Genomic DNA, 46,979 nt, shown 5'->3' on the forward strand with positions numbered 1-46,979 from the left:
TCCTGGAGGCGGCCCGCGACCTGTTCGGCGAGCACGGCTACGACGGCGTCACCGTCCGGATGATCGCCGCGCGGGCCGAGGCGAACATGGCCCTGGTGAACCGGTACTTCGGGTCCAAGGCGGCGCTGTTCGGGGAGGTCCTCGCCGGCGAGTCGGTGCTGCGCGAGATCATCGCGGGCGACCCCGAAGGCCTGCCCCGGCGACTCGCCGAGCACTTCGTCCGGCAGCTCGACCAGAGCCACGTCTCCACCACGTCGCGGATGCTCGACCGGTCGGCCGGCCAGCCCGAGGTCAAGAGGATCCTGCTCCACTACCTGGAGGAAGTGATCGTCGAGCCGATCGTCGCGCAGCTCGACGGCCCGGACGCCCGCGCCCGCGCGATGCTCGCGTCCACGATCATCATGGGCGGCGGGCCCGTCCGGCGCCTCCTCGGCCTCAACGACCTGCGCGCCGCCGACCCGGACGAGCTCACCGACCGCCTGACGGCCATGTTCACCGCCGCCCTCGCGCCACCCCCCACCACGTGACCGCCGGGCGGGCGCCTGGTACATACGGCGGCGAGCGCAGGTGATGAACGTCTCAAGGGCGAAGTCTCCCGGGGACCGCCGCACATAGGGTTACAGCCATGAGGCTGGGGGCCGCCTTCCGGGCGCGGTGGGGCAGAACAGGGCGGACGGCCCGCTGGACGGCGGCCGGTACCGCCATCGCGCTCGCGGCCGGGTGCGCGGCGTGGGGCGTCACGGCGGACGGCGCGTCCCACGTCCAGACCATCGACCGGCGCATCGCCGTGGTCGACGGCCCCGGCGACGACCAGCGCGTCACCCTCGACACCACGTTCTACAAGCCCGCCGGCGGCGGCAAGGCACCGGCGATCATGCTGGGCCACGGCTTCGGCGGCGACAAGCGGGACGTCGCGGGCGAGGCGCGCGAACTCGCCCGCGCCGGATACGCGGTGCTGGCGTGGACCGCGCGGGGCTTCGGCCGCTCCACCGGGCAGATCGCGCTCAACTCCCCCGACTACGAGGTCAAGGACACCCGGCAGCTCATCGACTGGCTGGCACGGCGCCCGGAGGTCCGGCTCGACGCGCCCGGCGACCCGCGCGTCGGCATGACGGGCCAGTCGTACGGCGGCGCGATCGCGCTGATGACCGCCGCCCACGACCGGCGCGTGGACGCCATCGCGCCGAGGATCACGTGGCACAGCCTCGCGGACGCGCTGTTCCCCGACGCGACCGGCGGCGAGCCCTCGGACGGCGTCTTCAAGAAACTGTGGGCGGGCCTGTTCTTCACCGGCAGCCCCGGCCCGACGGCGTGCGGGCGTTTCCTGCCGGAACTGTGCGAGATGTACCAGGAGATCGCGGAGAAGGGCCGTCCCACCGGCTCGGCGATCGAGACGCTGCGGCGGTCGAGCCCGGCGTCGGTCGCCGACCGGATCAAGGTGCCGACGCTGCTAGTGCAGGGGCAGACCGACTCGCTGTTCCCGCTGGACCACGCCGACGCCAACGCCCGCGCGATAGCCCGCAACGGCGCGCCCGTGTCGGTGGTCTGGTACCGGGGCGGCCACGACGGCGGCGCACCCGAGACCGAACGGATCGGAGGCATGCTCCTCGACTTCTTCGACGCGCGGCTCAAGCGTTCCACCGCGCCCTCGCCGGACGGCTTCACGGTGACGCGGGCGGGCGGGCTCGACTCGTCCACCCAGGACGTCGTGGTCGAGGAGGCGACGACCGGCTCGTACCCGGGCCTGTCCGCCGACCCGGCGGAGTTCCCGCTGAGCGGCGCCGAGCAGACGATCCACCAGCCCGCCGGCGGATCCCCCGCATCGATCTCCGCGCTGCCCGGACTGGGCGCCCTGGGCTCGCTCGACTCCCTCAATCCGGGCGGGGGCGGGCTGCCGGCCGAGATGCCGGGGCAGTCCGCCACGTTCGACACCCGTCCGCTGGCCCGCCCCGTCCAGCTGACGGGCGCCGCCACCGTCCGGCTCAAGGCCGACGGGGACGGCCCGCTGTTCGCGAAGCTGTACGACGTCGCTCCGGACGGTTCGGCGACGCTCGCGCAACGCCTGGCCGCACCGTTCCGAGTATCCGGCGACGGCGAGGCCACCGTGACCCTCCCGGCGATGGACCACCGCTTCGACCGCGGCCACCGCATCCGCCTCGCCATCGCGACCACCGACATGGGCTTCGCCACCCCTGCGAAGCCGACGTCTTTCAAGGTGCGGCCGGTGTCGTCGCTGAGTGTTCCTTCTGTCCCCTCCCTGACGGCCGCTTCGGCGCCCGTGCCGGCGTGGATCTGGGGCCTGCCGGCGGCTGCTCTCGCCCTCGCCCTCCTCATCGTCATGTCCGGCCGCCGACGCCGGGGTCCCGAGACGGACAGCGATGTCCCCTTGGAGATAACGGGACTGACGAAGGCGTACAAGAACGGCCATCTCGCCGTCGCCGACCTTTCGTTCCGGGTGGAGAAGGGACAGGTACTAGGGCTGCTCGGGCCGAACGGTGCCGGGAAGACGACGGTCCTGCGGATGCTCATGGGGCTGATCCACCCCGACTCCGGCGAGATCCGCATCTTCGGTCACCGCGTCCATCCCGGAGCACCCGTCCTGTCCCGGCTCGGTTCCTTCGTCGAAGGACCTGGATTCCTCCCCCATCTCTCCGGCCGCGACAACCTGGATCTGTACTGGCGCGCCACCGGCCGTCCCCTGGACGAAGCCCACCTGGACGAGGCGCTGCAGATAGCCGACCTGGGCTCCGCCCTGGACCGCGCCGTCCGCACGTACTCCCAAGGGATGCGGCAGCGCCTCGCGATCGCCCAGGCCATGCTCGGGCTCCCCGACCTGCTCGTCCTGGACGAGCCGACCAACGGCCTCGACCCGCCGCAGATCCGCGAGATGCGCGAGGTGCTGGTCCGGTACGCCGAGGCCGGGCGGACGGTCATCGTCTCCAGCCACCTCCTCGCCGAGGTCGAGCAGACCTGCACCCACGCGGTCGTCATGGCAGGGGGCCGCCGCGTCGCCGCGGGCCCGGTCGCCGAGATCGTCGGCTCCTCCCGCCGCCTGGAGGACGCGTTCCTGGAGATCATCGGAGAGGGTTCATGACCGCCTACGACGTCCGGCGGACCCTTCCGCTGCGGGTGGAGGCCGTCCGCCAGTTCCGGCGGCGCCGCACCCTGGTCACGTTCGGGATCCTGCTCGTCCTCCCGTGGGTGCTGGTCGCCGCCTTCAAGATCGACAGCGGTGACCGCCCGGACGGCGCCCCCGGCCTGGTCGACGTCGCCACGGCCGGCGCCCTCAACTTCGCCCTGTTCGCCCTGTTCATCTCGACGGGCTTCCTGCTGGTCGTCGCCGTCGCCCTGTTCTGCGGCGACACCGTCGCGAGCGAGGCGGGCTGGTCGTCGCTGCGCTACCTGCTGGCCGCACCGGTGCCCCGGGCCCGCCTCCTGCGCCAGAAACTGATCGTCGCGCTCTCCTACGCGGTCCTGGCGGTCGTCAGCCTGCCGCTGATGTCGCTGATCGCGGGCACCGCCGGGTTCGGCTGGGACGACGTCGAACTCCCGACCGGCGGAACCGTCCCGGTGAGCACCGCGCTCGGCCGGATGGCGATCATCATCGGCTACGCCCTCGTCTCCCAGCTCGTCGTCGCCGCCCTGGCCTTCCTGCTCTCCGTCACCACCGACTCCCCGCTCGGCGCCGTCGGCGGCGCGGTCGGGCTGGTCATCGTCAGCAACATCCTGGACGCGGTCATCGCCCTCGGCTCATGGCGCGAATTCCTGCCGACGCACTGGATGTACTCCTGGATGGACGCCCTCCAGCCCGAGATCCAGTGGACGGGCATGGCCAAGGGTTCGGCCATCTCCATCGCCTACGCCGTCGTCCTTCTCGCCGTAGCCTTCCGCAGCTTCCGCGGCCGCGACATCGTCTCCTGACCCGTAATCCCGGCCACAGACACCGTCGCGGCAGGTAACAGCCATGCCACGTATGGCGACGGCCTCTTTTCAAAAATCGGTCGATCCGGCACTGTACGTCGCATAAGCTCAGCGAACCTCACGCGGCGCGGGTGCGTCGTAGGTGGTAGGGCACGACATCGGCTCGATCGACGGGTTAAGCCCGGCCCGATGGGGGGAGATGATCACCATGGCACGGCAGCAGCTCATCAAGCGTCCCAAACCCCCACGTCAACCGAGCCCACCCGACCTACGGACCCCGTCCGGCCGCCTCCTGCCCTACTGATCCCGGTTCGCGCGGGGAAGCCGCGCGAGGAACCTCTCCCGATCCACGACGACCCGCTCGACACGGCCACTGCCCACCACCGCGCCCAGCGCGTCGGTGGCGGTGATGTCGAACACGAGCCGGGCCCCGTCGACCTCCACGAGTTCGGCCGCGACCGTCACCCGCATGCCGACAGGGCTGGCCGCGAGATGCCTCAACTCGACCCGCGTCCCCACCGAGGTCCGCGACGCGTCCAGCCCCTCGATCGCCTGGACCGTCACCCCCTCGGCCAGCGCGAGCAACCGCGGCGTAGCCAGAACCGGGACGTCCCCGCTCCCAACGCGGACGGCCGTGTCCGAGTCCTCCACCACAACGGACATCTCCGCCCGCAACCCCGCACTCAACTCCATGCGCCCATGCTCCTAGGTTTCACCCGCGTACGCGCTGGACGAGGTCGGCGGCCGCCTCGGGCCACTCCGCGTGGTCGAAGGTGAAACCGGCGCCGAGGAGGCGGCCGGGGACGACGCGGCGGCTTTTCAGCAGGAGTTCGGTGTCCGAGCGCATCGCGAGCGCTCCGAGTTCGGCCATCCACTTCGTCGCGGGCAGGCCGACCGGAACACCCCAGGCGGTGCGGAGTGCGCGCATGAACGCGCGCTGTGGCAGCGGGCCGGGAGCGGCGATGTTCACAGCGCCGTCCAGGTCGTCCCGGCCGACCAGGAACTCGACCGCCCGGACGAAGTCGCCGTCGTGGACCCAGGACACATACTGCGCGCCGCCCGCGACCGGCCCGCCGAGCCCCAGCCGCGCCAGCCGGAGCAGCACGTCGAAGACACCACCGCGATCGGGGCTCATCACCATGGCGGTACGCAGAGCGACCTTGCGGGTGGACGGCGTCTCGGCCCGCTCCTGCGCCCGCTCCCAAGCCTTGGCGATCTCCACGCTGTAGGCCCAGTAGCCCGGCACGCCGGCTTCAGCGCCGCCGACCACCCCGGTCGCCTCATCGTTGGGGACGTCGAAGCGGTGGGCGTAGATGGTGGCGGTGCTCATCTGCAGCCAGACCCGAGGAGGCCGCGCAGCACCTGCGATCGCCTCCCCCACCACCCGGGCTGAACGCACCCGCGAATCCATCATGGCCTGCAGATTCGCCGGCGTATAACGGCAATTGACACTGCGTCCCGCCAGGTTGATCACGACGTCGCTGCCATCGACCGCCTCGACCCAAGGCCCCAGGGTCTCACCGTCCCAGCCGACTTCCCGCTCACCCGCCGGCCGCCTGGTCAAGACCACGACCTCATGCCCCGCGGCGGTAAGCGCACGATCCAGAACCCCGCCCACCTGCCCGGTCCCCCCGGGTATCACTATCTTCATCGACTCCCCCTCACCGGCATCGTGAACAACCCTAGCTCCAAGTTGAACACGTTCAAAGAGGAAAGAATCACCCATCGGCAAGCGTGGTTGACGTAGTGATTGCGTCAACCTATCATAGCCGCATGCTCTTCCCAACGCCCGAGCTCGACGGCCTCGATCACTCAGTCCTGGAAGAGATCGAGCAGATGCGAGCGAACTTGCGCCACCAGATACGCCAGGTATCCACGAAGTGGACGGAAGGTCTTCGGAAGTACCTCACTGCAGACGCGGTGGCGGCCTCGAACTCCATCGAAGGGTTTCGGGTGTCCACGGTCGACGTCGTGGACCTGATGGAGGGTGAGCGCGACGTCGAGTTGTCAGAAAGCAACCGCGACGAGACTCTCGCCTACCAGCACATGATGACCTACATCCAGACGCTCCATGACGCGGCAGACTTTTCTTACAGCAAGGGTTTGCTGAACGCGCTCCACTGGATGCTCCAGGGACACCGCCACACGGTCTCCAAGCCCGCCGGCCAGTGGCGCCGAGGCCCGGTGTACGTCACCGATCCCAGAGATCCGAGCATCGCCGCCTACACGGCCCCTGACGCCGGAGACGTTCCAGATCTCATGGACGAGCTGGTGGGATGGCTGATCGAAGGTGACAGCGCCCACCCCTTGGTTAACGCCGCAATGGCTCATCTCCACCTCGTCTCGATCCATCCGTGGAGCGACGGGAACGGTCGGATGTCACGGTCGCTACAGACCCTCCTGATCGCCCGCGAAGGCGTGCTCGCCCCGGAGTTCTCGTCGATCGAAGCATGGCTGGGACGTCCGGGGAACACCTGGGAGTACTACCGCGAACTCAATGCCCGAGGTCCGCACTATCACCCTGACCAGGACGTTTCTAGTTGGGTCAAATTCAACCTGACCGCATATCACCAGCAGGCACAGACTGTCAGGAACAGGCTGTCCAGAACCAGCAAGGTCCTAGAACTCCTCACAGGCTTCGCGGCAGCGGAGGGTCTGGACGAGCGCCTGGTCGCCGCTCTACACGAGGTCGCGATGACCGGACGCGTCCGGCGCCTGCGCTACGAACACGCGGAAGCACTGAGCGTTCAGCAAGCACAGCGCGACCTACGTGAACTGACAAGCTCCGGCATCCTCGAGTCCGTTGGCCGCACTCGGGCCCGCTCGTACAGTGCGGGGCCCCGCTTCCCCGAGCCGGCCCTCACAGCGGCGAGGACCCCCACATCCCTGATCGACCCTTACCGCCGCTGACGCCCTTGACCATCAGCCTCCTGGAGCCCCGTTCCGCCTATAACCCAGTAGCCTCCCGGGTTCTGGCGAGGGACTGCCGGTGGTGAGCGTCGGCGGCGGTGCGCCCGGTTGGGGTGATCGCGCGACGACCGCGTTGCCGAACTGGAGCCACCACTACTGGGTCTGCCCATGGACGCGGACCGACCGGACCGCTCATCAAGGCGGGCCGACCCGGACCCGCTCGAACTGCGGGTGGCCGCGCTCGGCGCCGGTTCGCGCGGCGTGGCCGCGGCCGCTACCGCGTACCGCCGACGATCAGTTCCGCCATACGAAGCAACCGGGTCACATACCCGGCATCCTCGCCATGGAGGTGTGACCTGACGCCCCGGAGATCATTGAGCCAGCCGCCCAGAGCTGACCGACGCGCGACGTCGAGAGCCCCGGCCTCCAGGTAGACGGAGATGCATCCCGTTATGTAGGCGTCGAGAGTCGCCACTGATTCACCGCTGGGTGCATCCAGCCAGCGCAGAGCACTCGGGAACGTCCGTCCGGAGTGCTCTGCCCAGAGGATCGAAACCTCGTCGTCCGCCGTCCGGGTCACTCGGCGGGGGCCACGCCCACGGGGCAGGAGAGGCCGGTGCCGGTGATGCCGCAGTAGCCGTTGGGGTTCTTGTTGTCCGAGAGGTACTGCTGGTGGTAGTGCTCGGCGTAGTAGAAGTCGGTGGCCTTGGTCAGCTCGGTGGTTATGGGGCCGTGGCCGGCGTTCGTGAGGACCTGCTGGTAGGCGTCGCGGGAGGCTTCGGCGGCCTTCTGCTGGACGTCGGTCCTGTAGAAGATGGCTGAGCGGTACTGGGTGCCGGTGTCGTTGCCCTGGCGCATGCCCTGGGTCGGGTCGTGGGCTTCCCAGAAGACGCGGAGCAGTTCGTCGTAGGTGACCTTGGTGGGGTCGTAGACGACGCGGACGGTTTCGGTGTGGCCGGTCTGGCCGCTGCAGACCTCTTCGTAGGTGGGGTTCGGGGTGTAGCCGCCCTCGTAGCCGACCGAGGTGGAGATGACTCCGGGGGTCCGCCAGAAGACGCGCTCCGCGCCCCAGAAGCAGCCGAAGGCGAATTCGGCGATCTCGGCGCCGTCCGGGAAGGGCGGGGCCAGCGGCGCGTCGAGGACCTCGTGGCGCGGCGGCACCGGCATTGGCTCGTCCCTGCCGGGGAGTGCCTTCTCCGGAGAGACCATCTGGGTCTTCGCAAAGCCGAACATGCCTCCAGGTTAGCTCGCCGCCGGAACCGGTGCCCGGGGACACGTTGCGGGAGTTAAAGTGCCGGACGTCGTAGCCCTGGGTTCGGAGGAGTCTCGTTGCGTCTGGTCAACGTCACCGTGTTGGGATCTGCGCTCGTCGCGGCAGGGATGCTGGCGCCGGGAGCGGGGACCGACGAAGCGACCGGGCAGCACGGGGTCATCGCGGTGGACCCGGAGGTGGTCCGGCCAGGCCAGCGGGTGAAGATCTCGGTTCCCGGCTGTGTGGGCGGGGAAGCCGAGGTGACGTCCCAGGCATTCGCGCGGACGGCCACCGACGGTGCCGCCACTGTCAAGCGGGATGTGGAGCACGGCACGTACACCGTCGCCGCGCTGTGCGGTAGCCGGAAGGTGTCCGGCGAGTTCGACGTGGCCGGGCGGCTTTCCTGGCCGACGCTTCTGCCGACCGACCACTAGAACTCCGGACACGGGGACGGTATCCGCGGATCGGTATCGGATTCGAAGATAGATTCGATTCTTTCGGATTCGATTAATCGAAAATCACTAGCCAACATTCCCCCTGGCTCACTGTCATATCACTTGCAAAGTGAAGCATGTCACACACAGATGGACACAATTCCTACCAATAGGACGCTTGTTTTCGTTAAATGATCATGTGATACTCCCCTAGAACCGAACATTTCCCCCATAGCGCCGAAAGTCGTAGATAGGCGGACGTTTCCGGCGTCGCCTCGGAACCCGCACACCGTCACACAACCGAACCACCCGCATACGTTCAGAGGGATCGGTCGAGCATGTCTGTCGGAGTCAGCGATGCCAGAGAAGCCAGAAGTGCTCCCTTCCGCCATAACCTGCCGAGACTGCTCAGAGATCCGCTCACGGCGATCGAGGAGATGGGGCGCGAGTCGAACGGCGCGATCACCCGGGTGAACCTTGGCGTCTTCAGGCCGTACCTGGTGACCCGCCCCGAGCACGTGCAGCACATCCTCCGCGACAACGCAGCGAACTACCGGCGCGAGGGGCTGATGTGGAAGCCCCTCAGCAGGCTCGTCGGCGAACCGTCCGGCGCGGACCCCGTATGGCCCCTGAAACGCCGGACCTTCCAAACCCTGCTCACCGGCAAGAAGATCGAGACCTACACCGACGAGATGGCTGCCACGATCGCGGCGAACGTCGACGACCTCGGCCGCAGGGCCGACGCCGGGGAGCCCGTCGACTGCAGCGACGAGCTGACCCGCATCGTCTACCGGGCCATTCTGCGGATCTTCATAGGCGACCGGCTGTCGCTCGCCGACGCCGACCGCCTCGGCGAGGCGATCACCATAGCCACCACCTCCTCGTTCCGGTCCCGGATGCTTCTTCCCTTCGTTCCGCACGCTGTTCCCCTACCGGGGGACCACGCCTTCCATCGCGCGGTGCAGAAGGTCGACGACATCATCTTCCCCGTAATCGAGAAGGCCCGCCGAGAAGGGGCGCACGAGCGGGACGACGCCGGCCACGACATCGTGTCCCTCCTGCTGCAAGCGCGTGACGAGGATGGCGCCGCGCTGGACGACCAGGGCGTGCGGGACGGGATCGTCTCTATCTTCGTCGCCGGCACAGAGACCACGGTGACCGCGCTGAGCTGGCTCTGGGTGGTGCTCGCCGCCCACCCCGAGGTGATGCAGAGGCTCAGCGCGGAGATCCGGGACGTACTCGGCGGCGCCCAGCCGACCCGGGCGCATCTGCCGAAACTGAGCTACACGAAGATGGTCCTGCAGGAGTTGCTGCGCATCTACTCCGTCGGCTGGATCACCCCCCGGATCGTTGCCGAGGACGACGTGATCGACGGTGTCCGGATGCGCCGGGGAGCCACGGTCGCCGTCAGCCCCTATCTCACCCACCGCGTCCCCGATGTATGGCCTGACCCGCTGAGGTTCGACCCCGAGCGCTTCGCGCCCGGACGGTCCCGGCACCGCTTCGCCTACCTGGCGTTCGGCGCCGGACCGCACCAGTGCGTGGGCAGTGTGTTCTTCACGGTGGAGGCTCAGCTCATCGTCGCCAGCATGATCAGTCGCCTGCGTCCGACGCTGCACGGACCGGTGGGAGTCCGGCCGCAGATCGGACTCACTCTGAAACCACGGCAACCCATCCGAATCTCGCTGAACCCGATCAACCGCGGATAGGGACCTACGTGGGAATCCCCGACGGCATCTCGACCACCGAACTCTCCTCCGCCATCGAGCACGGGAAGATCAGCGCCCTCGCGGTGGACTGCCAACGCGACCTGCAGCCGTGCGCCGAGCGACACGCGGCCCTGTTCCCGGGCGGGCCGTTCGACCCGAGGCTCCTGAGCGGAGTGACGCTCGCCAACGCGTTCGGTTCCCCGTGGGCGAGCGCGACCGAGCTGAGCATCGCCTGCCGCGCGTCGCTGTGGGTCTTCGCGGCGGACTGGCTCGCCGACTACGAAGCGAAGGCACGCGAGGACATCGACGCACTCACGGACGCCTGCCTCGCGGTCGCGGACGGCTCCGAACCATCCCCGGCCATCCCTCTGGCGCAGTTCCTGGCCGAGATACGCGACACGCTCGCCATCAGTCCCGCGTTCACCGGTCTGCGCCCACGCTGGCGCACGCAGCTCAAACGCTACTTCGCCGCGATGACACGGGAGTGGGAGTGGCACGACGCGCTCACCCGCCAGGGGCGGAAGCCGACGTTCGGCGAGTACATCGACAACGCCGACAACTTCGGCTCCTCTTTCGTCAACGTCTCCCATTGGATCCACACATGCACTCCGGATGCACTTGAGCACATCGACGCCCTCTGGGCAGCGAGCGGAACGGTTCAACGCGTCCTGCGGTTGCTCAACGATCTGGCAACCGTCCAGAGGGACATCGCGTGGGGGGACCTCAACCCTCTCGTACTCGGGGTGGACAAGGCCGAGGTCACCGAGCACATCGACTTGCTCGTCGCAGAGTGCCTCGCCGAACTGGCGCCGCTCCGGGCGAAGTGTCCGAAAGAAGCGACATACCTGGAGCGCCAGATCGGATTCAGCACCGGGTTCTACGGGCGGACCGACTACTGGGGCGAGCTATGAGCGTGCAGCACGAGGACGCAGGGGATGCACCGAGCGTTCCCCCGGCACTCGACCTGGCGGCCGGCGCACGCGAACTGATCCGCGGTCTCCACGAGAACCCCTGGGGTCAGGTGTCCCCGTCGGTGTACGAGACGGGACGTCTTGTGACGCTCGCCCCCTGGCTGGCAGGACACCGGGAACGGTTGCGGTTCCTCTTGGCGTCCCAGCGCAGTGACGGTGCGTGGGGCGCGCTGGGGGGCTATTCACTCGTTCCCACGTTGAGCGCCACCGAAGGGATCCTGTCTGAGCTCCGCAACCGCAATTCCGACATCGATGATCACATCCTGAGGAAGGCGGCCGACCACGGACTCCAAGCCCTGACCACCCTGCTGGAGGGCGTTTCCAGCCGGTCGATCCCCGACATGCCTGCGGTGGAGCTCATCTCAGCCCATCTCACCTGCCTGATCAACGACCACCTGGCGGGGCCGGACGGCACCTCGCCGGGCCCGCCGGAGCTACGGCCAGCTGGTTTCCGGCTCCGCGTCCCCGGAGGGTGGGACGAATCGGCCCTCGAACCACTCCGGGCCCGGCTGAGCGAGGGGCGTGACGTGCCCGAGAAGCTCCTCCACGCACTAGAGATCGCCGGCCCCGCGGCGCATCGAACCGGCTCGACCCGGCCCGGCTCCCGCACCGGCGGCGTCGGCGCGTCACCGGCCGCCACGGCCGCGTGGCTGGGGCCCCTGCCGCCGCCTCCCGGCGACCCCGCTCGCCGCTTCCTCGAAACCGTGGCGGAACAGCACGGCGGGCCGGTGCCCTGCGGGTTCCCCATCACCGTGTTCGAACGGTCGTGGGTGCTGACCGGGCTGATCCGGGCGGGCGTGCCCGTCCGCGTGCCATCCGCACTCGCCACTTCGCTGGCCGCGGAGATCGGCCCGGCGGGCACCCCTGCGGGCGAAGGGCTGCCCGCGGACGCGGACACCACGTCCGTGGCCCTGCACGCGCTCACCCTCCTCGGCTCCCCGATGGACCCCGACTGCCTTCTCGCTTTCGAGCTGGACGACCGCTTCTGCACATGGCAAGGGGAACAGGGAGCCTCCGTCACGACCAACGCACACGTTCTCGACGCGCTCGGCGAGTTCGTTCAGCGCCATCCCGGCGCCTGCCACCGGTACGCGCCGGCCATGGCGAAAGCATCGAACTGGCTGCGGGCGCAGCAACACCCGGACGGAAGCTGGACCGATCGGTGGCATGCCTCCCCCTACTACGCAACGTCCTGCGCCGTCCAGGCACTGCGGCGCTTCGCCGGTGTCGCCGCCCGCGACCACGTGCGGCGGGCGGAACGCTGGGTGATGGACACCCAGCGGGGGGACGGCTCGTGGGGCCGCTGGGTCGGTACTGCCGAGGAGACCGCGGAGGCCATGCTCGTTCTGACAGCCGCCGATGCGAGCGAGACGGGAGCCGTCCGCCATCCATCCCACGTCCAGGCGATCGCACAGGGACGCGACTGGCTGCTGCGCGCACCGGACTGGACGGACGGGCCGGCGCTCTGGCATGACAAAGACCTCTACCTGCCCAAGGCGATCGTCCGCTCCACGGTCCTGAGCGCTTTGCACCTGGCGCGGTCCAGGCGACGCTGAACGACCCGAGATCCGTGCGCGGGCCTGGACGTGAAGCTCGCCACAGTGATCTTGGCGCCGTCCTGCTTAAATAGTGAAATTTGACGTCTTAGGGCTCCAGCACGTTGCTAAGGTGCTGCGGTGTGTGAGGAGGGCGTCCATCCCGCCCCATCACACACTCGGACAACCTAGACCTGCCGCCCTTGATCATGTCGCTGGGGTCGCGGGGTTTGCTCACATCGTTGGGACGGGCCGTCAATGCGTTTCCGCAATTCACGTCTGCGGACCAAGATCACTGCGTTGCTGTTGTCGCTGACTGCGCTCTGGGCGTTCGCCGCGTGGGTGACGCTCCGTGATGGTCTGGGCCTCCTCTGGGCCAACACCCTGGACGAGAAGATCAGCCGGCCAACCGTCGCACTGGTGACGGCCATGCAGAACGAACGCCGGGCCTCGGTCGTCTACGTCGCCTCCCCCGGTCAGCAGCAGGGGCAGGCGCTCGCGACACGGCGAGCCGAGACGGACAAGGCCGTGAAAACAGTCCGCTCCACGGCCTCCGGAAGAGACGTCTCCTGGGCGGCGAGCGACAGTCTCGAACAGCGCATCAATGAGATGTTCGGGGCCCTGGACACCCTGGACGACAGCCGTGCCATCATCGACGCCCGGAACGAGACGCGAGTCAAGTCCGCCGACTCCTACAACCGCATCGTCGACACCGCTTTCCGCGTCTTCAACTCGACCGGCGCCGTCCTGAACGACGAGGGAATGTCCAAGGACAGCCGTACCCTCAACGCACTGACCAGGGCTAAGGAAGTCCTCTCCCGCGAGGACGCCGCCCTCGCCGGAACGATCGCCGCCCGCCGGTTCGAGCCCGGTGAGCATGCCCACTTCGTCGGCCTCGTTCACACCGCGCGTTTCCTCAGGGAGGAGGCCGCTGCCGAACTTCCGCCCGCGGACCGCGAACGGTTCGACAAGCTCGTCGGCGGGACCGTCTTCGCGCGCCTGAGCGCTCTTGAGCAACGAACCGTCCAGCATGGCGGTGCCCGCCCCCCCGTTCAGAGCGCGGAATGGCAAGAGGCCATGGCGCCAGCGCAGGAGGGCATGGAGGATCTCATTCGCACCGGTGGTGACGATCTGGTGGGCCGTGCCGGGCCGGTGGGCGCCGGGATCATCGTCCGGCTGGCGCTGGCCGGTGGGCTCGGGTTGCTGGCGGTCATCGCGTCCATCGTCGTGTCGATCACCACGGCACGTGCCCTGGTGCGCCAGCTGGAGCGGCTGCGCGACGCCGCCGCGGAGCTGGCCGAGCAGCGGCTGCCCAGCGTGGTCGAGCGGCTGGGCCACGGCGAGAAGGTGGACGTGGCCGCCGAGGCCCCCGAGCTGCAGTTCGGTGACGACGAGATCGGCCAGGTGGGCAAGGCGTTCAACCACGTCCAGCGGACCGCGCTGGCCACGGCCGTCGAGCAGGCCGAACTGCGCCGCGGCATCCGGGACGTCCTGCTCAGCCTGGCCCGCCGCACCCAGACCCTCGTGCACCGGCAGCTCACCATGCTGGACACCATGGAGCGCCGCCGCGACATCGAGGTCAAGGAGCTGGAGGAGCTGTTCCGGCTCGACCACCTCGCGACCCGCATGCGGCGCAACGCCGAGAACCTCATCGTGCTGTCCGGCGCGCTGCCCGCCCGCGGCTGGCGCAACTCCGTCCCCATGGTGGACGTCGTCCGCGCCGCGGTCGGCGAGGTCGAGGACTACACCCGCGTCACCGTCCTGCCGTTCGGCCCGGTCGAGCTGGCCGGACGCGCGGTCGGCGACGTCACCCACCTGCTCGCCGAGCTGATCGAGAACGCGGTCTCGTTCTCCCCGCCCGACACCGTCGTGCAGATCGGCGGGCACCTCGTCGCCAGCGGCTTCGCCATCGACATCGAGGACCGCGGGCTCGGCATGACCGACGACAAGCTCACCGAGATCAACGAGCGGATCGCCGACCCGCCCGACTTCAACCTGCAGAGCTCCGTCCAGCTCGGCCTGTTCGTGGTCAGCAAGCTCGCCGAGCGCTACAACGTGCAGGTCTCGCTGAAGCGCTCCGCCTACGGTGGCACGACCGCGGTCATCGTCATCCCCCGGGAACTGATCGCCGAGCAGGGGCCGGTACCCGTCAAGGCCGGCGCCACCACCCAGAACGGCCTCGAGGTGCGGCAGCCCGCGGCGGTCGGCGCGGGCGGCGGTGACTCCAGGTCGTCGGGGGCCACGGCGACGCTCTCCCCGCCGGGGACCGGCCCGCAGCCAGCCGGGCCCGCGCTCGTGGCGGTGCCACCCCCCGCGTCGGAACCCTCCGGCCCGGCCCGGCCCGCACCGGGATCGCCCACACCGGAATCACGCGGGGCGGACGCACCCGGCAACGGCGCCCCTGGTTCGGGCGCCCCCGACACCCCCGCGCACAACGACGCCGTCCCCGCGGACGGAACCCGCTCCGACGAGGGCTTCGCCCCCGACGGCGGCGCTCCCGCGACCATCGAGCCGGAGGACCAGCCACCCGTGCCCGACAGTTCCACCACACCATCCGGCCTCCCCGTCAGGGTTCCGCAGGCGAACCTGGCCGAACCCCTGCGCTCCGACGAACAGACCACCGCGGAGGAGCCGGACGAGCAGGACGACCCCGGCCGCTCCCCCGAGGAGATCCAGCGGATCATGGGCGCCTACCAGCGCGGCACCCGCAGGGGCCGGTCCGACGCGGCCTCGCGTGACCCGTCGGAGCAGGCGGATCAGCACGGCAGTCCACCCGGCACCAACGCAGCGGAAGGCGAGGAAGACCAGTGACGCAGAAGACCGGTTCGACATCCGATCTCGGCTGGTTGCTGGACGATCTGATCCACCGGCTGCCGCACACGCGCAACGCCGTCGTGCTGTCGGCGGACGGCCTGCTGATGGCCTCGTCCCAGGGCATGAGCCAGGACGACGGTGAGCACCTGGCCGCCGTCGCCGCCGGGATCCAGAGCCTCGCCAAGGGCGCCGGGGTCCGCTTCGGCGGCGGGCCCGTCCGGCAGACGATCATCGAGATGCAGTCGGCGTTCATGCTGGTGACGGTGGCGGGCAAGGGCGCCTGCCTCGCGGTGCTCGCCGAGGAGGACGCCGACGTCGGCCTCATCGCCTACGAGATGGCCATGCTCGTCACCGCGATGGGCCACCACCTCACCTCCCCGTCCCGGTCGGACTCCCCCAAGGAGGGAGGCCCGGCATGATGCCCCCCGAAGACCCGCACGACCCCTGGCCGGACGATCCGACCACGCGCCCGCCCGTCCACGACCGCCTGCTCGACGACCAGGCCGGGCCCATGGTGCGGCCGTACGTGATGACCAGCGGCCGCATGGAGCCGACCCGCGGCAAGTTCGACCTCATCACCCTGGTGGTGGCGGTCGGACCCGAGCCCGAGGGCGCGATCAGCTTCGGGCCGGAGCACCTGTCCATCATCCGGCTCTGCCAGTCGGTGATGTCGGTGGCCGAGATCACCGGCCACCTCGACCTTCCCGTCGCGACCGTGCGGGTCATGCTCGGCGACCTTCTCGACAAGGGGTTCGTCTCGATGCAGGAACCCGAACCTGAGGCGGACATGCACGACATCAGGCTCTACAAGGCGGTGATCGATGGTCTCCGGGCCCTCTAGCTCCGGGGGCGGGCGGCGCGACATGCGCGCCCGCAGGCTCCCCACGGCGGTCAAGATCGTGATCGCGGGCGGTTTCGGCGTCGGCAAGACGACGATGGTCGGAACGGTCTCCGAGACCCAGCCGCTGCGGACGGAGGAGATCCTCACCGACAACAGCGTCGGTGTCGACGACATCGCCGGCGTCGAGCGCAAGGACACCACCACCGTCGCGATGGACTTCGGCCGCATCACGATGAAGGACGAGTACGTCCTCTACCTCTTCGGCACCCCGGGCCAGAAGCGCTTCTGGTTCATGTGGGACGAGGTCGCCCTCGGCGCCCTCGGCGCCGTCGTCCTCGCCGACACCCGCCGCCTGTCCGACTGCTTCCCGTCGGTGGACTACTTCGAGCGCCGCAACACCCCGTTCGTCGTCGCCGTCAACTGCTTCGAGGGCGCCCAACGCTACGACCTGGCGGAGATCCAGACGGCCCTCAACCTGGGCCCCAGGGTTCCCGTCATGCTCTGCGACGCCCGCGACCTCGATTCCTGCAAGCAGGTCCTCATCAACCTGGTCCTGCACTCCATGAAGTACCGCGGCCTGTCCGAAGAACCCGAACCCCAGAACGCCTGAGACGGCGAAAAGGAAGGGAGGCCGCGCGAGCCGCGCGGCCTCCCTTTTCCGTTGCTCGGCCCGGTCGCTCAGCCCGTCCGGGACACGACGTAGTCGCAGAGGGCGGTGAAGGCGTCGCGGGCGGGGATGGCGGGGAGGGTGAGGAGTTCGGTCCTGGCGTCCTCGGCCCGGCGGCGAAGGTCGGCGCGGGCGTGGTCCATGGCGGGGTGTGCGCGCAGGAGGGCGAGGGCCTCGGCGTGGAGGGCGTCGTCGGAGAGGTCCTGGACGAGGAGTTCACGGAGGCGGGCGTCGTCCGGTCCGGAGCCGACACCGGCGAGGACGTGGTACATCGGGAGGGTGCGGATGCCTTCGCGGAGGTCGGTGCCGGGGGTCTTGCCGGACTCCTCGGTCTCGGAGGCGATGTCGAGGATGTCGTCGGACAGCTGGAACGCGATGCCGATCTTCTCGCAGGCCGAGGTGACGGTGTGGACGACGTGCGCCGGGGCACCGGACAGCAGGGCGCCGAACTGGCCCGAGACGGCGATGAGGGACGCGGTCTTGTCCGCGACGACCTGGAGGTAGTGCGTGAGGGCGTCGGCGCCCTCGCCGGGGCCGACGGTCTCCTGGATCTGGCCGCGGACGAGCCGGGCGAACGCGCGGGCCTGGACGCGGACGGCCTCGGGGCCGAGGTCGGCGAGCAGGTCCGACGCGCGGGCGAACAGGTAGTCGCCGGTGAGGATGGCGACGGTGTTCGTCCAGCGGGAGTTGGCGGACTCCTGGCCGCGGCGGACGGTCGCCTCGTCCATGACGTCGTCGTGGTAGAGGGTGCCGAGGTGGGTGAGCTCCACGACGACGGCGGCGGGGACGACGCCGGACGCGGCGGGGTCGCCGAAGTGGGAGGCGAGCAGCACCAGCATCGGCCGGAACCGCTTGCCGCCCGCTTCGACGAGGTGCTGTGAGGCCTCGGTGAGCAGCGCGTCCTCGCCGCGGACGCAGTCCATGAGCATTTCCTCGACCGTGGCCAGGCCGCCCCTGGCGTCGGCGGCGAGGGCGGCGTCTATGGGAAGCCCGAACGGGCCGGTCTCGGCTACGGCCGGCCCGCCGGGCTGCTCAGCGAATGGGTGGCTCACCCGAGTCTCCCTACCGGACGAACATGTCGGTCGTGGCTTGTCCCGCAAGGTCCAGAATGGGCTGTGGGAGCACGCCGAGTACCACAGTAGCCGTCACGCCGATCGCGACCGCGACCGCGGTCGCCGGCCCGGCCACCACGACCGGCCCGTCGGGGTCGGGCTCGCTGAAGAACATGACGACGATCACCCGGACGTAGAAGAACGCGGCGACGGCGGAGGCCACGACGGCGACGACGACCAGCGGTGTCGCGCCCTCCTCCACCGCGGCCTTGAAGATCGCGAACTTCCCGGTGAACCCGCTGGTGAGCGGGATCCCGGCGAACGCCAGCAGGAAGAAGGCGAACACGCCCGCCACGACCGGGGAGCGCTTGCCGAGCCCGGCCCAGCGCGACAGGTGGCCGGCCTCGCCGCCCGCGTCCCGCACCATCGTGACGACGGCGAACGCGCCGACAGACGCGAAACCGTACGCGAGCAGGTAGAACAGGGTGCTCGACAGGCCGTTCTCGGACGAGGCGATCACGCCGAGGAGCAGGAACCCCGCGTGCGCGATCGACGAGTAGGCCAGCATCCGCTTGATGTCGGTCTGGGTGATCGCGATGATCGACCCGGCGACCATGGTGAGAATGGCCACACCCCACATCAACGGCCGCCAGTCCCAGGCGAGCGTCTCGAACGTGACGTAGTAGACGCGCAGGAGCGCGCCGGCCGCGGACACGACGGTGCAGGACGCCATCAGCGCCGTGATCGGGGTGGGGGCGCCCTGGTAGACGTCCGGCTTCCACATGTGGAACGGGACGCCGCCGAGCTTGAACAGCAGCCCGACGGACAGCAGCGCGGCGCCCGCGAGGAGCAGGGTCTCGTTGCCGGCGTCCTTGCCGATCTGGGCGGAGATGTCCGACAGCCGCACCGAGCCGGCGTACCCGTACAGCAGCGCGATCCCGTACAGGAAGAACGCCGAGGAGAACGCGCCGAGCAGGAAGTACTTGACCGAGGCCTCCTGGGACAGGAGGCGCCGCCGGCGGGCGAGCCCGCACAGCAGGTACAGCGGCAGCGACAGCACTTCCAGCGCCACGAACATCGTGAGCAGGTCGTTCGCGGCCGGGAACATGATCATGCCGCCGACGGCGAACATCATCAGCGGGTACACCTCGGTCTGGGTGATCCCCGCCTCGCTGGTGCGCTGCTCGGCCTCGCTGCCCGGCAGGGCGGACGCCTGCGCGGCGAAGGCCCCTTCGGCGACCCCGGCGCGGCCGCTGCCGCGGTCGGCGATCAGCAGGAGGCTGACCAGCGCCAGGATCAGGATGGTGCCCTGCAGGAACAGTGTGGGGCCGTCCACGCCGAGCGCGCCTTCGGCGGCGACCTGGTGCGGGTTCTCGCGCCAGCCCAGCATGACCGTCCACACGAAGGCGCCCGCGATGCCGAGGAACGCGATCGGCACCTGCACGTGGTAGCGGGCGCGGCGGCCGACGAACGCCTCGACGAGGACGCCGAGGAGCGCGGCGCCGAAGACCAGCAGCATCGGGGCGATCTGCCCGTACTCGATGTGCGGTGCGGGGATGTCACCCCCCTGCGCGAGGACCGCGCTCACCTGACTGCTGGTGCTCATGGACGGGCTCCGTTCTCGGCGGCGTTACCGGTGATGTCCGGCGCCGGGTCCTTCTCGTCGACCCGGACCAGCGTCTCGTTCACCGACGGGTTGATCACGTGCAGCACCGGCTGCGGGAAGAAGCCCATCACCACGATGATCGCGATGATGGGGGCGACGGCCCACTTCTCCCTGGCGTTCAGGTCCTTCAGGCCCTCGACCGCGGGGGCCTTCGGGCCGCCCATGGTCCGCTGGTACATCCACAGGATGTAGATCGCCGCGAGCACGACACCGCTGACGGAGAGCACGGCGGCCCACTCGTAGCGGCCGAACGTGCCGACGATCACCAGGAACTCCGACACGAACGTCGACAGGCCCGGCAGCGACAGCGCGGACAGGCCCGCGATGAGGAACATCCCGGCGAGGACGGGCGCGACCTTCTGCATGCCGCCGAAGTCGGAGATCCGCGCCGACCGCCGCCGGACGATCATGAACCCGACGATCAGGAACAGCGCGCCGGTGGAGAAGCCGTGGTTGACCATGTACAGCGCCGCGCCGGACTGCCCCTGCGACGTCATCGCGAAGATGCCGAGGACGATGAACCCGAAGTGCGACACCGACGTGTAGGCGACCAGGCGCTTCATGTCGACCTGGCCGATGGCCAGGACCGCGCCGTAGATGATGCTGAGCACGGCGAGCGCCAGCACGACGGGGGTCGCCCACTTGGCCGCGCCGGGGAACAGCTCCAGGCAGAACCGGAGCATCCCGTACGTGCCGACCTTGTCCAGGACGCCGACGATCAGGACCAGCGCGGGCGCCGGGGCCTGCTGCGCCGCGTCGGGCAGCCAGGTGTGCACGGGCACCATCGGCGCCTTGATCGCGAACGCGATGAAGAAGCCGAGGAACAGCCACTTGGCGGTCGTCGGGTCGATGTTCATCTGCGACAGCTCGTCGAACATGAACGTGCCCTGCCCGAGCCCGCCCTCCGACGCCGGCTTGCTCGACAGCGGGTACAGCCAGATCACAGCGACGAGCATCAGCAGCCCGCCGAACAGCGAGTACAGCAGGAACTTCACCGCGGCGTAGGAGCGCTGCGGCCCGCCGAAGTACCCGATGATGAAGTACACCGGGACGAGCATCGCCTCGAAGAAGACGTAGAACATGAACACGTCGGTCGCGGCGAACACGCCGATCATGGCCGCTTCGAGGGTCAGCAGCAGCGCGAAGTACGTCTTCGCCGACCGCTTGGCCGGCACGTCCACGCCGCCGGACCGGTCCGCCTCGTTCCACGACGCCAGCATCACCAGCGGGACGAGGATCACCGACAGCAGGATCAGCACCAGCGCGACGCCGTCGACGCCGACCGCCCAGTGGACCCCGAACTCCTTGATCCACCAGTACTTCTCGGTGAACTGGAAGCGCGGGCCGCCCGCGTCGAAGCCCGCCGTCATGACGCCGGCGAGCACCGCGACGGCGATGGACACGCCGATCGCGAACTGCTTGACCAGCGTCTCCCGCTCGCGCGGGATGGCGATGAGCGCCAGCGCGCCCACCAGTGGCAGCGCGATGAGGACGCTCAGCCAGGGAAAGTCGCTCATGAAACGTTCACCACCAGGAGCGCGGCCACCACGAGCGCCGCACCGAAGGTCATCGAGAGTGCGTAGGAACGGGCGAAGCCGGTCTGGACGCGGCGGAGCCGCCCGGACGTGCCGCCGATACCGGCGGCGGTTCCGTTGACGGCGCCGTCGACGCCGCGCCCGTCGAACCAGACCGCGAGCCGGGTCAGCCACTGGCCGGGACGCATCAGCAGCGACTCGTTGAGCGCGTCGCCGTAGAGGTCCTTGCGGGCCGCGACGGTGACGAACGAGCCCTTGGGCGCCTCACGCGGCACCTTCCGGCTGCCGTACTGCCGCCACGCGATCGCCGCACCGATGACCATCAGGACGAGCGCGACGGCGCCGGTCGGGGTGATCAGGGCGAAGTGGTGCTCGTGCTCGGGCTTGCCGACGACCGGTTCGAGGAAGTGGGCGAACCCGCCGAGGATCAGGAACCCGCCGGCGGCGAGCGAGCCGACCGCCAGCAGGAGCAGCGGGATCGTCATGACCTTGGGCGACTCGTGCGGGTGGACGTCGTCCGCCCAGCGCTTCTCGCCGAAGAACGTCATGAACATCACGCGCGACATGTAGTACGCGGTGATGCCGGCGCCGACCAGCGCGCACACGCCGAGGATCGTCCCGTGCATGCCGCCCTTGTCGAACGCCGCCTCGATGATCCCTTCCTTGGTGAACCAGCCGGACAGTCCGGGGAACCCGATGATGGCGAGGTACCCGAGGCCGAACGTGACGTAGGTGATCATCATCACCGAGCGGAGCGCGCCGTAGTGGCGCATGTTCACGTCGTCCTTCATGCCGTGCATGACGGATCCGGCGCCGAGGAACAGGCCGGCCTTGAAGAAGCCGTGCGCGATGAGGTGCGCGATGGCGAAGACGTACCCGGCCTTGCCGAGCCCGGCGGCCAGCGTCATGTAGCCGATCTGCGACATCGTCGACCCCGCGAGCGCCTTCTTGATGTCGTCCTTGGCGCACCCGATGATCGCACCGGCGAGCAGCGTGGCCGCGCCGACGATCGTCACCACCAGCTGCGCGGTCTCGGACATCTCGAAGATCGGCCCGGCCCGGACGATGAGGTACACCCCCGCCGTCACCATCGTCGCGGCGTGGATGAGGGCCGACACCGGGGTCGGGCCCTCCATCGCGTCCAGCAGCCAGGACTGCAGCGGCAGCTGCGCCGACTTGCCGCACGCGCCGAGCAGGAGCAGCAGCCCGATCGCGGTGGCGGTGCCGGTGCCCAGCTGGGACGCCATGCCGACGTGCTCGGCGCCGCTGCCGAGGATCGGCTCGTAGTCGATCGTCCCGAACGTGGCGAAGATCAGCGCGATCGCGATGATCAGCCCCATGTCGCCGACGCGGTTGACGACGAACGCCTTCTTCGCCGCGGTCGCGGCGGTCGGCTTGTGCTGCCAGAACCCGATCAGGAGGTAGGAGGCGAGGCCCACGCCCTCCCATCCGATGAACATGACCAGGAAGTTGTCACCCAGTACCAGCAGCAGCATCGCCGCGACGAACAGGTTCAGGTACGCGAAGAACTTGCGCCGCTCGGGGTCGTCGGCCATGTAGCCGACGGAGTAGATGTGGATGAGCGAGCCCACCCCGGTGATCAGCAGCACGAAGCTGATGGACAACGGGTCCACCAGCAGGTCCATGCCGACCTTGAACGCGCCTACGTCGATGAAGTCCCACAGGTGCAGGCTTCGGCGCCGCTCTTCGGCGCCGTAGCCGAGCATCTGGACGAACATCGCGACGCCGATCGCGAACGACCCCACCGACATGGCGACACCGAGCAGATGTCCCCATCTGTCGGTGCGCTTCCCTCCGATCAGGAGGATCGCGGCGCCCGCGAGCGGGAGCGCGATGAGGAGCCAGGACGCGGCCTGGATGCCTTCCGCTTTCATCCCAGCCTCTCAGTACTTCAGCAGGTTGACGTCGTCCACCGACGACGACCTGCGGGTCCGGAAGACGGTCATGATGATCGCCAGGCCCACCACGACCTCCGCCGCGGCCACCACCATCACGAAGAAGGCGATGATCTGGCCGTCGAGGTTGCCGTGCATGCGGGAGAACGTGATGAACGCCAGGTTCGTCGCGTTCAGCATGAGCTCGACGCACATGAACACCACGAGCGCGTTGCGGCGCACGAGCACGCCGAGCGCGCCGATGGTGAACAGGATCGCCGAGAGCGCCAGGTAGTGCCCCGGACTCATGAACCAGCCTCGCCTTCACGCTCGTTGCCGCCGGTCCGGCCGCCGCCCGCGCCGCCGCCCGCGCCGCCCTCGGCACCGCCGTCCACGGGCGTCCCGGGCTTGACGACGCGCGACTCGGCGTCGGCGTCCTCGGCTTCTTCGGTGACGGCCTGGACGGCCCGCACGTTGTGCTCGACCGCCTCTTCCTCGGTCCTGCCGCCCAGGTCGGCGTGCCGCTCCGTGGTGTCGGCGCGGGCCGCGATGACCGGGTTGACCGACAGTGCCGACGGTGTCCCGTCGGGCAGCAGCGCCGGCATGTCGACGGCGTTGTGCAGCGCGTAGGTGCCGGGGCCGGGCAGCGTCCCCGGGTGGTCGCCGGACAGGAACCGCTCCTTGGACAGGGACTTCTGCGTCGCCTTCGGCCCGATCCGCTCCCGGTGTGCCACCACCATCGCGCCCAGCGCCGCGGTGATCAGCAGGGCGCTGGTCGCCTCGAACGCGAACACGTACTTGGAGAACAGCAGCCGGGCCAGGCCGACGATATTGCCCTCGGCGTTGGCCTGCTGCAGGCCGGCCGCGCCGCCGAGCGCCGCGTTCCCGATACCGGTGGCCAGCAGCGCGATGAATCCGATCGCGGCGACCGCCGCCCAGAAACGCTGGCCGCGGATCGTCTCCACCAGCGAGTCGGTGGAGCTCACTCCGACGAGCATCACCACGAACAGGAACAGCATCAGCACCGCGCCGGTGTAGACGATCACCTGCACGAACGCCAGGAACGGGGCGTTCTGGATCGCGTACAGGCCGGCGAGGGACAGCATCACGGCGGCCAGCATCAGCGCCGAGTGCACCGCCTTCCGCATGAAGATCATGCCGAGGGCGGCGCTGACCGAGACGATCGCCAGCAGCCAGAAGAAGAACGGCTCGCCGGCCTGCTTGTCGGCCACCTCCGCCGCGAGGATGGAGGCGTTCACCGGCCTTCACCGTCCTCGTCGGGCTGGAGGCCGAGGCGGTAGTAGTCCTCCTCGGTGTCGCCGAGCCGCATCTCGTGCGGCGGCGTCTCCATGCCCTCGCGCAGCGGCGCCAGCAGCATCTCCTTGGTGTAGATCAGGCTCTCGCGGCTGTCGTCGGCGAGCTCGTACTCGTTGGTCATCGTGAGCGCCCGCGTCGGGCACGCCTCGATGCACAGCCCGCACAGGATGCAGCGCAGATAGTTGATCTGGTAGATGCGTCCGTACCGCTCGCCGGGCGAGTAGCGCTCGTCGGCGGTGTTGTCGGCGCCCTCGACGAAGATGGCGTCGGCGGGACACGCCCAGGCGCACAGCTCGCAGCCGATGCACTTCTCCAGCCCGTCCGGCCACCGGTTGAGCTGGTGCCGGCCGTGGAAGCGCGGGGCGGTCGGCCGCTTCACCTCGGGGTACTGAACGGTCTCGCTCTTCGTGAAAATCTGGTGGAACGAGACCCCGAACCCCTTGACCGGGTTCAGGAAATCAGTTAGTCCCACTGGTGACCTCCTCAGGAGGGGTTTTCATCTTGGATGCGCCGGCAGGCCCACCGTGGTAGTGAGGCGCGTCCATCGGCGGCACCGGGAACCCGCCCGCGGCCGGTTCGGGCGTCTCGGCCTTGCCCGCGCCGGGCACGATCTCCTTCTCGTCCTCGCCGCCGCGGAACATCTCCCAGACCACCGTGGCCACCAGCACCACCGCCGCCGCCACCGCGGCGACGATCACGATCTGCTGCATGTCGTAGCCCTCGTTGCGCAGCGCGCGGATGGTGGCGACCAGCAGGATCCAGCCGAGCGAGAAGGGCATCAGCACCTTCCAGCCGAGCTTCATCAGCTGGTCGTAGCGCACGCGCGGCAGCGTGCCGCGCAGCCAGATGAAGAAGAAGATGAACAGGCCGACCTTGATCAGGAACCACAGCACCGGCCACCAGCCGGAGTTGGCGCCCTCCCACACCGTGCTGATCGGCGGGGGCGCCCGCCAGCCGCCGAGGAACAGCGTGGTGGCCAGGGCCGACAGCGTCGCGAGGTTGATGTACTCGGCGAGGAAGAACATCGCGAACTTCAGCGACGAGTACTCGGTGTGGAAGCCGCCGACGATCTCGCCCTCGCCCTCGGGCAGGTCGAACGGGATACGGCTGGACTCGCCCATCATCGTGATCACGAACACGATGAAGGACGGCGCCAGCAGGAGCGCGAACCACCGGTCGTGCTGCGCCGCGACGATCTCCGAGGTGGACATCGAGCCCGCGAACATGAACACCGCAACGAACGACAGCGCCATCGCGATCTCGTAGGAGATCACCTGCGCGGACGAGCGGAGCCCGCCGAGCAGCGAGTACGGCGACATCGACGCCCAGCCGGCGAGCACGAACCCGTACACGCCGAGCGACGCCATCGCCAGCACCAGCAGCACCGCGACCGGCAGGTCGGTGCCCTGCAGCGGCGTCTGGTGCCCGAAGATCGACACCGTCGGGCCGACCGGGATGACGGCGAACGAGATGAACGCCGGGACGGCCGCCGCGACCGGCGCCAGGACGAACACGACCTTGTCGACCTGGCGGGGGACGATGTCCTCCTTCAGCGCCAGCTTGACGCCGTCGGCGAGGCTCTGCAGCAGGCCCTGCGGCCCGGCGCGGTTCGGGCCCACGCGCAGCTGCATCCGGCCGATGACGCGCCGCTCGATCCACATCGTCATCAGCACGGTCACGACGAGGAACGCGAAGATGGCGAGGACCTTGCCGCCGATCAGCCACCACGGGTCCGAGCCGAAGTCCTTCAGCGTCGGATCCGCGGCGACGGTGTTGACCGGGCCCGTGTTGAAAGGCGCCGTGTTGAAAGGCCCCGTGTTGAAAGGCGCCGTGTTCAAAGGTACGGCCAGCGGGCTCATTCGCCGCCTCCAGCGATCTCGTCGGAAGCCGTCGCGCCCGCGAGCGAACCGCTCGCGATCTTGACGACGCCGCCGGCCGCGGCGCCCAGGTCCCGGTACAGCGAGCAGCCGGCCGAGTTGGTCGGCAGCCACACCACCCGGTCGGGCAGGTCGGCGGTCACTTCGAGCGGCAGCGTGACCTCGCCGCGCGCAGCCGCCACCGTCACCGCGGCGGTGGCACCGATCTCCGCGGCCGTCGCGGGCGACAGCCGCACCACCGCGGACTTGGCGGTGCCCGCCAGGAACGGCTCGCCGTCCTGGAGGCGGCCCCGGTCCAGCAGCAGCCGCCAGGTCGCCACCAGCGCCTCCCCCTGCTCGGGGTGCGGCGGCAGCGTCTGCGCCACGTCCGGCGCCTCCGGCCGCTCACCGCGGTAGGCGCCGAGCTCGGTCAGCTCGCGGCGCGCCGCCTCCGGGCCGGGCAGGCCCAGGTGGACGTCCATCTCGTCGGCGAGGGAGTCCAGCACCCGCAGGTCGGACATCCGCCCGGCGGACTTGAGCACGACGTCGAACTGGCGGCCGCGGCCCTCCCAGTCGACGAACGTGCCGGCCTTCTCCGCCACGGCCGCGACCGGGAACACGACGTCGGCGCGGTCGGTGACCGCGCTCGGCCGCTGCTCCAGGCTCACCACGAACGGGGTGGCGTCCAGGGCCCGCAGCATCGCGTCCGGGTCGGGCAGGTCGTAGGGGTCGACGCCGCCGACGAGCAGCGCGCCGCGCCGTCCCCCGGCCGCCGCCGCGAGGATGGCGGCCGCGTCCTCGCCCGGCCCCGAAGGCAGGTCGGCGACGCCCCAGACGCGGGCGACCTCGGCCCGCGCGGACGGGTCGGACACCGGGCGGCCGATCGGCAGCAGACCGGGCAGCGCCCCGGCCTCGACCGCGCCGCGCTCCCCGGCCCGGCGCGGCACCCACGCCAGCCGGGCGCCGGTCACCCGCGCCAGCCGCACCGCCGAGGTCAGCGCACCGGGGCTCCCGGCGAGCCGCTCGCCCACCAGGATCACCGCGCCCGGCGTCTCCAGCTGCGTCCGGACGTCGGACCGGGCGGCGTCCCCGATCACCGAGGCGAGCGTGTCGGCCTCCGCGCCGGGCGCCGTCGGCAGCAGCGTGCCGCCGACCTTCTCCAGCCCGCGGGTCGCGAACGGGGCCGCCGAGTACACCGCCAGCGCGTTGTTGCGGTGCGCCTTGCGGAGCCGCAGGAACACGATCGGCGACTCCTCCTCCGGCTCGAAACCGGCGAGGAGGACCGCGGGCGCCTTCTCCAGGTCGAGGTAGGACACCTCGATCGAGCGTCCCGCGACCGACGAGGCGAGGAAGCGCGACTCCTCGTCCGACAGCGGCCGGGCCCGGAAGTCGACGTCGTTGGTGCCGAGCGCGATCCGGGCGAACTTGGAGTAGGCGTAGGCGTCCTCAAGGGTGACGCGGCCACCGGTCAGGACGGCGGCGCCCTCGCCCCCGGCCGAACGGCGCGCCGCCGCGAGGCCCTCCGCCGCGATCGTGAGCGCCTCCGGCCACGACGCCGGTTCCAGCACGCCGTCCTCGTTGCGGACGAGCGGGTGCGTGAGCCGCTCCGGCTGCGCCGCGTAGGTGAACGCCCAGCGGCCCTTGTCGCAGTTCCACTCCTCGTTGACCTGCGGGTCGTCGCCGGCCAGCCGCCGCGTGACCTTGCCGCGCCGGTGGTCGGTCCGCATCGAGCAGCCGGACGCGCAGTGCTCGCAGACGCTCGGCGTCGACACCAGGTCGAACGGGCGGGACCGGAACCGGTACGCGGTGCCGGTCAGCGCGCCCACCGGGCAGATCTGCACGGTGTTGCCGGAGAAGTAGGACTGGAACGGCCGGTCCTCGGCGATCCCGACCTCCTCCTTGGCGCCGCGCTCGAACAGGTCGATGAACGCGTCGCCGGCGATCTGCTCGGAGAACCGGGTGCAGCGCGTGCACTGGATGCAGCGCTCCCGGTCCAGCAGCACCTGGCTGGAGAGCGGGAGCGGCTTCGGCCACGTCCGCTTGGTCTCCACGAACCGCGTCTCGCCGCGGCCGTTGGACATCGCCTGGTTCTGCAGCGGGCACTCGCCGCCCTTGTCGCAGACCGGGCAGTCCAGCGGGTGGTTGATGAGGAGGAACTCCATGATGCCGTGCTGGGCCTTGTCGGCCACCGGCGAGGTGAGCTGGGTCTGGACGACCATGCCCGGCATCACCGGAGTCGTGCACGACGCCTGCGGCTTCGGCATCCCGCGGCCGTTGCCGGCGTCGGGGATCTCCACCAGGCACTGCCGGCACGCCCCGATCGGCTCCAGCAGCGGATGCTCGCAGAACCGGGGGATCTGGATGCCGAGCAGCTCGGCGGCCCGGATGATCAGCGTGCCCTTCGGCACCTCGATCTCGAAGCCGTCGATGGTGCAGGAGACCATCTCGACCTTCTCCACCGCCGACTTGTCGTCGGTGACGGTCACTTGGCACCTCCCCAGAGGGTGGACTTGGCCGGGTCGAACGGGCAGCCGCCCTGCTCGAAGTGCTGGAGGTACTCGTCCCGGAACAGCTTGATGGACGACACGACGGGGCTCGTCGCGCCGTCGCCGAGGGCGCAGAACGCGCGGCCGAGGATGTTGTCGGAGATGTCGAGGAGGGTCTCCAGGTCCTCGTCGGTGCCGTCCCCGGCCTCCAGCCGCTTGATCATCAGCTTGTACCAGTAGGTGCCCTCGCGGCACGGCGTGCACTTGCCGCACGACTCGTGCGCGTAGAACTCCGACCAGCGCAGCACGGCCCGGACGACGCAGGTCGTCTCGTCGAAGATCTGCAGCGCGCGGGTGCCGAGCATCGACCCGGCGGCGCCGACGGACTCGAAGTCCAGCGGGACGTCCAGGTGCTCGTCGGTGAAGATCGGGGTGGACGACCCGCCGGGCGTCCAGAACTTCAGCCGGTGCCCCTCGCGGACGCCGCCCGCCATGTCGAGCAGCTCCCGCAGCGTGATCCCGAGCGGCGCCTCGTACTGGCCGGGCCGCGTCACGTGCCCGGACAGCGAGAAGATCCCGTAGCCCTGGGACTTCTCGGTGCCCATCGCGGCGAACCACTCGGGGCCGTTCTGGACGATCGAGGGAACCGACGCGATCGACTCGACGTTGTTGATGACAGTAGGGCCGCCGTACAGGCCGGCGACCGCCGGGAAGGGGGGCTTCAGCCTGGGCTGGCCGCGGAACCCCTCAAGGGAGTCCAGCAGCGCCGTCTCCTCGCCGCAGATGTAGGCCCCGGCGCCGCTGTGGACGACGACGTCCAGGTCGTAACCGGACCCGAGGATGTCCTTGCCGAGGTAGCCCGCCTCGTACGCCTCCGCCACGGCCTGGTGCAGCCGCCGGATGACGTGCAGCACCTCGCCGCGCACGTAGATGAACGCGATGTTCGACTTGATCGCGTACGAGCTGATGATCGTGCCCTCGATGAGCACGTGCGGGTTCGCCATCATCAGCGGGATGTCCTTGCACGTGCCCGGCTCGGACTCGTCGGCGTTCACCACCAGGTAGCGCGGGTTCGGGCTGCTCGGCGGCAGGAACCCCCACTTCATGCCGGTGGGGAAGCCCGCGCCGCCGCGGCCGCGGAGCCCGGAGTCCTTGACCGCCTGGACGATCTCGTCCGGCTCCATCCGGAACGCCGTGCGCAGCGCCTTGTAGCCGCCCTCCCGCTCGTAGCCCGCGCGGGTGAACGAGTCGGCCTGGTCCCAGTGCTTGGTGAGGATCGGGGTCAGCGTGGTCACTTGTTCCGTCCCTCCTGGGTGCCGGGCTTGGCCTCGCCGGGGATCGGCTTGCCCGGCTCGTGCGGTGGTTCGGCGATCTGCTCCGGCTTCACCGGCTCGTCCGGACGCTCCCGGTCGACATCGCTCGCCGGGGCCTCCCAGCCGCGGTCCTGCGCGAGCTTGAGCCCGCGCAGCGACTCCGGCCCGGCCTGGACGCCCTCACCGGCGCGCCCGTCGGGGAACCCCGCGAGCACGCGGGACGCCTCCTGCCAGGTGGCCAGGCTGTCGGCGCCGCGCGTGGGCGGCACCCGCTCGCCCGACCGCAGGTCGTCGACGAGCTTCTTGGCCTTCTCGGGAGTCATGTTGTCGAAGAACTCCCAGTTGACCATCATCACCGGCGCGAAGTCGCAGGCCGCGTTGCACTCGATCCGCTCGAGGCTGACCTTGCCGTCCGGGGTGGCCTCGTCGTGGCCGAGCCCGGTGTGCTCGCTCAGCTCGTCCCAGATCTGGTCGCCGCCCATGATCGCGCACAGCGTGTTGATGCACACGCCGACGTGGTACTCGCCGACCGGCGCCTGCTTGTACTGCGTGTAGAACGTCACGACGCCCGTGACCTGCGCGGGCGTGATACCGAGCTGCTCCGCGCAGAACTCGATGCCGTCCTGCGTGACGTGCCCCTCCTCCGACTGCACCAGGTGCAGCATCGGCAGCAGCGCCGACCTCGGCCGCGGATAACGGCCGATGAGCAGCTTGGCGTCACGTTCCAGACGTTCCCGAACCTCCGGCTCGTACGTCATCGGTCCACACCCCCCATGACCGGGTCGAGACTGGCGACCGCGGCGATGATGTCGGCGACCATGCCGCCCTCCGACATCGCCGGGACGGCCTGCAGGTTGACGAAGGACGGGTCGCGGAAGTGGGCGCGGAACGGGCGGGTGCCGCCGTCGCTCACCACGTGCGCGGCCAGCTCGCCGCGCGGCGACTCGATCGGCACGTACGCCTGCCCGGCCGGCACCCGGAAGCCCTCCGTCACCAGCTTGAAGTGATGGATCAGCGCCTCCATCGAGGTGCCCATGATGTGCGCGATGTGCCGGGGCGAGTTGCCCAGGCCGTCCGCGCCCATCGCCAGCTGCGCCGGCCACCCGATCTTCTTGTCCTCGATCATCACCGGGCCCTTGGCGGTGGTCTGCAGCCGCTCCAGGCACTGCTCGACGATCTTCAGCGACTCCTCCATCTCGTCCATCCGGACGAGGTAGCGCCCGTACACGTCGCAGGTGTCCTGCGTCGGCACCTCGAAGTCGTAGGTCTCGTAGCCGCAGTACGGCTGCGACTTGCGCAGGTCCCACGGGAGCCCGGTCGCGCGCAGGACCGGGCCGGTGATGCCGAGCGCCATGCAGCCGGTCAGGTCCAGGTACGCGACGTCCTTCGTCCGCGCCACGAACACCGGGTTGTCGTCCATCAGCTTGCGCAGTGCCTCGATGCGCTTCGGCATCCGGTCCAGATAGTCGCGGATCTTGCTGGCCGCGCCGCTCGGCAGGTCCTGCGAGACCCCGCCCGGACGGATGTAGGCGTGGTTCATGCGCAGGCCGGTGATCTCCTCGAACAGGTCGAGGGTGTACTCGCGCTCCAGGAACCCGTTGAGCATCACCGTCGTCGCGCCGAGTTCGAGGCCGAACGTCGCGATCGCGACCAGGTGCGAGGAGATCCGGTTCAGCTCCATCATCATCACGCGGATGATCTGGGCCCGCTCCGGTACCTCGTCGGTGATGCCGAGGAGCCTCTCCACGCTCAGGCAGTACGCCGTCTCGTTGTGCAGCGGCGCCAGGTAGTCCATCCGGGTGCAGAACGTGGTGCCCTGCGTCCAGGTACGGAACTCCATGTTCTTCTCGATGCCGGTGTGGAGGTACCCGATGTTCACCCGGGCCTCGTTCACCGTCTCGCCGTCGAGCGTGAGGATGAGCCGGAGCACGCCGTGCGTGGACGGGTGCTGCGGGCCCATGTTGACGACGAGCCGCTCGTCGTCCGCGTCCTGGGCGCCGGCGACGACCCTGTCCCAGTCCTGCCCGCCGACGTCGTAGACCTTGCCCTCGGCCGCCTCTTCCGCGGCGTAGGCGTCGTACTCGGTGTACTTCGTGGAACTCATACGTACGACCGCCTTTCGTCCGGCGGGGGAATCTCCGCTCCGCGGTACTCGACGGGGATGCCGCCGAGAGGGTAGTCCTTGCGCTGCGGATGGCCGACCCAGTCGTCCGGCATCTCGATGCGGGTGAGCGCGGGGTGGCCGTCGTAGACGATCCCGAAGAAGTCGTAGGTCTCCCGCTCGTGCCAGTCGCTCGTCGGGTAGACCGGCACCAGCGACGGCATGTGCGGGTCGGCGTCGGGGCAGGTCGTCTCCAGCCGGACGCGCCGGTTGTGCGTGATCGACAGCAGGTGCGCGACGGAGTGCAGCTCCGCGCCCTCGTCCTTCGGGTAGTGGACGCCGGACACGCCCGAGCACAGCTCGAAGCGCAGGGACGGGTCGTCCCGCATGGTCTGCGCCACCTCGCGCAGGTGCTCGCGCTTGACGTAGAACGTCAGCTCACCGCGGTCGACCACGACACGCTCGATGGCGTCACCGAAACTCGGCCCCGTTTTCTCCGGGGACGACCCCGGACCCCGGAGAGCTCGCTCGAGCTCGTCCGCGATCTCGTCGAACTCGCCGGGTTCGGCCGCGCCGCGGGGCCCGCCGTACGGGCGCGCCGCGGACACCTTCGGGGTCTGCCGGACGACCAGCCCGCCGTAGCCGGACGTGTCGCCGGTCGTCTTCGCGCCGAACATGCCCTGCCGGACGACCGGCTGCTCCTGGCGCTCCTCCTCGGTCTGCGCGGGCAGCTGGTCGGCGGCCTGCTCGGCCTTCTGCTCCGGGTGCTCGGAACTCATGGATCAGGCCCCCTGTCCGAGCAGCGGAAGCCGGCGCCGCTTGGCCTCTTCGAGCTCGGCGATCTGCTTCTGGCGCTGCGGGCCGAGCTTGGTGTTCTGGATCTGGTCGTGCAGCTTCAGGATCGAGTCGATCAGCATCTCCGGCCGCGGCGGACAGCCCGGCAAATAGATGTCCACCGGGACGACGTGGTCGACGCCCTGCACGATCGCGTAATTGTTGAACATGCCGCCGGAAGAGGCGCACACGCCCATCGCGATGACCCACTTCGGCTCGGTCATCTGGTCGTAGATCTGGCGCAGAACCGGGGCCATCTTCTGGCTCACCCGGCCCGCCACGATCATCAGGTCGGCCTGGCGCGGCGTCGCCGAGGCACGCTCCATCCCCCACCGGGAGAAGTCGTGCCGGGGGTCGCCGGCCGCCATCATCTCGATCGCGCAGCAGGCCAGGCCGAACGTCGCCGGCCACACCGAACTCTTGCGCGCCCATCCCGCGACCTGCTCGACCGTGGTCAGCAGGAAGCCGCTGGGAAGTTTCTCCTCAAGACCCATGTCAGTCCCACTCCAGACCGCCGCGCCGCCACACATAGGCGTACGCCACTAGGACGGCGGCGATGAAAAGGACCATCTCGACAAGGGCGAACATCCCCATCCGGTCGAACGCGACCGCCCAGGGGTAAAGGAAGATGATCTCAATGTCGAAGATGATGAACAGCATCGCCGTCAGGTAGTACTTAATCGGAAAGCGCCCGCCGCCGACCGGCTGCGGGGTCGGCTCGATTCCGCACTCGTATGCGTCGAGCCGGGCGCGGTTCCACCGCTTGGGCCCGGTGAACGAGGCCATCACCACCGAGCCGGCGGCGAAGGCGAAGGCGAGCACCCCCAGTGCGATGAGCGGAATATAGAGATCCATACCGCTACGGCCTCTCCTCGGAACGTACGACGTTGTACGGGACGGGCCCGCGGCGGGCCGCCACCCTAGCCAAGGTGATCAAATAGGGCTCCCCTCAGGGGGTCGGTCATGCACTTTAGTCCGCTCACCTGCGGAAGCTTGAATTCGGACGGGTGCCCAGCGCCGTGTCTCATGCCGCCGTGTCTCATGCCGCTGTGTCTCATGCCGACGGCGCCACCTTCTGCATCGCGTTGATGACGCGGTCCATCGAGTCCCCGCCCTTGGGGTCGGTCAGGTTCGCGAGCAGCTTGAGCGTGAACCGCATCAGCGTGGGGTGGGGCAGCCCGTGCGCGGTGAGGAACTTCATCAGGCGCGGGTCGCCGATGGCCTGGACGAACAGCCGGGCCAGCGTGAAGTAGCCGCCGTGGTCGTCCTTCAGGATCCGCGGGTACTCGTACAGCGTCCGCTCCCGCTGCGCGGGGGTGCGGCGCGCGAGCGCCTGCACCATGATGTCGGCGGCCAGCCGGCCGGACTCCAGCGCGTAGTCGATGCCCTCCCCGTTGAACGGGTTGACCATGCCGCCGGCGTCGCCGACCAGCAGCATCCCGCGGGTGTAGTGCGGCTGCCGGTTGAAGCCCATCGGCAGCGCCGCGCCGCGGATCTTCGAGGTCGCGTGGTCCTCGTCGAACTGCCAGTCCTCGGGCATCTGCGCGCACCAGCGCCGCATCATGCCCCGGTAGTCGACGTTCTGGAACGCCTTGCTGGTGTTGAGGAGGCCGAGGCCGACGTTGGACGTTCCGTCCCCCACGCCGAAGACCCAGCCGTAGCCGGGCAGGAGGCGCTCGCCGTCCCACAGCTCCAGCCACGCCTCCATGTAGTCGTCGTCGTGGCGGGGCGTCTGGAAGTAGCGGCGGACCGCGACGCCCATCGGGCGGTCCTCGCGCCGCCGCAGGCCCATGGCGAGCGACAGCCGGGTCGAGCCGCCGTCGGCCGCGACGACCAGCGGCGCGTGGAACTCGACGTCCTCGCCCTCGTGGGTGGCGGTGACGCCGGTGATGCGGTCGGTGCGCTCGTCCAGGATCGGGCCGGTGACGTTGCAGCCCTGCAGCAGCCGGGCGCCGGCCTTCGCGGCGTGCTCGGCGAGGAGCTGGTCGAAGTCGGTGCGCTTGCGGACGAGCCCGAAGTCGGGGAACGTCGCCAGCTCCGGCCACGGCAGCTCCACCTTGACGCCGCCGCCGTAGATGCGCAGGCCCTTGTTGCGTCCCCAGCCGGGGTCGTTGACGTCGACGCCCATCCCGATGAGGGCGCGGACGGCGCGGGGGGTGAGGCCGTCACCGCAGATCTTGTCGCGCGGGAAGGTGGACTTCTCGAGCAGGAACACCTCAAGGCCGGCCTGCGCCAGCCAATAGGCGGTGGACGATCCGGCGGGGCCTGCCCCGACGACGATGACATCTGCGTGCCGGGCGGAGTCGGTCACGGCGTTCCTCTTCAGCTCGTTCGCTTGTGAAGCACTTCACAAGAGATCCGGTGGGGAGTCTATTCCTTTATCACGACTGGTGCGTACTTCTGGGCCGGTCCGGGTTGGATCGGTCCCGCCGCGCCAGCCGCCCGCGGCTCATCCCGGATTGACAGCGTGGTGCATCGCCGCCACCCCGAACGTGAGGTCGCGCCAGCGCACACCGTCCCAGCCCGCGCCCTGGATCAGCCGGGCCAGCGCCGCCTGGTCCGGCCACTCGAGCGTCGACTCGGCGAGATAACGGTAGGAGTCGGGATTGGAGCTGACCCGCGCCAGCAGCGGCAGCCCGTACCTCAGGTGCGCCTTGTGCCCGAGCGCCAGCAGCCCGTTCGGAGGGTGGCTCACCTCACAGACCAGCAGCCGCCCGCCCGTCCTGGTGACCCGCCGCAACTCGCGCAGCGCCAGCCCGGTGTCGGCGACGTTGCGGAGCCCGAACGAGATCGTCACCGCGTCGAACGACCCGTCCGCGAACGGCAGCCGCAGCGCGTCCCCCGCCACGAAGCCCAGCCGCCGCACGGCCGCCTGCCGCCGCACGCCCACCCGCAGCATGCCGAGCGAGAAGTCGCACGCCACCGTGTCGGCGCCCGCCTCGGCGAACGGCACCGAGGACGTCCCCGTCCCCGCCGCGAGGTCGAGGATCCGCTCGCCCGGCCTCGCCTCCACCGCCCGCACGACCCGCCGCCGCCACCGCCGGTCCTGCCCGCCGGTCATCAGCGTGTTCAGCAGGTCGTACCGCTCGGCGGTCCCGTCGAACATCGCCGCGACATCGGCGGGCTTCTTGTCAAGGGAGGCGCGGCTCATGCCCCCACCCTAGAGGCCCCGGGGGGCGAGGCCGGTGACCCGGGGTGCGTGCTCCCCGGGCGCTCTCCACCCCGGGGCCCAGGGGCAGGTCACCATGGCTGCGGGTAGCCTCGAAGGACCATGCGTTCCGTCATCTTCTACACCGCCGCGCGGCTCGCTATCTTCCTGGCGACCATGGGAGTGCTGGCGCTGGCCGGGGCCCGCGGGTTCCTGCTCCTGATGCTGGCACTGCTGATCAGCGGCGTCGTCAGCTACGTCCTCCTGTCCGTGCAGCGTGACCGGATGTCCTCCGCGGTCTTGTCCGGTGTCCGCGCCCAGCGGGCGAGGTTCCGCAAATCCGTCAGCAAGGAAGACGCCTAGCGGCTCACTTGAGCACGTCCAAGAACAGGTTCGGGTCGACGTTGCCGCCGGACAGGATCGATACGTAGGTGCGCCCGGCCGGGAGTTCGGGGCGGCGGTAGAGGTATGCGGCGGTGGCCACGGCGCCCGCCGGCTCGGCGATCAGGCGGGCCTCCCTGGCCAGGCGGCGCATCGACGTTCTGATCTCGTCCTCGGTGACGGTGACGATCCCGTCCACATGGGCGCGCATGTGCGCGAAGGGCAGGTCGCCGACCCGCTGGACGCGCAGGGCGTCGGCGATGGTGCGGCCGGTCGCCTCCGCGTCCCAGGCGACGGGACGTCCCGCGCCCATCGACTCGCGGGCGTCGGCGGCGAGCTCGGGTTCCACGCCGACGATCACGGCCTCGGGGCGCAGCGCCTTGACCGCGGCGGACACCCCGGCGATCAGGCCGCCGCCGCTGACCGGGACGAGGACCACGTCCACGTCCGGGCGGTCCTGCACGATCTCGATGCCGACCGTGCCCTGGCCCGCGATGACCCGGGCGTCGTCGTAGGGCGGGATCATCGCGAAGCCGTGCGCGCCGGCGAGCTTGGCCGCGGTCTCGGCGCGGGCCTGCGACGTCGGCTCGACGTAGACGATCTCGGCGCCGAGCGCCATGCACGCGTCGACCTTGACGGCCGGGGTGGTGTGCGGCATGACCAGCACGGCCTTGGTGCCGAGGGCCCGCGCCGCGTAGGCGACGGCCTGCGCGTGGTTGCCGCTGGAGTGCGTGACCACGCCGCGCTCGCGCTCGGCCCGGGGCAATGCGGAGATGGCGGCGTACGCGCCGCGCAGCTTGAACGCGCCGATCGGCTGCAGCGACTCGGCCTTCACCAGCAGCGACGGCTCCCCAGCGGCGGAGCCGTCGCCGACTGAGTCATCGCCGGCGGAGCCATCGCCGGCGGGGGCGGGGTCGCGCGGGAACGGGACGAGCGGCGTCCGGACGGCGACGCCCGCGATGCGCTCGGCGGCACGTTCCATCTCCGGCAGCGATACAAGATCGGACATGTTCTGGGAGACTACTTCGCGCGGCGGGCGGGGGCGCCCGGCGGCCCGTTCCGCACGTGACTTGGCAGGTCAAACGGGGTCAACGTGATCTGCGTTACCGATGACGCGGGCACCGACCGTGATCGCTCCTGCTCGGCGAACTACGGACCGTGATCTTTTCCGAAAACAAGGGAGAAATCGGTCTTGACCCGCCACACTGTTAAACAGTCCACCCGCGCCGAGAGCGGGACAAAGGGGGAGAGAAAACGTGGAGAGCACGAGCGAGCGCCTGCTGACCCCAGGGGAGGTCGCCGCCCTCTTCCGGGTCGACCCGAAGACGGTCACCCGGTGGGCCGCCGCGGGACGGATCAGCAGCATCCGTACCCCGGGGGGGCACAGGCGCTTCCGCGAGTCAGAGGTGCACGCGCTGCTGCGCGGCGAAGAGCCCATCGTCGAGCATTCGGCCCGCTGACCCCGGTCCCCGCCGCCCCGGCCGCTGCCGCACCGCGCCGTGGCAGTCCCTCGGGAAATCCCTCGCCCGGGCGGCCGGGGTCCACTCCTCCACGTCCGAGCCTGAGCCCATCCCCGGTCTGAGTTCGTCCCCCGTCTGAATTCGGCCCCGCTCGAATTCATCCTCGATTACGCCTGGTCTCCGGATTCCCCCGCCTTCCACTCCTCGAACCGGCGGAGCAGGTCCGCGTCCTCGTCCCGCCAGCGGCGGCGCCTCTCCTCCAGTTCCTCCTCGGTGAGCGACTCGCCCAGGAGCCGGTCGTAGCCGGGGTCGCCCGGCCCGATCTCGACGTAGGCGTCGGCGATGATCGGCCCCTCGCCCGCCGCGGACCCGGGCTCGGCGGGCTCCTCGAGAACGCTGTGCGGGACCCGGAGCGTGCCGTCGGGGAGCCGGATCACGTACATCCTCGATCACCCCTCCCCTAGATCCCGTACCGGCGGTTGAAGAAGAGCATGACCTCCAGGGCGGTCCGGATGCTGCCGCCGAGCATATCCACGAGGGCGGGGCGCTGCCGGGACGAGATCGCGGCGAACGCGTCCGCGAAGAACTCGCGGCGGCCGAGCGCGTCGGGCTGCCGGTGGAAGTCGCTCGCCAGATGCGGCCTGCACTCCTCGTAGAGCCTCCTGAAGGCGGGGCTGTCGGACGTCCACTCGCCGTCGTCGCCGTCGATGTCGTCGAGCGCGTGCCCGACCTCGTGCAGCATCACGTCCGGCGTCGGGGACGGCCGGTCGCCGACGACGATCTTGCGGTCGCCGTACGCGCCGGCGCAGATGTCCCAGGTGGCGCGGCCCGACGGGAGCGGCCGGTCGCGCAGGTGGCCCATGTCGTCGAGCTGCGGGACGCCGCCGGGCCCCACGTAGATGCCGTCGAGCCCGCCCGCGAGCTTCTCCTTCAGCGGCTCGGGCAGCGACGCCAGGCTGTCCACGGCCCCGATCACCTCGGGTGTCGGCGGCCCCTCCCGGACGTCCCACTGCCGGTAGAGGATGCCCTCCAGAGCGCCGCAGTCGCGGCGGCCGTCGGCGGCGTGCGGCGTCCCCGGCGGGTGCGGCTCCACGCGCAGCCGGTCGTCCTCCAGCTCGAAGTCGCTCCACGAGAGGTCGCCGGAGCGCGGCCGCCCGGGCCTGCGGCGTCCGAACCGGCCGGTGAGCCCGGCCACCGCGTCACCGCCGTCGACGCCGCCGCCGTCCGGGCCGCCATTCGCGTCGGCGCGGTCCGGGCCGAGCGCGTAGTCGTCGTCGCGGCCCGCCTTGCGGAACCGGCCGAACCGGTCGCGCGGCTGGTTGCTGCGGGGCCGCACCTGCCCGGAGTCCGGCGGCGACGGGGAGTACGCGGCGGCGTCGGCCTCGCGGCTCTGCGCGCGACGGAGCGACTCCCGGCTCCGCAGCTCCCGGGGCTTGCGATGGACGCCTTTGAAGCGCATCAGGCTCCTCTGTCGACGGGGCCCGCGGGATTCACAAGCGACGCTCATCGAGTCCGTGACGGACAAGGCCCCGCAAGAAGGGTAAGCCGGAACCCGACTTGGCGTCATCCCCGCGAGTCACGGATACCCTTTTGTCGTGATAAACGTGCTGGTTACGCTGCTTTTGCTCGGTATCTGGATCTACTGCTGCCTGGACGTGCTCCGGACCGACGCGTCCGAGCTGCGGCACCTGTCCAAGACGGGCTGGCTCGCGATCGCCTTCTTCGGCTTCCTCATCGGCTCCGTCCTGTGGCTGCTGGACGGCCGTCCCCGCAACCGCCAGGCCGTCCTCGGCTCGCGGATGGCCGCCGCCGGCCCGCTCGGACCGGACGACGACCCGGCGTTCCTGCGCGACCTGGAACGCCGCCTCCGCGGCGAGGACGGCTGAGGCGCGCAGCGGACGGCTGGGCGCGCCTCAGGCGTGGATGTACGTCAGGCGTGGATGTGGCTCAGGCGTGGATGTGGCTCAGGCGTAGGAGTGCAGGCCCGAGAACATGTAGTTCACGCCGAAGAAGTTGAACATCAGCGCGGCGAACGCCAGCAGCGACAGGACCGCGGCCTTGCGGCCCTTCCACCCGGCCGTGGAGCGGGCGTGCAGGTAGGCGGCGTAGATGATCCAGGTGATGAAGGACCAGATCTCCTTGGGGTCCCAGCCCCAGTAGCGACCCCACGCCTCGTCGGCCCAGATGGCGCCCATGATGATCGCGGCCGTCCAGATCGGGAACGCGAACATCGTGACCCGCATGGCGAGGCGGTCCAGGCTCTCGGCCGACGGCACGTGGGCCAGGATGCCGCCCGTGCCGGTGCCGCGGGACTCCGCGCGGCTCTTCAGCAGGTAGAGGATCGTGGCGGCGCCCGCGACGGTGAACGCGCCCGTCGCGATGATCGCGGCGCTCACGTGGATGGCGATCCAGTAGGAGTTCAGCGCCGGGGTGACCGGGCCGACCGAGTCGTACAGCCAGATGTTCGCCACACCCAGCCCGGCGACGGCGGCGGCCATGACGAACGCGCCGAGGAAGCGCGCCTTGTACCGGAACATCACGACCATGAACGCGGTGACGGCGGCGAACGTGATCGCGGTGAGGAACTCGTACATGTTCCCCCACGGCCACCGGCTCGCCGACAGCCCGCGTGACACGATGACGCCCAGGTGCGCGCCCCAGCCCAGCACGGTCACCAGGAGCGCGAGGCGGACCCAGTCGACCTGCGGGCGCTGGCTCTCGTCCTCGCCGTCGTCGGCATCCTCTGCCACCGATCCGGCGTCCTTGGTCCCGGTCTCGGCGCCCGCGGCGCCCACCAGGACCTTGGCCTCCGCCTTCTCCGACGCCGTTCCGGCCGCCGCCGCGCGGCGGCGGCCGAAGCCGAGGTCGACGGCGTAGGCGGCCAGCGCGACCACGTACATGACCACGGTGGTCAGCATGAGCTTGTCGCTCAGGTTCGCGAGCTCCGCAGTGCTCACCCTCGTCACTCCTTCGATTCGGCCGCCGGCCCGGCCCCGCGGCCGGCGGCGGGCTCGCTGTCGGGCCCCTCGTCGTCAGGTCCGTCGCCGCCGGACCTCTCGTCGCCGGACCCCTCGTCCGACCCTTCGCCGTCGGGTCGTTCGCCGTCGGGTCGTTCGCCGTCGGGTCGTTCGCCGTCGGGTCGTTCGCCGTCGGGTCCTTCGCCGTCGGGTCCTTCGCCGTCGGGTCCTTCGCCGTCGGGTCCTTCGCCGCCGGGTCCTTCGCCGCCGGATCCCTCGCCGCCGGATCCTTCGCCGTCGGGCCCTTCGTCTGGTCCGTCGCCGTCAGGTGCCGCGTCGCCGGGGGCTTCGTCGCCGGGTTCGTCCTGGGGGCCGCGCAGTGCGGTCACGATCTCGTCGAACTCGGGGGTCGGGTTCCCCAGCGTGAGCCCGCCGACCTCGACCACCGTACGCCCGCCCTTCCCGGCGCTCGCACGGACCCACACCCTGCGGCGCCTGACCATGAACGACGTCGCCACGCCCAGCACCGCGAGGATGGCCGCGACCAGGGCGGGGACGCGTCCCGGGTCCCGGTTGACCGAGAGGGTCACGTACTGCTTCAGGCCGTCGAACGTGACCGACCCGGCGCCGCCGGGCAGTTCGAACGTCTCCCCCGGCTCCAGCAGCTTCTGGCCGTCCTTGACGGGGTGGAGCGTCTCGCCGAGGCCCTCCAGCTTGTAGACCGACTGCGGGGTCCCGGAGTCCAGGCCGATGTCGCCCTTGAACGCCGAGATCGTGACGACCGGGCGGAGCGGCGCCGGGAACGCCGAGACGATCTGCTTCCCGTCCTCGCTCGCCATCGCGGTCGGCCACAGGATCCCGTAGAAGGCGAGCTGGTCGGGCTGGGCGTCGGGGGCCTTGATGACGCCCTCGGACGTCTGGTTCCGCGGCTCCATCTCCAGGAACGGCACCGAGTCCTGGAACGCGACGTTGCCCTCGGCGTCCCGGACGGTGAAGGTCGGGGCGTAGCCGTGCCCGAGCAGGTACACCTTCGCCCCGCCGACGCCGAGCGGATGGTTCATCCGCAGGTCGTACGGCTTCTCCGCGGCGTCCGGGCTGGCCCGATAGCGCATGTCGGCGTTGAAGGAGATGGGCTGGCCGCGCTTGTCGCCCTCGGTCTGGTACTCGACCTTGAAGTCGTCCAGCGACACGGTGAACGGTGCCAGCTCGCCGTCGTTGAAAGCCCGTCCCGGCTTGAACTGGTCGTACTGGTTGAGCGAGTTGGCGAACGTCTTGCCCTCGGTCAGCAGCACGTTCCCCTGGTAGCCGAACAGGTTCCCGAGGCCGAGCGCGAACAGCAGGCCCAGCAGCGCCACGTGGAAGAGCAGGTTGCCGGACTCGCCCAGGTAGCCCTTCTCGGCGGACGCCGCGCCGCCGGAGACGTCCACGCGGAACCGGCGCCCGCGCAGCGCCTTGCGCGCCTCGGCGAGGACGTCCTCCGGGGACGTGTCCGTCTCGTACTTCGCGGACTGGGGCAGCCGCCCGAAGTTGCGGGGCGCCGCCGGCGGCCGGGCCCGCATCGACCGGTAGTGGTGGGACGCGCGGGGGATGACGCAGCCGGCGAGCGAGACGAACAGCAGGATGTAGATCGCCGCGAACCAGGGCGCGGCGAACACGTCGAACATCGACAGCCGGTCCAGCCACGGACCGAGCGTCTCGTGCTCTTCGAGGTACGTCGCGACGTCCCCCGGCGCCTGCCCCCGCTGCGGCAGGATCGACCCGGGGACCGCGCCGAGCGCCACGAGGAACAGCAAAATCAGCGCGGTGCGCATCGTCGTGAGCTGCCGCCAGCCCCACCGCAGCCAGCCGAGCGGGCCCATGCCGACGGGGCGCGTCGCCTCCCCCGGCGCCCGCCGCGCGGCGGGCGACCGTGTCCCCGACTCGCCGTCTCTTACTTCGTCCTGGATCTCAGTCATCTCAAATAACCGGTTCGAAGCCGCTGATCCACGACTTCAGTTCGATGTTCAGGTCACCCCACAGGCCGCTGACCAGCAGCACCCCGATGAGGACGAGCATCCCCCCGCCGATCCGCATGACCAGGGGGTAGTGGCGCTTCACGGCGCTGAACGCGCCGAGTGCCCAACGGTAGGCGATCGCGGCGGCCACGAACGGCAGCCCCAGGCCCAGGCAGTACGCGAGCGACAGCAGCGCGCCGCGTCCGGCGCTGGCCTCGGTGACGGCGAGGCTCTGCACGGCCCCCAGCGTCGGCCCGATGCACGGCGTCCAGCCGAGCCCGAACAGGACGCCGAGCAGCGGCGCCCCCGCGAGACCGGCCGCGGGGAGCCGTCCCGACTTCATCGTCCGCTGCAGCCCCGGGATCAGGCCCATGAACGCGAGGCCGAACAGGATCGTGACGACGCCGAGGACGCGGGTGATCGTCTCCTGGTACTCCAGCAGCCACCGGCCCAGGCCCCCGAAGATCGCGCCGTAGCTGATGAACACGACGCTGAACCCCGCGATGAACAGCAGGGTGCCCGCGAGCAGCCGTCCGCGCCGCTGGTCGGCCAGGTCCGCGCCGCTCATGCCCGTCACGTACGACAGGTAGCCCGGCACCAGCGGCAGGACGCACGGCGAGGCGAACGAGACGAGCCCGGCGAGCGCCGCCAGCGGTGCCGCCACCACCAGCGACCCGCTGAAAACCGTCTCGGTGAGGGGACTCACTTTCCGGCCGTGCTCACTTCTGGGCCGCTCACCTGTCGGCCGCTCACGTCTCGGCCCCTCACTTCTGGGCCGCCTGCTCGGCCGCTCGTTTCCGGGCTGCTCATTTCTCGGCGGAGACCTTGGTGACCAGCGGGGTGAGCTTGGAGTAAGTCGTCGCGCCCACGATGCGGGCGGCGATGCGGCCTTGCCGGTCCAGGACGAGCGTGCTCGGGATCGCGCTGGGCGGAACCTCGCGGAACGCCAGCGTGACCTGGCCGTCGGCGTCGAACAGGCTCGGATAGGTGATCTTGAACTTGCGCTCGAACGCCTCGGCGTTCGCCTTGGAGTCCTTGAAGTTGACGCCGAGGAACTCGACGCCCTTGTCCTTGTTCTCCGTGTAGACGTGCTGCAGTGACGGCGCCTCACCGCGGCAGGGCGCGCACCAGGACGCCCAGAAGTTGACGACCACGACCTTGCCCTTGAAGTCGGCGAGCTTGAACGGCTCACCGTCCAGGAGCTCGCCGCTGACGCCCTGGACGTTCGTGCGGTCGGCGGGCTTGAACTCGGTGACGTTGCCGTCGCCCGAGATGAACCTGTCGTCGTTCCCGCCCGGTCCGTTCTCCGAGGCGCTGGACCCGGCGCAGCCGGCCAGCAGCCCGCAGAGCGCGACGACGGTGGCGGCGGCGCGCAGAGGGGAGATTCGGGGGCTCAACGGACCCTCCTACTACAAGACGTAGTACACAACGTACCGGTGCTGTCAGGCACCCGCGACACTGGGGCCCTTCGCGATCCCGGCGGCGGGCTCGCAGTAGGACACCTCCACGAGCCGGCTGCCGTCGAACGTCAGGCTGGTGACGCTGGCCAGGGTGCATTCGCGCTTGTTCGGCAGATGCCAGAGGCGGCGGCGCTCGGCGTGCAGCCGCAGGATCCACACGGGCAGCTGGTGGCTGACGCACACGGCCTCGTGCCCGCGCGCCGTCTCCCGCGCCCGGATCACGGCGGCGCGCATCCGCGCCGCGAGCCCCCGGTACGGCTCCCCCCAGGACGGGCGGAACGGGTTGCGCAGGTGGTACCAGTGCTCCGGACGGCGCAGCGAACCCGCCCCGGCCCCGAACGTCAGCCCCTCGAAGTGGTTGTCGGCCTCGATCAGACGATCGTCCACCGTGACCGGCAGGTCGAGCGCGTCGCCGAGCGGCGCGGCCGTCTCCAGCGCCCGCTGCATCGGCGAGGAGAACAGCGCGGTCACGTCCCGTTCGGCGAACCATTTCGCGGCGGCCTTCGCCATGAGGACACCGTCCTCGCTGAGGCGGTACCCGGGCAGCCGCCCGTACAGGATGCCCTCGGGATTGTGCACCTCACCGTGCCGCAGCAGGTGAACGATGGTCATGTCTTTCATCGCACGCCAGACTACCCAGGCCCGGCGCCCGCCCCGCCCGCAGGCCGGGCCCTATGGGGACGGCACCCTCAGGCCGGTGGGAACGCTCACCGCTTCGCCGCGGTCACGTACTGCCCGATGCGCTTCGCGACACGGTCCAGGTCGGCCTTGGGGACGTTCGTGCCCTCGGCCCGCTGGACGAACCAGTAGGTGAGGGCGGCGGTGCAGACGTCCGCTTTCTGCCACGGCATGACGCACCTGAGGGGTTGCGCCCTCTCCGTCTGGGGGGTCGTCCCCCGCGTCGCCAGTGTGACCGACACGTAGGGCGACGGCGGCTGGTCGGCGCCTGCCGGCGGTTCGATTCCGAGCATCGCCTTGAGCGTGGGCACGCCGGTCGGGAGGTCCTGCCGGTTCGTCACGGAGGCAGTGCACGACTGGCCCTGGCCGCGGGCACGTTGCGCGCCCGGGGAGTCCGGGAAGTACAGGCAGAGTTGGCTCATGATCCCGCCGACCGAGCCCTCCCACTTCTGCAGGATCGTCCCCGCCGCTCCCTCTCCGACCATGTCGGCGCCGCCGGAGATGCCGAACGAGCTCTGGCACTGAACCCCGGCCGGGCCGATGATGTAGTTCCCCTGCTGCGCCATGCGGTATACGGCCGTGCCCTCCGGCATCTCGACCTGCCCGGGAAGCCGGACGGTTCCGGGTCCGGGCGAGGCGGTGATCGGCTCGCCGGTCGGGCCGAGGGTGTCGCAGTCCCGTACGTCGGCGACGGTCGCCGCCGCGACCGTCGCGGGGGGCCTCGGCGCGGGGTCCGGCTCGGTGACGTCCCGGACGGCGACGACGCCGGCCCCGACGACCACGACCGTTCCGACCGCGGCGGCCGTCTTCCCGGCGCCGCTGCCGAAGAACGCCTTCACGGCGCTCGTCCCTCCGGCCTTCCCCGCGCCCGCGGCGTTTCCGGCCTGCCCGGCAACGTGTCCCGCGCCCTGCGCGGCGGCCGCCGTCCCGGCGGACTGGCCCGCCGCCATCCCGGTCGCGGACGCCGCACCGGGCATCAGCCAGGCGGCCAGCGGGAACAGGGCGGCGAGGGCGACGGCGGACGCGGCCAGGGTCCGGACGCCGCGCGCCTCCCAGTCCTCGCCGTAGGCCTCCCGGGCGGTGCGCTCCAGCTCGTCCACGAACGCGGAGGCGCCTTGCGGACGGTCCTCCGGGGTCTTGGCCATGCCCCGGGCCACCAGCCGCCGGAGCGGCTCGGGCACGGCCCCGACCGGGACGGGGGCGGTCAGGTGGGCCCGCATCAGCTCGGCGCGGCCGCCCGAGTAGGGGCGCTGCCCGCTGACGCACTCGACGAACACGCAGGTCGCCGCGTACACGTCGCACGCGGGTGTGGCGACGTGCCGGTTCCACTGTTCCGGCGCCATGTAGTACGCCGTGCCCGCACCGCCCGCCTCCTGCCCGGCCGACGTCGCGATGCCGAAGTCGACGAGGCGGCTCTGCCCGTCCGCCGGCACGACGACGTTGGCGGGCTTGTAGTCGCGGTGGACGACGCCGACCGCGTGCGCCGCCGCCAGGCCCAGCAGTGAGCCCTTGAGCACGGTCAGGGACGCCTCCGGGCCGAGTGCCCCGTGCCGTTCCAGCACGTCCTTGAGGGAGACGCCGTCGACGGCCTCCATGATGATGGCGGCGGTTCCCGGTCCCTCGACGAGCCGGTAGAGGCGGGCCACGTGCGGGCTGTCCGCCTGGCCGAGCATCCTGGCCTCCTGCCGCAGCCGTTCCCGGGCGGCCTCGCCGGCCGCGCCGGCCAGGTACTTGATCGCCACCGGTGTGCCCGATTGCGCATGCCGGGCGAGCACGACCCGCCCCTGGGCGC

At 70.3% G+C, this 46,979-nt stretch carries 44 protein-coding genes; 15 read left to right on the forward strand and 29 right to left on the reverse strand.

Annotation, left to right across the window (positions count from 1 at the left end; genetic code table 11):
• From E1285_RS11850 to E1285_RS11860, 3 genes are all read left to right on the forward strand, one after another.
• Positions 1-527: TetR/AcrR family transcriptional regulator (locus tag E1285_RS11850; protein ID WP_132151128.1), on the forward strand; the 527-nt coding region annotated here is incomplete at its 5' end.
• A gap of 98 nt (positions 528-625) precedes the next feature.
• On the forward strand, positions 626-3,094 hold the full coding sequence (locus tag E1285_RS11855) for an alpha/beta fold hydrolase (protein ID WP_132151130.1): 2,469 nt from the start codon (positions 626-628) through the stop codon (positions 3,092-3,094).
• Complete coding sequence (locus E1285_RS11860; protein WP_132151132.1) at positions 3,091-3,921, forward strand: ABC transporter permease subunit; 831 nt, start codon at positions 3,091-3,093, stop codon at positions 3,919-3,921. Before E1285_RS11855 ends, E1285_RS11860 begins: the two co-directional genes overlap by 4 nt.
• A 297-nt stretch (positions 3,922-4,218) precedes the next feature.
• On the opposite strand, the gene E1285_RS11865 is transcribed toward E1285_RS11860, so the two are convergent.
• Together E1285_RS11865 and E1285_RS11870 are read right to left on the reverse strand one after the other, a co-directional pair.
• Positions 4,219-4,614, reverse strand: a complete 396-nt coding sequence (locus E1285_RS11865; RefSeq protein WP_132151134.1) for a thioesterase family protein — start codon at positions 4,612-4,614, stop codon at positions 4,219-4,221.
• A 19-nt stretch (positions 4,615-4,633) separates the two neighbouring features.
• Positions 4,634-5,647: a DUF1731 domain-containing protein gene (locus E1285_RS11870; RefSeq protein ID WP_347814074.1), complete on the reverse strand. Its 1,014-nt coding sequence runs from the start codon at positions 5,645-5,647 to the stop codon at positions 4,634-4,636.
• A 47-nt stretch (positions 5,648-5,694) separates the two neighbouring features.
• Here E1285_RS11870 and E1285_RS11875 point away from each other — a divergent pair, with 47 nt between their 5' ends.
• Positions 5,695-6,831 carry a Fic family protein gene (locus E1285_RS11875; protein WP_132151138.1) on the forward strand — a complete coding sequence of 379 codons (1,137 nt, stop codon included), beginning with the start codon at positions 5,695-5,697 and terminating at the stop codon, positions 6,829-6,831.
• A 576-nt stretch (positions 6,832-7,407) separates the two neighbouring features.
• Here the strand turns inward: E1285_RS11875 and msrA are convergent.
• Positions 7,408-8,064: a peptide-methionine (S)-S-oxide reductase MsrA gene (gene msrA / locus E1285_RS11880; protein ID WP_132151141.1), complete on the reverse strand. Its 657-nt coding sequence runs from the start codon at positions 8,062-8,064 to the stop codon at positions 7,408-7,410.
• A gap of 96 nt (positions 8,065-8,160) precedes the next feature.
• Between msrA and E1285_RS11885 the strand changes: the two genes are divergently transcribed.
• The 8 genes from E1285_RS11885 to E1285_RS11920 all read left to right on the forward strand — a co-directional run bounded on the left by E1285_RS11885 (position 8,161) and on the right by E1285_RS11920 (position 16,997).
• A complete protein-coding gene (locus E1285_RS11885; RefSeq protein WP_132151143.1) occupies positions 8,161-8,517 on the forward strand; it encodes a hypothetical protein in 357 nt (118 codons plus the stop codon).
• Positions 8,518-8,954: 437 nt separating this feature from the next.
• On the forward strand, positions 8,955-10,226 hold the full coding sequence (locus tag E1285_RS11890; RefSeq protein WP_165966571.1) for a cytochrome P450: 1,272 nt from the start codon (positions 8,955-8,957) through the stop codon (positions 10,224-10,226).
• An 8-nt stretch (positions 10,227-10,234) separates the two neighbouring features.
• Complete coding sequence (locus E1285_RS11895) at positions 10,235-11,137, forward strand: terpene synthase family protein (protein ID WP_207946547.1); 903 nt, start codon at positions 10,235-10,237, stop codon at positions 11,135-11,137.
• Positions 11,134-12,753, forward strand: coding sequence for a prenyltransferase/squalene oxidase repeat-containing protein (locus tag E1285_RS11900; RefSeq protein ID WP_132151147.1), 1,620 nt, complete (start codon positions 11,134-11,136; stop codon positions 12,751-12,753). The genes E1285_RS11895 and E1285_RS11900 overlap by 4 nt, the downstream gene beginning before the upstream one ends.
• Positions 12,754-13,032: 279 nt before the next feature.
• Positions 13,033-15,543 (forward strand): nitrate- and nitrite sensing domain-containing protein, encoded by a 2,511-nt coding sequence (locus tag E1285_RS11905; RefSeq protein ID WP_243722727.1) that lies wholly within the window; start codon positions 13,033-13,035, stop codon positions 15,541-15,543.
• Positions 15,540-15,965, forward strand: coding sequence for a roadblock/LC7 domain-containing protein (locus E1285_RS11910; RefSeq protein ID WP_132151151.1), 426 nt, complete (start codon positions 15,540-15,542; stop codon positions 15,963-15,965). Before E1285_RS11905 ends, E1285_RS11910 begins: the two co-directional genes overlap by 4 nt.
• Positions 15,962-16,387, forward strand: a complete 426-nt coding sequence (locus E1285_RS11915) for a DUF742 domain-containing protein (protein WP_132151153.1) — start codon at positions 15,962-15,964, stop codon at positions 16,385-16,387. Before E1285_RS11910 ends, E1285_RS11915 begins: the two co-directional genes overlap by 4 nt.
• Positions 16,368-16,997 carry an ATP/GTP-binding protein gene (locus tag E1285_RS11920; protein WP_132151155.1) on the forward strand — a complete coding sequence of 210 codons (630 nt, stop codon included), beginning with the start codon at positions 16,368-16,370 and terminating at the stop codon, positions 16,995-16,997. Before E1285_RS11915 ends, E1285_RS11920 begins: the two co-directional genes overlap by 20 nt.
• Positions 16,998-17,065: 68 nt before the next feature.
• Here E1285_RS11920 and E1285_RS11925 read toward each other — a convergent pair whose 3' ends face one another.
• The 17 genes from E1285_RS11925 to E1285_RS12005 all read right to left on the reverse strand — a co-directional run bounded on the left by E1285_RS11925 (position 17,066) and on the right by E1285_RS12005 (position 36,260).
• Positions 17,066-17,983 carry a polyprenyl synthetase family protein gene (locus E1285_RS11925; protein ID WP_243722731.1) on the reverse strand — a complete coding sequence of 306 codons (918 nt, stop codon included), beginning with the start codon at positions 17,981-17,983 and terminating at the stop codon, positions 17,066-17,068.
• Positions 17,984-18,116: 133 nt separating this feature from the next.
• A complete protein-coding gene (nuoN, locus tag E1285_RS11930) occupies positions 18,117-19,712 on the reverse strand; it encodes an NADH-quinone oxidoreductase subunit NuoN (RefSeq protein WP_132151159.1) in 1,596 nt (531 codons plus the stop codon).
• Positions 19,709-21,289 (reverse strand): NADH-quinone oxidoreductase subunit M, encoded by a 1,581-nt coding sequence (locus E1285_RS11935; protein WP_132151161.1) that lies wholly within the window; start codon positions 21,287-21,289, stop codon positions 19,709-19,711. Before E1285_RS11935 ends, nuoN begins: the two co-directional genes overlap by 4 nt.
• The gene (nuoL, locus tag E1285_RS11940) at positions 21,286-23,202 is read right to left on the reverse strand and encodes an NADH-quinone oxidoreductase subunit L (protein WP_207946548.1); all 1,917 of its coding nucleotides are present in this window, start codon (positions 23,200-23,202) and stop codon (positions 21,286-21,288) included. Before nuoL ends, E1285_RS11935 begins: the two co-directional genes overlap by 4 nt.
• Before the next feature lie 9 nt (positions 23,203-23,211).
• Entirely contained in the window at positions 23,212-23,511 is a 300-nt protein-coding gene (nuoK, locus tag E1285_RS11945; RefSeq protein ID WP_132151163.1) for an NADH-quinone oxidoreductase subunit NuoK, read from the reverse strand.
• Positions 23,508-24,461, reverse strand: a complete 954-nt coding sequence (locus E1285_RS11950) for an NADH-quinone oxidoreductase subunit J (RefSeq protein WP_132151165.1) — start codon at positions 24,459-24,461, stop codon at positions 23,508-23,510. Before E1285_RS11950 ends, nuoK begins: the two co-directional genes overlap by 4 nt.
• Entirely contained in the window at positions 24,458-24,991 is a 534-nt protein-coding gene (gene nuoI, locus E1285_RS11955) for an NADH-quinone oxidoreductase subunit NuoI (protein WP_132151167.1), read from the reverse strand. Before nuoI ends, E1285_RS11950 begins: the two co-directional genes overlap by 4 nt.
• A complete protein-coding gene (gene nuoH / locus E1285_RS11960; protein ID WP_132151169.1) occupies positions 24,978-26,378 on the reverse strand; it encodes an NADH-quinone oxidoreductase subunit NuoH in 1,401 nt (466 codons plus the stop codon). The genes nuoI and nuoH overlap by 14 nt, the downstream gene beginning before the upstream one ends.
• Positions 26,375-28,861, reverse strand: coding sequence for an NADH-quinone oxidoreductase subunit G (locus tag E1285_RS11965; RefSeq protein ID WP_132151171.1), 2,487 nt, complete (start codon positions 28,859-28,861; stop codon positions 26,375-26,377). Before E1285_RS11965 ends, nuoH begins: the two co-directional genes overlap by 4 nt.
• Positions 28,858-30,156: an NADH-quinone oxidoreductase subunit NuoF gene (gene nuoF / locus E1285_RS11970; protein WP_132151173.1), complete on the reverse strand. Its 1,299-nt coding sequence runs from the start codon at positions 30,154-30,156 to the stop codon at positions 28,858-28,860. The genes E1285_RS11965 and nuoF overlap by 4 nt, the downstream gene beginning before the upstream one ends.
• Positions 30,153-30,932 carry an NADH-quinone oxidoreductase subunit NuoE gene (gene nuoE, locus E1285_RS11975; protein ID WP_132151175.1) on the reverse strand — a complete coding sequence of 260 codons (780 nt, stop codon included), beginning with the start codon at positions 30,930-30,932 and terminating at the stop codon, positions 30,153-30,155. The genes nuoF and nuoE overlap by 4 nt, the downstream gene beginning before the upstream one ends.
• The gene (locus E1285_RS11980; protein WP_132151177.1) at positions 30,929-32,278 is read right to left on the reverse strand and encodes an NADH-quinone oxidoreductase subunit D; all 1,350 of its coding nucleotides are present in this window, start codon (positions 32,276-32,278) and stop codon (positions 30,929-30,931) included. The genes nuoE and E1285_RS11980 overlap by 4 nt, the downstream gene beginning before the upstream one ends.
• The gene (locus E1285_RS11985; protein ID WP_132151179.1) at positions 32,275-33,054 is read right to left on the reverse strand and encodes an NADH-quinone oxidoreductase subunit C; all 780 of its coding nucleotides are present in this window, start codon (positions 33,052-33,054) and stop codon (positions 32,275-32,277) included. Before E1285_RS11985 ends, E1285_RS11980 begins: the two co-directional genes overlap by 4 nt.
• Positions 33,055-33,057: 3 nt before the next feature.
• Positions 33,058-33,603, reverse strand: coding sequence for an NADH-quinone oxidoreductase subunit B (locus E1285_RS11990; RefSeq protein WP_132151181.1), 546 nt, complete (start codon positions 33,601-33,603; stop codon positions 33,058-33,060).
• 1 nt (position 33,604) lies between these two features.
• A complete protein-coding gene (locus E1285_RS11995) occupies positions 33,605-33,964 on the reverse strand; it encodes an NADH-quinone oxidoreductase subunit A (RefSeq protein WP_132151183.1) in 360 nt (119 codons plus the stop codon).
• Between the two features lie 199 nt (positions 33,965-34,163).
• Positions 34,164-35,420: a geranylgeranyl reductase family protein gene (locus E1285_RS12000; RefSeq protein WP_207946549.1), complete on the reverse strand. Its 1,257-nt coding sequence runs from the start codon at positions 35,418-35,420 to the stop codon at positions 34,164-34,166.
• Positions 35,421-35,558: 138 nt separating this feature from the next.
• The gene (locus E1285_RS12005; RefSeq protein ID WP_132151187.1) at positions 35,559-36,260 is read right to left on the reverse strand and encodes a demethylmenaquinone methyltransferase; all 702 of its coding nucleotides are present in this window, start codon (positions 36,258-36,260) and stop codon (positions 35,559-35,561) included.
• A 120-nt stretch (positions 36,261-36,380) separates the two neighbouring features.
• Between E1285_RS12005 and E1285_RS12010 the strand changes: the two genes are divergently transcribed.
• Positions 36,381-36,620: a DUF4229 domain-containing protein gene (locus E1285_RS12010; protein WP_132151189.1), complete on the forward strand. Its 240-nt coding sequence runs from the start codon at positions 36,381-36,383 to the stop codon at positions 36,618-36,620.
• Positions 36,621-36,624: 4 nt separating this feature from the next.
• Here the strand turns inward: E1285_RS12010 and E1285_RS12015 are convergent, their stop codons facing one another.
• Positions 36,625-37,647 (reverse strand): threonine/serine dehydratase, encoded by a 1,023-nt coding sequence (locus E1285_RS12015; protein ID WP_132151191.1) that lies wholly within the window; start codon positions 37,645-37,647, stop codon positions 36,625-36,627.
• Positions 37,648-37,894: 247 nt separating this feature from the next.
• Between E1285_RS12015 and E1285_RS12020 the strand changes: the two genes are divergently transcribed.
• A complete protein-coding gene (locus E1285_RS12020) occupies positions 37,895-38,098 on the forward strand; it encodes a BldC family transcriptional regulator (RefSeq protein WP_131877188.1) in 204 nt (67 codons plus the stop codon).
• Between the two features lie 167 nt (positions 38,099-38,265).
• On the opposite strand, the gene E1285_RS12025 is transcribed toward E1285_RS12020, so the two are convergent.
• Both E1285_RS12025 and E1285_RS12030 read right to left on the reverse strand, forming a co-directional pair.
• The gene (locus E1285_RS12025) at positions 38,266-38,541 is read right to left on the reverse strand and encodes a hypothetical protein (protein WP_132151193.1); all 276 of its coding nucleotides are present in this window, start codon (positions 38,539-38,541) and stop codon (positions 38,266-38,268) included.
• Between the two features lie 17 nt (positions 38,542-38,558).
• Positions 38,559-39,557, reverse strand: coding sequence for a hypothetical protein (locus E1285_RS12030; RefSeq protein WP_132151195.1), 999 nt, complete (start codon positions 39,555-39,557; stop codon positions 38,559-38,561).
• Positions 39,558-39,702: 145 nt separating this feature from the next.
• Between E1285_RS12030 and E1285_RS12035 the strand changes: the two genes are divergently transcribed.
• Complete coding sequence (locus E1285_RS12035) at positions 39,703-39,984, forward strand: PLDc N-terminal domain-containing protein (RefSeq protein ID WP_243722728.1); 282 nt, start codon at positions 39,703-39,705, stop codon at positions 39,982-39,984.
• 78 nt (positions 39,985-40,062) lie between these two features.
• On the opposite strand, the gene ccsB is transcribed toward E1285_RS12035, so the two are convergent.
• From ccsB to E1285_RS46570, 6 genes are all read right to left on the reverse strand, one after another.
• Entirely contained in the window at positions 40,063-41,055 is a 993-nt protein-coding gene (ccsB, locus tag E1285_RS12040) for a c-type cytochrome biogenesis protein CcsB (RefSeq protein ID WP_243722729.1), read from the reverse strand.
• Between the two features lie 5 nt (positions 41,056-41,060).
• A complete protein-coding gene (locus tag E1285_RS12045) occupies positions 41,061-43,010 on the reverse strand; it encodes a cytochrome c biogenesis protein ResB (RefSeq protein WP_207946550.1) in 1,950 nt (649 codons plus the stop codon).
• 1 nt (position 43,011) lies between these two features.
• Positions 43,012-43,755: a cytochrome c biogenesis protein CcdA gene (locus E1285_RS12050; RefSeq protein WP_132151199.1), complete on the reverse strand. Its 744-nt coding sequence runs from the start codon at positions 43,753-43,755 to the stop codon at positions 43,012-43,014.
• A gap of 100 nt (positions 43,756-43,855) precedes the next feature.
• Complete coding sequence (locus tag E1285_RS12055; protein WP_243722730.1) at positions 43,856-44,446, reverse strand: TlpA family protein disulfide reductase; 591 nt, start codon at positions 44,444-44,446, stop codon at positions 43,856-43,858.
• A gap of 45 nt (positions 44,447-44,491) precedes the next feature.
• Positions 44,492-45,130, reverse strand: coding sequence for a histidine phosphatase family protein (locus E1285_RS12060; RefSeq protein WP_132151201.1), 639 nt, complete (start codon positions 45,128-45,130; stop codon positions 44,492-44,494).
• Positions 45,131-45,216: 86 nt separating this feature from the next.
• On the reverse strand, positions 45,217-46,979 hold a 1,763-nt coding region (locus E1285_RS46570; RefSeq protein WP_207946551.1), incomplete at its 5' end, for a serine/threonine-protein kinase.

Origin of the sequence: Actinomadura sp. 7K507 (assembly GCF_004348425.1) — a bacterium.
Taxonomy (GTDB): Bacteria; Actinomycetota; Actinomycetes; order Streptosporangiales; family Streptosporangiaceae; genus Spirillospora.

Excerpts from the sequence above, each read along its gene's own strand:
- E1285_RS12060 (WP_132151201.1), bottom strand. The coding sequence starts at position 45,130 with ATGAAAGACATGACCATCGTTCACCTGCTGCGGCACGGTGAGGTGCAC.
- E1285_RS11855 (WP_132151130.1), top strand. The coding sequence starts at position 626 with ATGAGGCTGGGGGCCGCCTTCCGGGCGCGGTGGGGCAGAACAGGGCGG.
- E1285_RS11980 (WP_132151177.1), bottom strand. The coding sequence starts at position 32,278 with ATGAGTTCCACGAAGTACACCGAGTACGACGCCTACGCCGCGGAAGAG.
- E1285_RS11860 (WP_132151132.1), top strand. The coding sequence starts at position 3,091 with ATGACCGCCTACGACGTCCGGCGGACCCTTCCGCTGCGGGTGGAGGCC.
- E1285_RS12045 (WP_207946550.1), bottom strand. The coding sequence starts at position 43,010 with ATGACTGAGATCCAGGACGAAGTAAGAGACGGCGAGTCGGGGACACGG.
- E1285_RS11875 (WP_132151138.1), top strand. The coding sequence starts at position 5,695 with ATGCTCTTCCCAACGCCCGAGCTCGACGGCCTCGATCACTCAGTCCTG.
- E1285_RS12025 (WP_132151193.1), bottom strand. The coding sequence starts at position 38,541 with ATGTACGTGATCCGGCTCCCCGACGGCACGCTCCGGGTCCCGCACAGC.
- E1285_RS11995 (WP_132151183.1), bottom strand. The coding sequence starts at position 33,964 with ATGGATCTCTATATTCCGCTCATCGCACTGGGGGTGCTCGCCTTCGCC.
- nuoH (WP_132151169.1), bottom strand. The coding sequence starts at position 26,378 with ATGAGCCCGCTGGCCGTACCTTTGAACACGGCGCCTTTCAACACGGGG.
- E1285_RS12015 (WP_132151191.1), bottom strand. The coding sequence starts at position 37,647 with ATGTCCGATCTTGTATCGCTGCCGGAGATGGAACGTGCCGCCGAGCGC.
- nuoL (WP_207946548.1), bottom strand. The coding sequence starts at position 23,202 with ATGAAAGCGGAAGGCATCCAGGCCGCGTCCTGGCTCCTCATCGCGCTC.
- E1285_RS11900 (WP_132151147.1), top strand. The coding sequence starts at position 11,134 with ATGAGCGTGCAGCACGAGGACGCAGGGGATGCACCGAGCGTTCCCCCG.
- E1285_RS11920 (WP_132151155.1), top strand. The coding sequence starts at position 16,368 with ATGGTCTCCGGGCCCTCTAGCTCCGGGGGCGGGCGGCGCGACATGCGC.
- nuoN (WP_132151159.1), bottom strand. The coding sequence starts at position 19,712 with ATGAGCACCAGCAGTCAGGTGAGCGCGGTCCTCGCGCAGGGGGGTGAC.
- E1285_RS12005 (WP_132151187.1), bottom strand. The coding sequence starts at position 36,260 with ATGAGCCGCGCCTCCCTTGACAAGAAGCCCGCCGATGTCGCGGCGATG.
- E1285_RS11890 (WP_165966571.1), top strand. The coding sequence starts at position 8,955 with ATGGGGCGCGAGTCGAACGGCGCGATCACCCGGGTGAACCTTGGCGTC.
- nuoE (WP_132151175.1), bottom strand. The coding sequence starts at position 30,932 with ATGACGTACGAGCCGGAGGTTCGGGAACGTCTGGAACGTGACGCCAAG.
- msrA (WP_132151141.1), bottom strand. The coding sequence starts at position 8,064 with ATGTTCGGCTTTGCGAAGACCCAGATGGTCTCTCCGGAGAAGGCACTC.
- E1285_RS11865 (WP_132151134.1), bottom strand. The coding sequence starts at position 4,614 with ATGGAGTTGAGTGCGGGGTTGCGGGCGGAGATGTCCGTTGTGGTGGAG.
- E1285_RS11870 (WP_347814074.1), bottom strand. The coding sequence starts at position 5,647 with ATGGGTGATTCTTTCCTCTTTGAACGTGTTCAACTTGGAGCTAGGGTT.
- nuoK (WP_132151163.1), bottom strand. The coding sequence starts at position 23,511 with ATGAGTCCGGGGCACTACCTGGCGCTCTCGGCGATCCTGTTCACCATC.
- E1285_RS11985 (WP_132151179.1), bottom strand. The coding sequence starts at position 33,054 with ATGAGTTCCGAGCACCCGGAGCAGAAGGCCGAGCAGGCCGCCGACCAG.
- E1285_RS12010 (WP_132151189.1), top strand. The coding sequence starts at position 36,381 with ATGCGTTCCGTCATCTTCTACACCGCCGCGCGGCTCGCTATCTTCCTG.
- E1285_RS11935 (WP_132151161.1), bottom strand. The coding sequence starts at position 21,289 with ATGAGCGACTTTCCCTGGCTGAGCGTCCTCATCGCGCTGCCACTGGTG.
- E1285_RS11990 (WP_132151181.1), bottom strand. The coding sequence starts at position 33,603 with ATGGGTCTTGAGGAGAAACTTCCCAGCGGCTTCCTGCTGACCACGGTC.
- E1285_RS11915 (WP_132151153.1), top strand. The coding sequence starts at position 15,962 with ATGATGCCCCCCGAAGACCCGCACGACCCCTGGCCGGACGATCCGACC.
- E1285_RS11925 (WP_243722731.1), bottom strand. The coding sequence starts at position 17,983 with ATGCTCATGGACTGCGTCCGCGGCGAGGACGCGCTGCTCACCGAGGCC.
- E1285_RS12030 (WP_132151195.1), bottom strand. The coding sequence starts at position 39,557 with ATGCGCTTCAAAGGCGTCCATCGCAAGCCCCGGGAGCTGCGGAGCCGG.